The following is a 55,345-nucleotide window of genomic DNA, read 5'->3' as shown; positions in this document are numbered from 1 at the left end:
CCCTACAACAGGACGACCGTCGCCGGATCCCAGCAGGTCAACATCCGCGTCCGCTTCGCCGAGATCTCGCGCAACGATCTCACGGTGCTCGGCATCGACTGGAACCTCGCCTTCCGCGCCGGCTTCTTCTCGCTCGGCACGGTCAACAAGGGGGGCGGCGGGAGTGGCGGCGTCGGTTCCGTCAATGTCGACGTGCTGGTGCAGGCCCTGCAGCGCAACGGCATCATGACCGTGCTGGCCGAGCCCAACCTGACGGCCGTGACGGGGCAGGAGGCGACCTTCCTCGCAGGCGGGGAGATTCCCATCCCGGTGCCGGGCCAGAACCAGGCGCTCTCCATCAGCTACAAGCCGTTCGGCGTTTCCCTGGCCTTCACGCCGATCCTTCTGCAGGAGGACCGCATCGCGCTGCGCGTGCGGCCGGAGGTCAGCACGCTGTCCGCGGCCGGTGCCGTCCAGTTGCGCGGGCTCGAGATTCCCGCCCTTTCCGTGCGCCGGGCGGAAACGACGGTGGAGGTGGCGAGCGGCCAGACCTTCGCCATCGCCGGCCTCTTCCAGCGCAACCTCGCCCAGTCGCTGGAGAAGATCCCGATGATCGGCGATCTGCCGGTGCTAGGGGCGCTCTTCCGCTCGCAAAGCTTTCGCCGGGACGAGAGCGAACTCGTCATCCTCATCACGCCCTACATCGTGTCCCCGGTGGGCGACAAGCGCCTGGCGACGCCACTCGACAGGCCACGACGGGCGCTTGGCCAGCAGGCCGCTGCGCGGGTGGTCAAGGGGCCATCCTCCGGCCTCATCTTCAAGTAACGCGGAGAAGGGACCATGACGATGATTGCGCGACACCGCGCTGCCGCCGCGTTGGCAGGCGGCCTTGCCGCAGTCCTGGCGGTTTCCGGCTGCGCGCGGACGCCGCCCGACTATTCGCCGCATTACGGCAATGCGGCCGGACGCGCCGGGCGCTCCGCAGTGACCGTGCCGGTCAGCGGCCTCGTCCCGGAGGCGTGCATGATTCCGGACCCGACGGAGACAAGCGACCTAGGGCCCTTCCTGCCGCCGGGCTGCGCCAATGCCTACAACCTGATGCACATGTCGGAACGCCAGCGCGATCTCGTCTACGGCCGCCGCATGGGCCGCGCGCCCGGCCTGCCGACCTTCCGCGCAGCACAGCAATACTTGACGGGCGGTGAGCGCGACCCCGGCAAGAGCGTGTCGGCCGACAAGTGACGGACCGTCCCTCACGTCTCAGATCATCACGGTGCCGAGGGCCGCGCCCTTGGCCCTGGCATCGCCCGAGGTCGCGATTGTCCTCGCCTGGGACAGCAGCTTGTCGACGTCGCCCTGGCCGAGGTCGCCATGGGCCGTCTTCCGGGCCTCGGCGGCCTTGCCGGTCAGGCCGAGCACGAGCACCCGGGCGCGGATGTGCCGCTCCTCCGCCGTCGGCTGGGCGACGACCTCGGCGATGAGCGCCTGTGCTTCGACGTCCCGGCGGGCGAGGGCGGCGACGAGGGCGAGATTGGTCTTGATATCAAGGTCCTGGCCATCGAGCGCGAGGGCCTTGCGATAGGCCGCCTCGGCCTCGGCGAAACCGCCGGCGAGCGTGTGGGCGACGCCGAGGCGGTTGTAGGCGGCGGCGCTGCCGACCTGGGGCGCCGCCTTGGCGATGAGCGCCAGGGCCTGCGCCGTCTCACCCTTGCGCAACTTGGCCGAGCCGAGGCCGAGCAGGACCGCGGCATCCGCCGGCTTCAGCCTGAGGGCGGTGGAATAGGCGCGCTCGGCACGTTCGTTCTCGCCAAGCCCCAAATAGGCGTCGCCGAGGCGGGTGTGGAGCGCGGCATCGTCGCCGGCGATCTCGCCTGCGCGATCGTAGAGCGCGAGCGCGGTCTGCGTCTCGCCACGTCGGGCGATATCCTCGGCGAGGAAGATGAGGCGTCCGGCCTGCGATGTCTCAGCCGCGATGGTCGCGGCCGCCTGCGTGCCGGGGCCGGCCGTCATGCAGCCGCCAAGCCAGATCGCGAGGAATGCGGCCGTCGCCGGTGATCCAGGCCCGTGAACCATGCAGCCCCTCCCACAATCGACACAGGCGGCGCGTGGCAGCGCCGCACATCAGACGTCGTGTCGATTGCTAGCGGACTGCCCCGCCGGCAGGCGCGGGCGGAGCAGTCGACTTGAAGGCAGCCTGTGCACGTGGTGCGGACGGGGTCCGATCGGCAAACGCGCTCTCAGGCCTCGCGGACGGCAACGAGGCCCTTCGGCTCACGGGCGACCACGAGCGGGTTGCGCAGCGGGCGGCCGAAGCCTTCAGCCTCGATCTCGAAGATGTCGCCCTCCTGCGTGCGCACGCCGTCGGCGAAGCTCAGGGTCGCCGTGCCGAAGTAGTGAACGTGCACGTCGCCGGGGACACGGTGCTCGGCATACTTGAAGTGGTGATGCTCGAGGTTGGCGAAGCTGTGCGACATGTTGGCCTCGCCCGTGACGAAGGGCTTCTCCCACAGCACCGCGCCGTCGCGGCGGATGCGGCTCGTGCCGCGGATGTCGACGGGCGGCGGGCCGATGAGCACCTCGGGGCCGAAGCTGCTCTGGCGCAGCTTGGAATGGGCGAGGAAGAGGTAGTTCTTGCGCTCCGTGACGTGGTCGGAGAACTCGTTGCCGAGCGCGAAGCCAACGCGCACGGGCGTGCCGTCCGGGGCGATGACGTAGAGGCCGGCGAGCTCCGGCTCCTCGCCTGCGTCCTCGGCGAAAGCCGGAGAGACGAGCGGGGCACCCGGGGGTACGATGAAGCGGCCGTTGCCCTTATAGAACCATTCGGGCTGTACACCGACGCTGCCCGCGGCCGGGCGCCCGCCCTCCATCCCCCAACGGAACATCTTCATGGAATCCGTCAGTGCCGCCTCGTCGGCCTCGACCGTCGCCTTGTGCATCTTGTCGCGCGTGTCGGCGCTGCCGAGATGGGTGAGGCCCGTGCCGGTGACATGACAGCGGGTCTCGTCCGGATGGTCGATGGGCGGCAGCAGGCGGCGGTCGGCGATGACGGCGTCGTAGTCGACGCTCTTGTCGCCGAGCCGTCTGCGCACGAGGTCGACGAGTGGCGTGTTCGCCGCCACCGCGTCGAGCGCCAGCGCATAGACGCTCTGCGTATCGTTGAGCACGGCAAGGCGGCGGCCGTCGTCGGACGGCACGCCGACGCGCCGCATGCCGGCTTCATCGAAGAACTGAACGAGGCGAAGGGACATCGGCATTCCTCCCGTCATCAGTGGTTGTCGCGCGGCACGGCCGAGCCGCTCTTGCCGACGAGGAAGTCGAGGTCGGCACCGTCGTTGGCCTGCAGCACGTGGTCGACATAGAGCTTGACGTAGCCGCGGTCGGTGTGCGGCGCCGGCGGCTGCCAGGCGGCGCGGCGGCTGGCGAGCTCCTCGTCGGAGACGTGCAGGGTGAGGCTGCGCGCGGCGACGTCGAGCGTGATCATGTCGCCGCTGCGAACAAGGGCGAGGGGCCCGCCGGCGGCGGCCTCGGGCGCCGTGTGCAGCACCACCGTGCCATAGGCCGTGCCCGACATGCGCGCGTCGGAGATGCGGATAATGTCGGTGATGCCCTTCTTGAGGATTTTGGGCGGCAGCGGCATGTTGCCGACCTCGGCCATGCCGGGATAGCCCTTGGGCCCGCAATTCTTGAGCACCATGACACAGGTCTCGTCGATGTCGAGGTTCTCGTCGTCGATGCGGGCGTGGAAGTCCTCGATGTCTTCGAAGACGACGGCCCGGCCGGTGTGCTTCATGAGATGCGGCGAAGCCGCCGAAGGCTTGATGATGGCGCCATCGGGGGCGAGGTTGCCGCGCAGCACGGCGATGCCCGCGTCCGGCTTGAACGGCGCATCGAAGCTGTGGATCACCTCGCGGTTCCAGCACGGCGCGTTCTCGTTGTTCTCCCAGATGGTGCGGCCGTTGACGGTGAGCGCATCCTTGTTGAGGAGGCCGCGCTCGCCGAGCTCGCGCAGCACCGCCGGCAGGCCGCCGGCCTCGTAGAAGTCCTCCATCAGGAAGCGGCCCGACGGCATCAGGTCGACAAGGCAGTGCACGTCGCGGCCGAGCTCATCCCAGTCGTCGAGGTCGAGCTCGACGCCGATGCGGCGCGCCATGGCGATGAGATGGATGACGGCATTGGTCGAGCCGCCGATGCCGGCATTGGCGCGGATGGCATTCTCGAACGCTTCGCGCGTCAGGATCTTCGACAGGACCACATCCTGGTTGACCATCTCGACGATGCGCCGGCCGGCCTCGCGCGCGAGGTGATTGCGGCGCGCGTCGACGGCGGGGATGGCGGCGTTGCCCGGCATGCCGACGCCGAGCGCCTCCACCATGCAGGCCATGGTCGAGGCCGTGCCCATGGTCATGCAGTGACCGTGCGAGCGGTGCATGCAGGCCTCGGCCTCGTGGAACTCCTCGAGCGTCATCTTGCCGGCGCGCACGTCCTCGCTCATCGACCAGGTGTTGGTGCCCGAGCCGATGTGCTTGCCGCGGTAGATGCCACGCAGCATGGGGCCGCCGGAGATGCCGATGGTGGGCAGGTCGACGCTCGCCGCGCCCATGAGGAGCGCGGGCGTGGTCTTGTCGCAGCCCATGAGCAGCACGACGCCGTCGAGCGGGTTGGCGCGGATCGATTCCTCCACGTCCATCGAGGCGAGGTTGCGGTAGAGCATGGCGGTGGGGCGTAGCAGCGTCTCGCCCAGCGACATCACCGGGAATTCGAGCGGGAAGCCGCCGGCCTCCAGAATGCCCCAGCGCACGTGCTCGGCGATGGTCTTGAAGTGCGAGTTGCAGGGGGTGAGCTCGGACCAGGTGTTGCAGATGCCGATGACCGGGCGACCGTCGAACTGGTCCTGCGGGAAGCCGCGGTTCTTCATCCACGAGCGGTAGAGGAAGCCGTGCTTGTCCTGCTTGCCGAACCACTCCTGGCTGCGGAGCTTCTTCTTTGTGCCGTTGCTCATGGGGTAAGGGTCCTTTTCCCGGCGTCGATCAGTTGGCGGGGTTGCGGCGCTCGAGCTCGACGAGGAGCCCCGAGTGGTCGAGGTCGCCGGCATTGGCGAGGAGGCCGCGGAAGAGGTCGGCTGTCGCAGCCGTGAAGGGCGTTGCCGCCAAGCCGAGGCGCTCGGCGGCATCGAGGGCGTTGTCGAGGTCCTTGAGATGCGTGACGGAGCGGCCCTTGGTGGTGAAGTCGCGCTCCACCATGCGGGCCCCATGCAGGTCGAGCACGCGGCTCTCCGCGAAGCCGCCGCGCAGGGCCTCGCGCACCTTGGCCGGATCGGCGCCGCCGCGCGCGGCGAGCATCAGCGCCTCGGCCACGGCGCCGATGGTGACGCCGACGATGATCTGGTTGGCGAGCTTGGCGAGCTGGCCGGCACCATGGGGGCCAACGCGCGTCGCCCGGCCCATGGGTGCGAAGACGCGCGCGATGCGGTCGAAGACCGTTTCGTCGCCGCCCACCATGATGGCGAGCGTGCCCTCTTCGGCGCCCACCGTGCCGCCGGACACAGGCGCATCGAGATAGGCGATGCCCTTTTCGGCGAGACGCGCTGCATGGTCCTGTGCTTCGGCCGGCTTGATCGAGCTCATGTCGATGAGGACGGCACCGGGCCGCATGGCGCCGGCGACGCCCTGGGCGAAGACGACGTCCTCGACGATGGGGCCGTTCTCCAGCATGGTGATGACGATCTCGGCCTCCGCCGCCGCCGCGGCGGCACTGCCGGCGACACGCGCGCCGAGCGGGGCGAGCGCCTCGGCCCTCTCGCGTGAGCGGTTCCACAGGACCAGCGGCCAGCCGGCCTCGATCAGGCGGCGCGCTTGGCGCGCGCCCATAAGGCCGAGGCCGAGAAAGGCGACGGTCGGCTTGGTGTCGGTCATCGATCCATCCTCGCACATTCCTCCGATACATCCGGCCGGCTCTGCCAGTTGGCGGCGCAGCTCTTGAGAATGGCTCTAGACGAAAGATCGATAACCGCCTAATCGCTTTCTTCGATCAATCGATATAAAAATGGATATCGATATGGCGACAGGGGAGCGGGTGACGGTTGCTGCGTTACCAGCGCTGGAGGCGGCCGTGCGGCGGCTCAAGCTGCGCCAGTTGCAACTGCTTGTCGCGATCGGCGAGTACGGCAACCTGCACCGCGCGGCGGAGGCGGTGCACATCAGCCAGCCTGCGGCGTCCAAGTTGCTCGCCCAAGTGGAAGAGGCGTTAGGCAGCAGCCTCTTCGAGCGCCTGCCGCGTGGCCTCAGGCCGACCGCGGCTGGCGACGCGCTGCTGCGCCGGGCGGGCAACATCGTCGCCGAATTGTCGGCAGCGGGCGAGGAACTGGCGGCCATCGCCAGCGGTCGCGGCGGGCGCGTGCGCCTCGGCTCCATCGTCGGTGCGGTGCCGGGCCTCATCAGCGCCACGGCCGTGTCGCTGCACCGCGCGAGCGACCCGATCGCCCTGTCGCTCGTTCTCGGCACGAGCGGCACATTGCTCGCGGCGCTGCGCGAGCGGCGGCTCGACCTCGTCGTCGGGCGCATCCCCGTGACGAGCGAGCGGCACGACCTGTCGTTCGAATTCCTCGTCGACGAGCGGCAGGTGGTGGTCTGCCGGGCCGATCACCCCATCGCCATGCGGGCGGCGGACCTTGCGTTGCGCGACCTTGACCTGCGCTATCTGATGGGCGCGCCCTGGGTGGTGCACCCGCCCGGCAGTGTGCTGCACGCACGTTTCGAGGACATGTTGCGGCGGGCGGGCCTACCCTCGCCGGCGAAGGCGATCGAGACCGATTCTGTCGACATCACCATCAACCTGCTGCTGGCGGGCGACTTCCTTGCCGTGCTGCCGCGCAACACGGTGGCGCCCTGGATCGAGCGTGGCTTTCTCGCTGTTCTGCCGGTGGAGCTGTCGCTCGATCTTGGGGCGGTCGGCATCATCACGCTGATCGACCGTCCCCTGTCACGCGCGGCCGAGCGTGTCGTCGAGGGCCTGCGGCGCCATGCGCAGGCCGGCGAAGGTCAGCCGAGCGAGCCGTAGCGCTCCCGGAGATAGGCGTAGAGCGCCCGCGCGCCCTGGACCTCGCCGCCCTCCGGCCGCCCGGGCTTCGTCGAGGGGTTCCAGGCATAGATGTCGAGATGGGCGTAGGCCGTCGCCTTCTCGACGAAGCGCTGGAGGAAGAGGGCGGCGGTGATGGCGCCTGCGAATCCACCGCTCGAGACGTTGTTTACCTGCGCGACCTTCGATTCCAGCATGGAATCGTAGGCGCCCCACAAGGGCAGGCGCCACAGCGGGTCGTTGACGGCGAGGCCGAGGCGCTGCAGGTCGCCGGCGAGGCCCTCGTCGCGGGTGAAGAGCGGCGGCAGGTCCGGGCCGAGGGCGACGCGCGCGGCGCCGGTCAGCGTGGCGAAATCGACGATGAGCTCAGGCGCCTCCTCGTCGGCGAGGGCGAGCGCATCGGCGAGGATGAGCCGGCCCTCGGCGTCGGTATTGCCGATCTCGACCGTGATGCCCTTGCGGCTCCGAAGGATGTCGCCGGGGCGGAAGGCGGCGCCGGAAATGGCGTTCTCGACCGCCGGGACGATGAGGCGCAGACGCACGGGCAGGCGTGCGTCCATGATCATCTGAGCGAGCGCGATGGCGGCTGCGGCGCCGCCCATGTCCTTCTTCATCAGCAGCATGGCGCTGGAGGGCTTGATGTCGAGCCCGCCGGTGTCGAAGGCGACCCCCTTGCCGACGAGGGTGATCTTGGGCGCATCGGCGGCGCCCCAGGTGAGGTCGACGAGACGCGGCGGCACCGCCGAGGCGCGGCCGACCGCATGGATCATCGGCAGGTTCTGCTTCAGGAGTTCGTCGCCGACGATCGTTCGCACCTCGGCGCCGAAGCGCGTGCCGAGCGCCCGGATCGCCTCCTCGATGCCGTCCGGGCCAAGGTCGTTGGTGGGTGTGTTGACGAGGTCGCGCCCGAGCGTCACCGCTTCGGCGATCCGCGCCAGTTCGTCGCCGTCGACACCTTCGGGCAGGACGATACGGCAGCCGCCATCCTTCTTGTCCCGGTAGCGGTCGAAGCGATAGGCGCCGAGGAGAAAGGCGAGGGTGGCCGTCTCGGCCGTGCCGGGCGGCAGCGTGGCGAAGTGATAGGTGCCCTCGGGCAAGAGGCCGGGCAGCTTGCCGGCCAGGAAGGGATCCGCCCGGCGGCTGTCCGCGGGATCAATACCGAACAGCACGGCGGCGATGGCGCCCTCGGCATCGGGCAGCGCGAGATAGCGTCCCGGCTTCGGCGCGAAACCGTGCGCCTCGGCGAAGGCGCGGGCACTCGCCGGCAGGCTGTCGCGCACGCCCGGCCAGCTCTCCGGCTGCACGAGGTGAATGGCGATGGAAGGGGTGTCGATGGCGGCGACGAGCGCGTGCACGGTCACGGGTCCTCCTCTATGAACCCGTCGTCGATAGCACGGGCGTAGCGCCGCCGCGAGGGCGGTGGGGCCTGCGGGCGGGGCCGACGCGCCCCGGCAAGGGAGGGAGAGCCCTCCGGGCGGCATTCCATCTGCGCCGCCGCGGGGCACCGGATCACAGATCCTTCTGCATCATGAGCAGGTCGAGCGCGCGGCCGAACTTGCGGCCGATGCCTTCGAGGCGGCCGACCTCGCGGAAGCCGAAGCGGGTGTGGAGGGCTCGCGAGGGATCGTTCGGCAGGCCGATGGCGGCCACCATCACCGCGCGTCCGTCGCGCCTCGCTTCCGCAATGAGTGCCTCCATCAGCGCGGTTGCCACGCCGCGGCGCTGGAAGGCCTCGCCCACGTAGATGGAGCTCTCGACCGTAAGATCATAGCCTGCCCCGCTGCGGAACGGGCCGTAGGTGGCGAAGCCGGCGACCTGCGCCGTGTCGCTGGCCGGAGGCAGCTCCGCGACAAGGACAGGAAAGCCCTTGTGCGTGCGCTCCCGGAACCAGCCGAGCCGTTCGTCGAGATCGGCCGGCTCGTGGCGCCAGATGGCGAGGCTGTTGAGGATGTGGTGGTTGTGCAGGGCGAGGATGGCGGGAACGTCCGCCTCGCGTGCGTGACGGATGGTCGGCATGCGTCAGAGCTTCTTGTAGAAGAAAGTGGTGGCTGCGGGCACGCCGTCGGTCGCCAGCGCATGGTCCGGCACCACCCCGAACGCCTGCCAGCCGCAGGCGCGGTAGAGGGCTTCGCCGGCACTGCCCGTCTGCGTGTCGAGGAGGAGGAGCGTGCGCCTGGCGGTGCGGGCCGCCTCTTCCGCCGCGCTCAGCAGGCTCCTGCCGATGCCGCGGCGGCGGTGGCGCGCGAGCACCAGCATCTTGCCGATCTCCGCTCGGTGCGGCGCATTGGGCTGATGAGCATAGGTGAGGATGACGGTGCCGACGATGCGGCCACCCTCCTCCGCGACGAAGAGCACGCGGCTGCCGTCACTGATGCCCGGCAACTGGCTGCGCCAGAAGGCGGCAGCCTCCTGCGCCGTCAGGCCGGCGAGGAAGTTGACCGAGGCGCCGTGCACCACGGCATCGACGAGCACGGCGGCGAGCTCGCCGAGCCGGGCAGTCGCCTCGCCGGCCGTCAGCGGGCGGATGGCGACGGGTCCCGTGGGCGACCCGTCAGTGACGGTGGCGACTTCGTTCATGGCGTCTCAGCCCTTGCGCTCATCGATCGGGGCGAGCACGACGGCGTAGCGTACCGGCCGCGTGCCCGGGTTGTTGTAGACGTTGGGGCGGTCGAGCCGCATGTGCAGGCAGTCGCCCGCGTGGAGCAGGAAGACTTCGTCACCGATCGTCTTCTCCAGCGTGCCGTCGAGCACCCAGACATGCTGGTCGATGCCACGCGACAGCCAGGGGTGGTCGAAGGCGACCCGCGCGCCAGGCGGCAGGGTCACGTCGACGATCTCGACCGGCGAGCCGGTGCCGGATGGCGAGACGGCGCGCCGCACGTAGCCGGTTTCAGGATCCTGCCAGACGGGCTGATCCCCGGCGCGCTGCAAAGGACTCGCCACCGGCGTCTCGCGGGCGAAGAGTGAAGCGAGGCTCACGCCGAGCCCGGCGCACAGCCGGCCCAGCAGCACGGCGGTGGGGCTCGATTCCCCGCGCTCGATGCGGGAGATCATGGCACGGCTGATGCCTGCCTGCTCCGCGAGCGCTTCGAGCGTCAGCCCCGCCTTGCGGCGCAGCCCCTTCAGCCTGCGGCCGAGCGCCCTGGCGATATCGTCGTCGGTCAGCTGCTTTTCCATCATATGAGAATTATCTTCTCGTATATTGGAATCTGGAAGCCCGAAGAATGGGCAGGGATGCCTGCACAATAGGCATTGACACTGCCGGTCTCTTGGGCCGCTGGGCAGCGGAGAGACGACGCGAGGCGCGGTTCATCGCTCCGCCGCTCCGGTTAACGCCTCGTTAGGGTTAACGATCTATCAATTGCATCGGGCGCATTGATGCGATGTCAGTATGGGGGCGATCATGGCGGCTCAATCGTGCAGGCCGGCTGCGCTGCGCCGGATGTTCATGGGCGTCTGGCGTGCTGGGGCGGTGGCGACTCTCGCCCTGTCGCTCGCCGGCTGCCTGTCGCGCGACGACGTCACCGGCTCGATCGGTCTCATCGGCTCGCGTGCGGCCGAGCCGCAAGCGCCGACGGCGCGCGGCGAGGCCGAGTGGCGTGCCGCCGCGCAGGAGTGGGGCAAGCGCTACGAGGCGCGACCGACGGACAGGCAGGCTGCGCTCAATTATGCGCAGGCGCTGCGCGCGCTCGACCAGCGTTCGCAGGCCGTTGCGGTGCTGCAGCAGGCGGCGCTGCACAGTCCCACGGACCACGACGTGCTGGCCGCCTACGGCAAGGCGCTCATCGACGTCGGGCGTTTCAAGGAGGCGGAGGGCGTGCTCGCTCGCGCCCATACGCCCGACAAGCCCGACTGGCGCGTTCTGTCGGCGCAGGGCACGGTGGCCGACCAGCTCGGCGACCATGTGGCGGCCCAGCGCTACTATCTCACGGCTCTCAAGATCGTGCCGGGTGAGCCAAGCGTCTTGTCAAACCTTGGCCTATCCTATGCCCTCGCGAAGCAGCCCGCCGAGGCCGAGCGCGTGCTGCGGCAGGCGGCCGCACATCCGCAGGCGGATGGGCGCGTGAAGCAGAACCTGGCGCTGGTGCTAGCGTTGCAAGGCAAGATGGGCGAGGCCGAGCAGGTGCTGGCCCAGAGCCTACCGCCGGCCGAGGTCGCGGCCAACATGGCCTATCTGCGCCAGGCGGCCGGCCGTCGCAGTTGACCTCAGGCGGGCAGGGCCGGCACGGCGCAGGCGCCGCCCTTCGTCGCGCTCTCGAGCGCGGCGATGCCGCACAGCACCGACATCGCGCCAGCTCGGGATCCGGCGCGCTGGCGCAGCCTGTCCTGCGCGCCGGGCCTGAAGATCATGTCGCGCATGCGATTGTCGCCGCCGTAGTGGCCGCCCGGCTCGTGCGGCACGCGGATGCGCTCGACGCCGCCGCCGAAGCTGCGGATCAGCAGGATCTCGTCGACCGCCGGCGCTTCCCACGGCTGCTTCTCGTATTGCCGCAGCTCGATGCGGCCACGGTGGCCGTTAAAGGCGATGTGGTGGCCTTCCACCGGCATGTAGGTGTTGAGCGAATATGACACCTGCACGCCGCTGGCGTAGCGGATCGTCGCCGTCATCGTGTCGGGAATATCGATCTCCTCGCGATAGACGCAGGCGTCGCGGAAATAGCCGTCGACCGCGGAGGGCTCCTCGTAGAGCGTGTCGAGGAAGGGATCGGCCGAGAGGTCGAGATAATAGTCGCACCTTGCCTTGTGCGGGCAGGTCCGGCAGCGCTCGCCGCGGAACGGCCCCTTGCGGCCGTAATGCAGCAGCTCGCCGTGGGCCTTCACCTCGACGGGGTCGGAATCGAGGTACCAGTTCAGCAGGTCGAAATGGTGCGTCGCCTTGTGCACGAAGAGGCTGCCCGAGCGGGCGCGGAAGGCGTGCCAGCGGCGGAAGTAGTCGGCTCCGTGCTGATTGTCGAGATACCAGTGGAAGTCGACCGAGACGACCTCACCGATGGCGCCGGCATCGATCAGCTCCTTGATGCGGGCGGCGGTGGGCGCAAAGCGGTAGTTGAAGGACACGTCAACCCGCCGGCCGGTGCGCTGCTCCGCCGCGCGGATGCGCTCGATCTTCTCGGCCGTCGTCGTCAGCGGCTTCTCGCTGATGACGTCGGCACCCGCCTCGAGCGCCTCGACGATGATGTCGTCGTGGGTGTCGTCCGGCGTGCAGACGACAACGAGCTGCGGCTTCAGCTCGGCCATCATCTGCGGGAAATCCGCATAGAGCGGCGCGGCCGTGCCGATCATGGCCCGGGCCCGCTCCGCCCGCATTGTATTGAGGTCGCAGATGCCGACGAGTTCGACATAGTCGCCCCAACCGGCGAGCAGTTCGCGGCCCCACATGGTGGTGCCGCGATTGCCGACGCCGACGAGTGCGTAACGGGTGCGATTGGAACCCTCAGCCATGGCCGCTTCCTCCTCCGCCGGAGGCGCTAGACGCCATCCGGGGCTGCATCCGCCGCGTTCCCCGGGGAGCGGTTCGCAGCGGTATTTTGTAACTGGTTGGTGATTTGTGGAAGCCGAAAGCGCTCCCTGTCAAGGGGCGACTGGGCGCTCCTGCCACGACGCGACATCGGGCGCGGCGCCGAGACGAGCGATTTCTCGCGGGTGCAGGGGCGCCAGGGCCACTCGAAAAGCGGGCAAGCGCTGGGCATGGCCATGCACTGGCCAGCGCGGACGCTTGGCAGCGGCAGAAATGGCAAGTGCCCGGCGGCGATGGACGTGGTCGTGCGCAAGATGCTCCAATGGCCGAAGCGGGTATTCTGCGCCGGGTGCGATCAGCGCTTGACAAAGCGTCCGGCCACCGTCACGTTAGTAACTGAACGGTTATAAATCGGCGAGAAAGCCGGTAACCCGTCCCGCTTCCGGCGGGGATGTCCTGAGGGAGGACACGCGAATGTCGATCACGCTCAGCAGGCGAAGTGTACTTTCCGGTGGCGCGGCGGCCCTGTCGCTCGCGGCGTTCGGTAGCGGTCCGGTATGGGCCCAGGCGGCGCGCCTGCGCTTCCTGTGGTGGGGCTCGCAGGAGCGGGCGGACCGCACCTTTAAGGCGATCGAGGCTTACAAGGGCGTCGCCTCCGACGTCTCGATCACCGGCGAGTTCGCCGGCTGGAGCGACTACTGGCCGCGTCTTGCCACCCAGGTCGCCGGGCGCAACGCGCCGGACCTCATCCAGATGGACTACCGCTACATCTTCGAATACGCGCGGCGCGGGGCGCTGAAGCCGCTCGACGATTATCTCGACAAATCCCTGAACATCGCCGACTTCGGGCAGATGAATATTGATTCCGGGCGGGTCGACGGCAAACTTTATGGCGTCAATCTCGGGGTCAACTCGAGCATCGTCCTCTACGACGAGGCGGCGTGGGAGAAGGCCGGCATCGAGCCGCCCCAGCCCGGGATGACCTGGGAGGCCTTCGCGGAGAAGGGTGCGGCGCTGAGCGCCAAAAAGACGAAGCCGGGCTTCTATGCCTCGGCCGATGCGAGTGGCGTCGAGCCGGCGCTCGAGAACTGGCTGAGGCAGCAGGGCAAGGCCCTGTTCACCGCGGACGGAGCGCTCGGGTTCGGGCCGGAGGACGCGGCGAAGTGGTTCGCGATGTGGGCCGATATGCGCAAGAGCGGAGCCTGCGTGCCCGCCGACGTGCAGGCGCTGGACCAACTCAACATCGAGACCAATCCGCTGACCACCGGCAAGGCGGCCACCGCCTTTGCTCATTCCAACCAGTACATCGGCTATCAGAAGCTCAACAAGTCTCGCCTCGGCGTTAGCTCCTACCCGAAAGTGAGCGCAGATTCGCCATCGGGCCATTATCTGAAGCCATCCATGCTCATCAGCGTCGCGAGCGGTTCGGCCCACCCGGATGCTGCGGTGGCCTTCGCCAATTTCCTTGTCGCAAATTCGACAGGCGTCGAGATCCTCGGCGTCGAGCGCGGCGTGCCGGCCTCCGAATCCATGCGAAACGGGCTGGCACCGAAGCTGAACGACCTCGACTCGGTGATGGTGAAATACATCGCCGACATCACGCCCGGTGTCGGCGCACTGCCGCCGCCGCCGCCTCCCGGCGCGGGTGAGCTCGCCTTCGCGCTGAAGCGCGTCGCCGAGGAGGTCGGCTTCGGTCGGGCCACGCCGGAGGCCGGCGGCGAGAAGCTGGTGCGTGAAGCCCAGACCATCCTGAAGCGCGGCTGAGGCGCCGGTGATGACGGTTCATCCCACCGTCTGGGTGGACGAGACCCGCCCCGCCGCCGCACCGCGACGGGGCACCCTGAGGCGGATGCTGGCCCGCAACGCGCCGGGCTATCTCTTCCTTGCGCCCTGGCTCATCGGCTTCTTCGGCCTGACGCTGGGACCGGCGCTCGTCTCACTCTACCTGTCCTTCACCAACTACGACCTCCTGCGGGCGCCGGACTGGGTGGGAGCCGCCAATTACGTGCGCATCGCGACGGACGATCCGAAATTCGCCGCCGCGATGCGCGTCACCTTCATCTATGTCGTTCTGTCGGTGCCGCTGAAGCTCGTCTTCGCGCTCGCCGTGGCCATGGCCTTCAACCGCGGCATCCGCGGGCTCACCGTCTACCGCGCCATCTTCTACCTGCCGTCGCTGCTCGGCGGCTCGGTCGCCATCGCGGTGCTGTGGCGCCAGCTCTTCGCCTCCGACGGCCTCGTCAACATGCTGCTGTGGAAGGCCTTCGGCATCGAGGGGCCGAGCTGGGTCTCCAATCCGGACTATTCGCTCTATACGCTCGTCGTCCTCTCCATCTGGCAATTCGGCTCGCCGATGATCATCTTCCTCGCGGGCCTCCGGCAAATCCCGACCGACATGTACGAGGCGGCGGAGATCGACGGCGCGGGTAAGGTGCGCCAGTTCTTCAAGATCACGCTGCCGCTCCTGACGCCGGTCGTCTTCTTCAACGCGGTGATCCAGACCATCGAGGCGTTCAAGGCCTTCACCCCGGCCTTCATCATCAGCGAGGGCACCGGCGGGCCGATCAATTCGACGCTGTTCTACACGCTCTATCTCTACCAGGAGGCTTTCGGTTTCTTCCGCATGGGCTATGCCGCGGCGCTCGCCTGGATCCTGCTCGTCATCATCGCGCTGTTCACGGCCTTTTCGTTCCTCAGCGCGCGCTACTGGGTGCACTACGATGACTGACGCCACCGTCACGGCTGCCCCGCCGTCACGCGGCCGGCGCTCGTATACACGCTCCCTGCTGATTCACGGGGCGCTCATCGCGGCCTCCTTCGCCATGCTCTATCCCATCCTGTGGATGGTCTCGGGCTCGGTCAGGCCGCAGGACGAGCTCTTCGGCACGACCTCGCTCATTCCCTCGAGCGTCGATTTCGGCAGCTACCTGCGCGGCTGGATGGGGCTGCAGGTGAGCTTCGGCCAGTTCTTCTGGAACTCGCTCGTCATCTCGGTGCTGGCGACCATCGGCAATGTGCTCGGCTGCTCGCTCGCCGCCTTCGCCTTCGCGCGGCTGCGCTTCGGCGGGCGCAACTTCTGGTTCGCGCTGATGCTGGGCACCCTGATGCTGCCCTATCACGTGGTGCTCATCCCGCAGTACATCCTGTTCCTCGAGCTCGGCTGGGTGAACACGCCGCTGCCGCTCATCGTGCCGAAATATCTCGCCACGGACGCCTTCTTCATCTTCCTGATGGTGCAGTTCTTCCGTGGCATCCCGCGTGAATTGGACGAGGCGGCGGTAATGGACGGCTGCGGTCCCTTCCGCATCTATTTCCGCATCATGCTGCCACTCTCGTTGCCCGTGCTGGCGACAGCAGCGATATTCTCCTTCATCTGGACGTGGGACGACTTCTTCGGTCCGCTCATCTATCTCAACGACATCAACACCTACACGGTGCAGTTGGGCCTGCGCTCCTTCGTCGACTCGACCGGCACGTCTGACTGGTCGGCCCTGTTCGCGATGTCGAACCTGTCGCTCGTGCCGGTGTTCCTCTTCTTCCTCTTCTTCCAGCGACTGCTCATCGAGGGCATCGCCACCACCGGCATGAAACGCTGAGGCCCCGCGTCCCATGAAACCCGTTCGCTTCGCGGCCGTCGGCCTCAACCACGATCACATCTACGGGCAGGTGAACTGCCTTCTGAGAGCCGGGGCCGAGCTTGCCGGCTACTTCGCCGAGGAAGACGACCTTGCGGCGGCCTTCGGCGCGCGCTATCCCGGCGCGCCGCAGCTCGACGACCGGCGCCGGGCGCTGGAGGACCCGTCGATCGACCTCATCGTCTCCGCGGCCATCCCCGATGAGCGGGCGGGGCTCGCCATCGCCGCCATGCGCGCCGGCAAGGACGTGATGCTCGACAAGCCGGGCATGGTGACGCTGAAGGAACTCGCCGAGGTCAAGGCGGTGCAGGCCGAGACCGGGCGCATCCTCTCCATCCTCTATTCCGAGCATTTCGAGAACCGCGCCACGGTGAAGGCGGGCGAGCTCGTCGCCGCCGGGGCCATCGGCAAGGTCGTCTCCGTCACCGGCTTCGGCCCGCACCGGCTGCGCGAGGCGACGCGCCCAGCCTGGTTCTTCGAGCGACGACGCTACGGCGGCATCCTCGTCGACATCGCCTCGCACCAGTGCGAGCAATTCCTGTTCTTTACCGGAGCCGAGACGGCGGAGGTGCTGTCGGCGAGCGTCGCCAACCGCGCCCATCCCGACCGGCCGGGCCTGCAGGACCATGGCGACATCCATCTCGCCACGACGGACGCCACCGGCTTCATTCGCGTCGACTGGTTCACGCCCGATGGCCTGCCCACCTGGGGTGACGGGCGTCTCTTCCTCACCGGAACGGACGGCACGATCGAGCTGCGCAAGTATATCGACATCGCCGGGCGGCCGGGCACCGATCACCTCTTCCTCACCGACCGCAAGGGCGTGACCTACATCGATTGCTCGCAGACAGCCCTGCCCTACGGGGATCAACTCGTGTCCGACATCCGCTACCGCACCGAGACGGCGATGCCGCAGGCACGCTGTTTCGCCGCGATGGAGATCGCCCTCAAGGCCCAGGCCCTCGCGGAGGCGCAATCATGACCAGGCGTTTCAATGTCGCTGTCGTCGGCTGCAACATCGGCCGCTCACACATCGTCGAGGGCTATCAGCCGCATGGCGACAAATACCGCGTTCTCGCCGTCTGCGACCTCGACGAAACGCGCCTTTCGTCCGTCGCCGAGGAATTCGAGGTGCCGCGGCGCTGCCGCGACTTCGATGAGCTCCTCGCCATGGACGACGTCGACATCATCGACATCTCGACGCCGCCGGCGACGCACCGGCCGATGGTTCTGAAGGCACTCGCCGCAGGCAAGCATGTCGTCTGCGAGAAGCCGCTTGTCGGTTCGCTTGCCGAGGTCGACGAGATCATCGCGGCGGAGGCGAAGGCCAAAGGCCGGCTGATGCCGATCTTCCAGTACCGCTACGGCGACGGGGCCATGCAGGCCCGCCGCATCATCGAGAGCGGCCTTGCCGGCAAGCCCTATGTCGGCACCTGCGAGACCCTGTGGAAGCGGGGGCCCGACTATTACGACAATCCCTGGCGGGGCCGCTGGGCGACCGAGCTCGGCGGGGTCCTGATGACTCACGCCATCCACATCCACGACCTCATGACCTTCCTCATGGGGCCGGTGGAGCGGCTGTTCGCCCGCACGGCGACGCGGGTCAACACCATCGAGGTGGAGGACTGCGTCTCCTCGAGCTGGCTGATGGCCTCGGGCGCCCTCGTCTCCGCGACCGCCACCCTCGGTTCGCACGAGGAGATCAGCCGGCTGCGGCTATCCTTCGAGAACGTTACCTTCGAGAGCACGCACGCGCCCTATTCGCCCGGCGACGGCCCCTGGCGCGTCATCCCGGCGAACGAGGCGGTGAGCCGGCAGATCGAGGAGCTCTTGGCCGGCTTCCCGCCTGTTGGCCGGCGATTCAACGGCCAGATGGAGGCCTTCCACCGGGCGCTTCTCGCCGGCGATCCGCCGCCGGTGACGAGCCTCGACGCGCGCCGGGCGCTCGAACTGGTGACGGCCTTCTACCATTCCGCCGCGACGGGCGAGGACGTTGCCCTGCCGCTCGATGCGGCGCATCCCAAATACCTGAGCTGGCGGCCCGCCGCCTGAACGGGAGGACGAGAACCATGGCGAGCAGCATCAATCTCGCGAAGATCGAGAAGAGGTTCGGTTCCGTCGAGGTCATCCACAGCATCGACCTTGCCATCGAGCCGGGCGAGTTCACGGTCTTCGTCGGCCCGTCCGGCTGCGGCAAGTCCACGCTTCTGCGCATGATCGCCGGGCTCGAGGACATCTCGGCGGGCGAGTTGAGCATCGACGGGGAGCGCGTCAACGAAGTGCCGGCCTCCAAGCGCGGCATCGCCATGGTGTTCCAGTCCTACGCGCTCTACCCGCACATGAACGTCTACAAGAACCTCGCCTTCGGCCTGCAGACGGCGGGCTATCCGAAGGCGGAGATCGAGGCGCGGGTGAAGAAGGCGGCCGACATCCTGCAGATCGGCCATCTCCTGCAGCGCCGGCCCAAGGCGCTCTCCGGCGGCCAGCGCCAGCGCGTCGCCATCGGCCGCGCCATCGTGCGCGAACCGAAGATCTTCCTCTTCGACGAGCCGCTGTCCAACCTCGACGCCGAACTCAGGGTGCAGATGCGCGTCGAGATCGCCAAGCTGCACCAGACGCTCGGCAGCACCATGATCTACGTGACGCACGACCAGGTGGAGGCCATGACCATGGCCGACAAGATCGTGGTACTGCGCGACGGACGCATCATGCAGGTGGGCCGGCCGCTCGACCTCTACAACAACCCGGCCAACCAGTTCGTCGCCGGATTCATCGGCTCGCCCAAGATGAACTTCCTGAAGGCCCGTCTCGCCGACAGCGACCCTTCGCGCCGCACCATCGAGGTGGCCGGGCGCGCGCTCACCCTGGAGCGGCCGCTCGCGGCGCGGACGGGCGAGCCGCTCGTCTTCGGCCTCAGGCCCGAGCACGTGGAAGCGCGCGACAACGGCGCGAGCCTCGGTGAAGCCTCGGTGCAGCTCGTCGAGCATCTCGGCGGCTCGACGGTGGTCTACACCAGCACCGCCGACGGCCAGAGCGCGACGCTGTTGCTCGACGGCCAGCGCCACATCCGCGCCGGCGAGAGGCTGCCGCTCGGCTTCGACGTGGAGCGGGCGCATGTCTTCGGCGAGGACGGCCGCAGGGTCTGAGGCGCGGCGCCGCCTTCGGACGGAGGGGGAAGACTTCCTCCGCTGGCCTCAGAGCCCTGGTCCGGCGGCGGCCTCCATGTGCACGCCGCGCCCATCGAGGAACGCGGCGGCGATCAATTCGCGCGTATAGGCTTCGCGCGGCTTGTCGAAGATCGCCTCGACCGAGCCGCGTTCGACCACTTTGCCCGATTTCATCACCATGATCTCGTCGGAGAGCGCCCGCACCACGGCGAGGTCGTGGCTGATGAAGATATAGGCGAGGCCGTGCTTCTCCTGCAGGTGGCGCAGCAACTCCACGATGCTCTTCTGCACCGAACGGTCCAAGGCCGATGTGGGCTCGTCGAGCACGACGAGCGCCGGCTTGAGGATCATGGCGCGCGCGATGGCGATGCGCTGGCGCTGCCCGCCCGAGAATTCGTGCGGGAAGCGGTGGCGGGTGGCCGGGTCGAGCCACACCTCCTCGAAGGCGAAGGCGGCGCGGCGGTCGCGCTCGGCGCGGGTCAGGCCCGGTTCGTGCACGAGGAGGCCCTCGGTGACGATCTCGCCCGCGGTCAGCCGCGGCGACAGGGAGCCGAAGGGGTCCTGGAAGACGAGCTGCATGTGCCGGCGCAGCGGCCGCATGGCGGCCCGGTCGAGCGGCATCAGCGCGCGGTCCTCGTAGCGCACGAGGCCGGCCGCCGGCATCAGGCGCAGCAGGGCGCGGCCGAGCGTCGACTTGCCGGAGCCCGATTCACCCACGACGCCGACGGTCTCGCCGCGGCGCACGGTGAGATCGACGCCGTCGACCGCGCGCAGGTCGTGCCGCCTGCGGCCGAACAGGCCCTCGTGCCTGGTGAAGACGACGCGCACGTCCTCGGCCGTAAGCACGGTCGGGCTGTCGGGCGGCGGCGGGGACTTGCGGCCGCTCGGCTCCGCCTCGATCAGCATGCGCGTATAGTCGTGCCGCGGCCGCTCGAAGAGCGTGCCGGTCGCGCCGCTCTCCACCACCTCGCCGCTCTTCATGACGTAGGTGCGGTCGGCGAAGCGCCGGACGATGCCGAGGTCATGGGTGATGAAGACGATGGCCATGCCGAGCCGCGCCTTGAGCTCGGACAGGAGCTCGAGGATGCGCGCCTGCACGGTGACGTCGAGCGCCGTCGTCGGCTCGTCGGCGATGAGGATGTCGGGATCGTTGGCAAGCGCCATGGCGATCATCACGCGCTGGCGCTGGCCACCGGACAGTTCGTGCGGATAGGCGGCAAGGCGCCGCTCCGGATCAGGGATGTGCACGAGGTCGAGCAGCTCGACGGCGCGCCGACGGGCCGCCGTGCGGGAGAGCCCGGCGTGGCGCATCAGCGGCTCCGCGATCTGCTCGCCGATGCGGTAGAGCGGGTCGAGCGAGGTCATCGGCTCCTGGAAGATCATGGTGATCTTGCGCCCCCGGTAGCGGTTGAGCGCGCGCGCCGGCAAGCCGAGGATCTCCTCGCCGCGGTAGCGGACGGAGCCGTCGGCGCGGCCGTTGCGGGCAAGAAGGCCCATGACCGCCATCATGGTCTGGCTCTTGCCGGAGCCGGATTCGCCGACAATGGCCACCGTCTCGCCGGCGTCGACGTCGAGGTCGATGCCCTTCACGGCCTCGACCGCACCACTCTCGGTCTCGAAGCGGACGCTGAGCCCGCGGACGCTGAGCACGGTATCGGCCATCAGCGGTCCCTCGGGTCGAGCGCGTCGCGCAGGCCATCGCCGATGAAGTTGAGGGCGAAGAGCGTGGCGACGAAGAAGATGGACGGGAAGATGATGAGATAAGGCGCGCTCTGGATGTTGGCCGCGCCTTCCGAGATGAGCACGCCCCAGCTCGTCAGCGGCGCCTGCACGCCGAGGCCGAGGAAGGAGAGGAAGCTCTCGAGCAGGATGATCTTGGGCACCATCAGCGTCACGAAGACGACGACGGGGCCGAGGAGGTTCGGCACGATGTGGCGCCTCAGGATGCCGCCCGTGCCGACGCCGAGGGCCTCCGCTGCCTGCACGAACTCGCGGCGCTTCAGCGCCAGCGTCTGGCCACGCACGATGCGCGCCATGTCGAGCCATTCGACGGCGCCGATGGCGACGAAGATGAGCACGAAGTCACGGCCGAAATAGACGACGAGCAGGATGACGAAGAAGACGAAGGGCAGGGAATAGAGCACATCGACGAAGCGCATCATGAGATTGTCGACGCGCCCGCCGGCAAAGCCCGCGATGGCGCCGTAGGCGACGCCGATGACGAGGCTGACGAAGGTGGCGAGCAGGCCGACGAGCAGGGAGATGCGGCCACCGACCATGATGCGCGTCATCAGGTCCCGGCCGCTGCGGTCGGTCCCCATCAGGAAGAGCTGGCGGTTGACGCGGCCCGCGACGACGAGCGTGCGCCCCTCGTCCAGCGTCTCGACCACGCGCGGATCGGCAAATTCGTCGAGCCGTTCGATGTAGCGCGTGTTGCGCGGGTCGATCGGCCGGTCAGAGCGCAGCGTGACGCGGAAGCTGTCGCCGTCGACAGAGAAGTCGGCCATGGCGAGGCGGGCCCGCTCCAGCGCCTCGCCCATGGCGCCGGCGAGCGCCGATTCCTTCGGATAAAGCTCGAGGCTCGGCGGCATCGCGACATAGGAACGGTAGACGCGGTCGTAGGGATGCGGCGACAGCCAGGGGCCCGCGACGCAGAAGAGGGTGATGAGGGCAAGGACGATGCTGCCCGCGACGGCCGCGCGGTTGCGCAGGAGGCGCCGCATGGCGAGCGCCAAGAGGCTGTGGCCGGCGGGGGCGGGTTTCGCCGCGGCGGCATCGGTGGCGAGCGTACCGTCAGTCATAGCGCACCCGCGGGTCGAGCGCCGCATAGGCGAGGTCGACGAGGAGGTTGAAGACGACGACGAAGCCGGCCAGCGTCACGACCGTGCCCATGACGAGGGTGTAGTCCCGGTTGAGCGCGCCCTCGACGAAATAGGCGCCGATGCCGGGAATGGCGAAGATCTTCTCGATGACCACCGAGCCGGTGACGAGGGCGGCGGCCGCCGGCCCGAGATAGGAGATCACCGGCAAGAGCGCCCCCTTGAGGGCGTGGCGGATGATGACATGGCCGGGCAGGCCGCTCGCCCTGAGCGTACGGATGTGGTCGGCGCGCAAGGCCTCGATCATGGATGAGCGGGTGAGCCGTGCGATCACCGCCATCTGCGGCAGGGCGAGCGCCACCGTCGGCATCAGCCGGTGGGCGAGGCCGCCGTCGCCCCAGCCGCCGATGGGCAGCAGCCCGAGCATGAGGCCGAAGACGAGCTGCAGGACGGGGGCGACGACGAAATTGGGCACCGTGACGCCGACCGTCGCCACGGTCATGACGGAATAGTCCGCGGCGCTGTTCTGGCGCAGGGCGGCGAAGACGCCGGCCGCGACGCCGCCGAAGATCGCCAGGGCGAGGGCGCTGAGGCCGAGCGTGACGGAATAGGGCAGGGCGCGGCGCAGCATCTCGCCGACCGTGAAGTCGATCGCGACATAGCTCGGGCCGAAGTCGCCGCGCACCAGCTTGCCGAGATAGTCGAGGTACTGGACGTGGAGCGGCTGGTCGAGGCTGTAGGCGCGCCGCAGGTTGTCGAGCACCTGCGGGGCGAGCGGCTGCTCGAGGTCGAAGGGGCCGCCTGGGGCGAAGCGCACCAGGAAGAACGCGACGGTGACGATGACGAAAAGCGTGGGGGCGGCACTGAGGAGGCGGCGCAGGGTGTAGGTGAGCATGAAGTCTCCGCAGCGAACGGCGGCCCCGGCGGGGCCGCCCGGGATTCATCAACGCTCGATGCTGATGTAGCGGCTGCGATGCACGTTGCGCACATTATCGGCCCAGCCCTTCACCTTGTCGGAGACGAGGTGGAGCGACGTGCGGTTGAGGATGGGGATGAGACCCATCTCGGCGAGCAGGATGGCCTCGGCCTCGGCCATGATCTTCGCCCGCTCCGCGGGATCGAGCGTCGCGTCGGAGGTCTTCACGAGCTCGTCGAACTTCGCGTTGCTGAACTGCGAATAGTTGCCGACGGCATTGCCGGTGACGCCGAGATAGAGGAAATTCTGCGCATCGGCATAGTCGCCGACCCAGCCGGCGCGCGCGACATCGAAGTCGCCCCTGTTCTGCAGATGGGCGTAATGCGTCTTGATGTCGGTGTTGAGTAGCGTGACCTCGGCGCCGAACACCTGCTTCCACATGTCGGCGATGGCGGTCGCCACCTTCTTGTGCGCGTCGTTGGTGTTGTAGCGGATCTCGATCTTGAGCGGCTTGCCGCCCGGGCCGTAGCCGGCCTCCTCGATCAGCTTCTTGGCCTCGTCCTCGCGGTCGAGCTGCGACAGCGCGGCGAATTCGGCCTCGGCCGGCGTGTAGCCGTTGATGCCCGGCGGCACGAGGCTGTAGGCGGGCACGGCGGCCCCGCTCCAGATCTTGTCGGCGAGGAAGTCGCGGTCGATGGCCATGGCGAGGGCGCGGCGCACGCGCGGGTCGCTGAACGGCTCCTTCTTGTTGTTGATGGCGTAATATTCGATGGCGAGATAGGGCGAGGTCCTCACCTGGCCGCCCAGCTTCTCCTTGAGGAAGGGCAGCTGGTCGATGGGGAACTGGTAGTTGGTGTCGAGCTCGCCGGCCATGAAGCGGCGCACCGCGGCGGCGTTGTCCTCGGTCGGGTAGAACATGACCACGTCGACCTTGACATTGGCCGCATCCCAGTAGTGCGGGTTCTTGACCACCTTGATGTGGTCGCCCGGCACGTTCTCGGCGAGGCTGTAGGCGCCGTTGGAGACGAAGTTGCCCGGCCGCACGAAGTCCTTGCCGAATTTCTCGACGCTCGCCTGATGCATCGGCAGCGCCGTCTGGTGCGTGAGCAATTCGAGGAAATAGGGCGTCGGCCGCTCGAGCGCGATCTCGAGCGTCAGGTCGTCGACGGCCTTCACGCCGAGTTCCTCGGGTTTGATCTCGCCCTTGTTGATCTTCTCGGCGTTCCTGATGGGGTAGTGCAGCGAAGCGTATTTCGCCGCCGTCTGCGGATCCATGATGCGGCGGAAGGAGAAGACGAAGTCGGAGGCCTTGACGGGATCGCCGTTCGACCACTTGCCGTCGGCGCGCAGCTTGAAGGTGTAGACCGTCCCATCCTGCGACATGGTCCAGCTCTTGGCCGCGCCGGGGACTACCTTGCCGGCCGCGTCATAGGCGACAAGACCCTCAAGCAGATCCCACAGGATATTGGCCTCGACGTCGATCGAGGTCTGGTGCGCGTCGAGCGTCTTCGGGTCGCCGGCATTGCCGCGGTGATAGACGGTCTCGGCCTGCGCCAGGGTCGTGAGCGCGAACAGCGCAGCGACGGCGCAGAGGAACGGTCGAATACGGCTCACAACTGCCTCCCGCTTCTGGATTGCGCCGGCATTTGAATTAAAGTTGAGCGAGTCCAAGTCTTTCCGGCGCGTCGACTTTGCCGGGCGAAGGAAAGCACTCGCCTTTCACGCCGTCAATCACACTCGCGGACGCGAAGTGCATGGGGCGGTACCGAAATAGCAGCCGGAGCAGGCGCTCAGTTAGGTACGGCGCGTGGGCCGCCGTCGGGATCGGTGGCCTCGGGCTCCTGCGAGATGGGGGCAGTCGTCGGGTCGAGGATGTCGAAAGGCCGCTCGGCGCGCACGGCCGGGGGCGGTCGCGAGGCGATGCGTATCCGGGCCACGGCAGCGAGCAGGAGAGCGACCGATGCCATGAAATACAGGAGGCCGTCGATATCGAGCCGCGCCATCACGCCCGAGCCGATCATCGGGCCGAGGGCCGAGCCGAAGCCGCTGACGAGCACCAGCCGGCCGCTGACCGCCACCACGCGGTCGGCGGGCATGCGGTCGAGCGCGTGGGCGACGCTGACCGGATAGAGGGTCGACATGAAGCCGCCAAGCAGCGCCGCGACCGGCAGGACCGCGGCCGGGTTGGGCGGTAGCACCGCGAGCAGCAGGGCCGAAACCGCAAAGCCCACCGCAAGGCCGGCGAGGACCAGGCGGCGGTCATTGCGGTCGGACAGGCGTCCCACGGGCACCTGCAGCGCAAGCCCGCCGAGCACGGCCACCAGCATGAAGACGGCGATGGTGTCCTGCGTGATGCCGTCGCGCAGCATCCAGGCCGGCACCAGGGCATAGAAGGCGCTGGTGATCATGCCGCCGATGACGCAGCCCGTTACGGCAACCGGCGCCTGGCGGGTGAGATCGCCGTAGGGCAGCGTCGCCTCCGGCATGATCCCGGGCGCTTCCGCCCGCGTTAGCGTGACCATGACGAGCGCGAGGGCGAAGAGCACGATGATGACGTAGAACGGGGCGGCGGACTGGATCGTCAATTGCCCGATCAGCAGCTGCCCGATGGCGAGGGCCGTGAAGGTGCCGACCATGTAGACCGAGAAGACGCGGCCGCGCTGGCTCGCCTCCGCCTTGGCGTTGAGCCAGCTCTCGGTGGTGATGAAGAGGCCGACGCAGCCGAGGCCGATGGCGGCCCGGCAGGCGATCCAGACGGTGGGCGAGACGGCGAGTGGCATGGCGGCCGTCGCGGCCACGACCATGCCGGCGAAGGCCGCATAGGCGCGGATGTGGCCGATGCGCCGGATCAGCCGTCCCGACCAGACGGCGCCGGCGGTGAAGCCGATGAAATAGGCGCTGAGGACGACGCCGGTGTTTGTCGGGCCGAAATCCTCCATGGTCAGGCGCAGCGAGAGGAAGGTATTGAAGAAGCCGTTGGCCAGTTGAACAAGGCTCGTCGCAGCAATGAGCGTTCCGATCTGCACGAGCATCGGCCGGCCTCCTCGGTCTGGTCGTGGTGGAAGATCCCTACGGGCGAAAAGTGGAGTGAATGCGTCCCTGAAACCGCTGCTCCGCCATCGGGTTCCGAAACCGCCGCATTCAGTTGCCCGGAGACGTCAGAGCGCAACCGCCGCATGCGGGGGACGCACACAGCCCGCACCGGCGACGCGGGTCCGCCCTGTGGCGGGCGTAGTTCGCCAGCCGGTGCGTGGCCCAGGCATCGGTGCGCCGAAGCCACTGGAGCCTCATGAACCGTCCGCAGCGGCGTACCGCGACCTCGGGCGCGGCACCGACGCCCTCGCCGGCGGCCACCATGTGGCAAATGCCGTTGAAGTGCGACGCTGCGGCACGGGACCGCGATGCTCGCACGGCTAATCCGTTGGCGAGATTGGGTTCACGGTGCGCTTCACGTATCTTTCCGCGTGAAGGTCATGTGCGTCACGCCGCTGGGCGAGGAAGTGGCTTCGATCTGGTAATCGCTCTCGAGGCCCTCCAGTCCGTCCCAGAGACGTACGCCCCGGCCGAGCAGGATCGGGACCACCGCGATATGCGCATGGTCGACGAGCCGCGCGGCCAGGAAGTCTCGAACGACGATCGATCCGCCGCCGATGCGCACGTCCCTGCCGCTGGCCGCCTCGCGGGCGAGCTTCAGCGCTTCGGCCGGCGGGGCATCGATGAAATGGAAGGTCGTGCCGCCTCCGATCGCGATCGACGGGCGCCGGTGGTGGGTGAGGACGAAGACCGGCGTATGAAACGGCGGGTTCGACCCCCACCAGCCCGTCCACTCCGGGTTCTCCTGCCAGCCGGGAGGGCCGAACTTCCCGGCACCCATGATCTCGGCGCCGATGCCGGGATAGAACTGCCGCGCGAAGGCATCGTCGACGCCGCCGGTGCCGCCGGGCGGCAGGCCGAACATCTCGCGGCCCCACCGGGTGGCGAACATCCATTGGTGCAGCCGCTCGCCGGCGTGGCCGAACGGCTCGTCACGGCTCAGGCCCTCGCCGGTGCCGAAACCATCGAGCGAGACGGAGAAGTTCTGAACGCGGGCAAGCGACATGGCTGGTGCTCCTCTTCGTCGGGTGCCCGGCGCCTCGGCGAGGCCGTTTCGCCGCCACCGCCCGGGCTCACGATGCGCGGGCTTCGTCCGCCAGCTTCCTGCGCCGCGCCAGTTCCGCGTCGGACGGCGCGTCGGCGACGAACGATCCCGGTTTCACCTCCCCCGCCGGCCGGTACGTGTTGATCACCACGCCGGTCGATGAGGTCGTCGTGTCGGCGAGCGCGAGCGCCCGCGCCGGGAGGCGGTCCTCGAACAGGCGCTTTCCGCGCCCCAGGATAAGCGGAAAGATCCAGACGCGGTATTCGTCGATCAGCCCGGCGGTTGTCAGCGTCTGCAACAGATCGCTGCTGCCCCAGGTCTGGATGTCCGGGCCGTCGCCCGATTTCAGCCGCGGGATCTCGGCTGCCACGTCGCCGCCGATGCGGATGGAACCGGCCCAGTCGAGATGGTCGAGGCTGCGCGTGGCGACGTATTTGGTCGCCGCGTTGAAACGGTTGGCGATCGGGTTGTCACCGGCGTGCGGCCAGTAGGCGGCGAAGATCTCGTATGTCCGGCGCCCCAGAAGAAGGTCGAAGGGCTCGGCTATGCTGTCGATGATGCGCTTGTTCATCATGTCGTCCCAATAGGGCACGAGCCATCCGCCAAGAGCGAAGCCGCCCGTGGTATCCTCTTCCGGGCCCCCCGGAGCCTGCATGACGCCGTCGAGTGACACATAGGCGGTTGCGATGATCCTTCTCATGTCGGTTGCTCCTGCTGGTGTTCACTGCCGGACCCGCGAGGCGGAGGCCGTGGGGGAGCCGCGTGTTCGGCCTAACGGCCTGCCGTCATGCGGGGGTATTCGAGCTGCATGGCGACCACGTCGGCGGTGGCGCCTCCGTAGCGCGCGGCGATCGCGTCGAGCGTCCGGTCGAGCGCATGGGCCGGCCGCTCGGCCGGCAGGGGCAGGATGCGCCGGGTTTCCGGCCAGTCATCGGCAAGGCTTTCCGGGATGAGCCGAAGGCCGCTGCGGGTCTCGATCGCATCCGCCGAAGCGGCGAAGCTCGTGACGTGCGACCGGTAGGTGCGCGACCAGGCATCGGCCATCAGCGCCAGCGACACCTCGTCCACGCCCGGCTCGAGGCGGAGGCCGAACTCGTCCCGGTTCCAGAAGGCGATCCTGTTCGCGAGCACGGTCACCGCGAAGGGGCGCGTGAGCCTGAACGCGCCGCTCGCGTGCCGGGCATCCCAAGCCCCGATGCCGAGGTTGCGGGCCACTGCCTCTGCCTTGGTCCGGCCAGCGATCGCCTCGATCAGCGTCAGCATCATCGGCATGGAGGCGCTGATGCCCGTGGTGGTCGTGACGGCCTCATCGCTCACCATGCGCCGGTCGGCGACATGGGTGGTCGTCGGGCTCCATCGCAGCATTTCGCGCAGATAATACCAGTGGGTCGTCGCGCGCCTGCCATCGAGCAGGCCGGCAGCAGCGACGACCTTGGCACCGGCGCAGATGCCGATGATCCGCGCCTTCTTGGCCGCTTGGGACGTAAGCCAGGCGAGCACGGCCGGGTCGTCGTCGCGGCTCATGGCGGGCACGATGACATAGTCCGCCCCTTCGGGATGCGCGGCGTCGAATTGCGCGAGCGTCGCATCGGGGACGACCCGGAGGGCCGGATAGAGCGTCACCGGCCCCGGGCCGGTTGCGAGCATCATCACATCGGCAACACCGGCGCGCCGCAGGATTCCCGAGGGCACCAGATAGTCGGTCGTCTCCGTGGCGTTGTTGAGGGCGATGACGGCGATGAGCGGACGCGCGCGTTTCGCGGGTTTCAGTGCAGCGAGCATGGCCTCCGCCTCCTCCCGTGGGACCGGCGGCGCCGCGACAGCTGCCGGTGCTGCCGGCAGGCTGAGGATCCAGCCTCCGAAACCTGCGAGGCAGAGGATGAGGACCACCATAACGCCTGACAAGAGGTGGACCTTCGACATACGCAGCTGCTCCGGCATCGAGCGCCTCCCAGCGCTTCCCGAGCAACACTAGATGTCGTCCGTTCTGGCAAGAATGACAAATAACCGCTAATTTCTGCCAATGCATCACGTGGCCTTCGTGGTCTATCCCGGTTTCGAACTGCTCGATCCCTCGGGGCCGGCATCCGTGTTCACCGGCGCCAATCGTGCTCTCGGTCAGAACGGGAGGTCCGCGTTCTACCGAGTCACGCTGCTGTCGGCCGCAGGCGGGGCCGTGGAGAGCAGCAGCGGGGTCGCGGTCGAGACGCGGTCCATTACCGATGTGCGCCCTGGGGACGTCCAGACCGTGCTGGTCGTCGGCGCGGAACGGGAGCACCTCCTGCCGGCGGTGGCGGACCCGGTGTTGCGGGCCGCTCTGCCGCCACTCGTCCGGCAGGCCGAGCGCTTCGGCTCCGTCTGCACCGGCGGCTTCGTGCTGGCGGCGCTCGGTCTCTTCGACGGCCATCGCGTCGCGACCCACTGGGATGCATGCCGACGGTTTGCCGACGCCTTTTCGAAGGTCGCGGTGGATTCGGACGCGCTCTATGTCGTCGACGGGCGGCTCTGGACCTCGGCCGGGGTGACGACCGGCATCGACATGGCGCTGGCGATGATCGCGCACGACCTCGACGCAACGATCGCCGGCGAGGTCGCGAAGCGGCTCATCCTCTATGCCCGCCGCCCCGGCTACCAGTCCCAGTTCAGCCCCGTCCTCAAGGCGCAGGTCAAGGGCGACAGCCCGTTCGCGGACCTCATCGGATGGATTCAGGCCAACCTCGATGCTCCGCTCGATGTGCCATCGCTCGCCGCCCGCGCTGGCATGACCGAGCGCACCTTCCACCGCCGGTTCGTGGCCGCGACGGGCGAGACGCCCGCCCGTTTCGTGGAGACCGCGCGGCTCGATGCGGCGCGCATGCTGTTGTCGCGGGGGCTCTCACTGAAAGCGGTCGCGGCGCAGGTCGGCCTCTTTCCGCCCGCGCGGCTCACGGAAGCCTTCGAGCGCCGGTTCGGTGTCGCGCCGCGACTCTTTCGCGCCATGCATGCCGTGCTGTAAGGCTCGCAGGTGGCAGGCCGGCTTTGTGCCGGCGCAGCTGCGCGCGATCCTTCGAGCACGCGACCAGGCACGGAGTGATGGCTGCCTTCCTCCGGCGGGCCGATCCGTCACTTCCAGCCGAAGACCTGGATAAGGGCCGGGGTGATGATGACGACGAAGAGCACCGGCAGGAAGAAGAGGATCATCGGCACGGTGAGCTTGGGCGGCAAGGCCGCCGCCTTCTTCTCGGCCTCGTTCATGCGCTGGTCGCGGCTCTCCTGCGCGAGTACGCGCAGGGCTTGGCCGAGCGAGGTGCCGTAGCGCTCGGCCTGGATGAGCGCGGTCGCGACGTTCTTGACGATGTCGAGGCCCGTGCGGGTGCCGAGATTCTCGAAGGCGGCGCGCCGGTCCGGCAGGTAGGAGAGTTCCGCCGTGGCAAGCGTCAGCTCCTCGGCGAGCGGCACGGACTGGGGACCGATCTCCTGGGCCACCTTGCGGAAGGCCTGCTCGATCGACATGCCGGATTCGACGCAGATCAGCAGCAGGTCGAGTGCGTCCGGCCAAGCCCGGCGGATCGAAGTCTGCCGCTTCTGGATGGCGTTGGAGACGAAGAGCTCCGGCAGCTTGATGCCGGCATAGGCGGCGAAGATGACGATGCCGAGCCGGATGGCGAGCGGCTGATGCAGCTTGAGGAGCACGAAGACGTAGAAGGCCGTGACGAGGCACAGGCCGATGGGCAGCACCATGCGGAAGAACAAGAAGGCAATTTCCGCCTGCTGGCCGCGGTAGCCGGCCATTGTCAGGCGTGCCCGGGCCGTGTCGGTGCCGAGCCAGTGGCCGAGGTTGAACCGGTCGACCACCTGCTTCATGTAGGCCTTGGGCTGCTGGCGCAGGGAAGCGCGCTGCTGGCCCATCATGCGCTCGCGCTCGCGGGCGCGGATCTTGTCCCGTTCCAGTGCCACCGCCTTCATGCGCTTGTCGAGCGCGTTGCGCTCGACAAGCGGCAGGGCGAGCGTCAGCACCGTACCGGCGGCGGCGATGGCCGCAAGGAGCGCCAGCATGAACTGACTGTCGAGCAGCCGGTCGGTGAGGGCCTCGACGATCGCCACCCGTGCCTCCTCAGAAGTCGAAGTCGATCATGTTGCGCATCACGATGATCCCGACCAGCATCCAGCCGCCCGAGACGGCGAGGGCGATCTTGCCCGTGTCCTTGAGCCACAGAAGTTCGATGTAGCTGGGGCTCGTGATGTAGACGAGGATGGCGACGACGAAGGGCAGCGAGGCGATGATGCCGGCGGAGGCCTTGGCTTCCATGCTCATCGCCTGGATCTTGCCCTTCATCTTCTTGCGCTCGCGCAGAACGCGCGAGAGGTTGCCGAGCGCCTCCGACAGGTTCCCGCCCGCCTTCTGCTGGATGGCGATGACGATGGCGAAGAAATTCGCTTCGGGAATGGGCATGCGCTCGGGCAGTCGCGCGCAGGCGTCCGTCACGGAGAGGCCGAGCGCCTGCGCCTCGACGATGGCGCGGAACTCGGAGCGCACCGGCTCGGCCGCCTCCGAGGCGATGATCTTCAGGCAGTCGCCGAGTGGCAGGCCGGCGCGCACGCCGCGCACCACGACGTCGAGGGCGTTCGGCAGTTCCTCGACGAAGCGTTTCATCCGCTTGCCGCGCAGGTGGGCGAGCAGCCAGCGCGGCAGGCCGAGGGCGCCGACGAAGAGGCCGGCGAGTGCCATGGCGGGCCGATGCGTCATGAGGAAGAGGAGGAGCGCCGTGGCAAGGCCGAGCCCGGCGCTGACGAGAAAGAAGCGCGGCTTCGTCCAGGCAAGGCCGGCCTGGGTGATGCGCATCTCGAGGGAGAGCCTGTTGCGCCGCTTCTCGCGGGCCTCGATCTCCTTGAGGCTCTGCGCCACCTGTTCGCGCTTGCTGGCGGTGGCCGCGTTGAGCCGCTCGGCGGCGCGCTGGGCGGAGGTGCCGACGAGCGCCTTCTGCCGTGCCTCGGCCCGCTTCTCGCCCGACAGCCAGGGATAGACGAGGACGTAGGCGACGCCGCCGACCGCCACCGTCACCAGCGCCGCGACGGCGAGGTTCGCGGGGGCGAAGGAACCGAAGAGGGTCAGCAGCATCTCGTCCATGGTGCGGCCTTCACGCGATGGCTTCGCCGCCCGTGCGCTCCATGGCATCGAGCGCGGCGGCAAGGCGCTGGTCCTCGCCGAAATAGCGCGCCCGCTCCCAGAAGCGCGGCCGTCCGATGCCCGTCGACCGGTGCTGGCCGAGGAGGCGCCCGTTCGCGTCCTCGCCGGTGATGTCGTAAGTCATGATGTCCTGTGTGATGATCACATCACCCTCCATACCCATGATCTCGGTGATGTGGGTGATGCGGCGCGAGCCGTCGCGCAGGCGCGCGGCCTGGATGATGACGTCGACCGAGGCGCAGATCATCTCGCGGATGGTGCGCGAGGGCAAAGCGAAGCCGCCCATGGTGATCATGGATTCGAGGCGCGACAGCGCCTCGCGTGGCGAATTGGCATGGAGCGTGCCCATGGAGCCGTCGTGGCCAGTGTTCATGGCCTGCAGTAGGTCGAAGGCTTCCGCGCCGCGCACCTCGCCGACGATGATGCGCTCGGGGCGCATGCGCAGGCAGTTGCGCACGAGGTCACGCATCGTCACCTGGCCCTGGCCCTCGAGGTTGGGAGGGCGCGTCTCCAGGCGCACCACATGCGGCTGCTGCAGTTGCAGCTCGGCCGCATCCTCGCAGGTTATGATGCGCTCGTCGTGGTCGATGTAGCGGGTGAGGCAGTTGAGCAGGGTCGTCTTGCCCGAACCCGTGCCGCCCGAGATGATGGTGTTGCAGCGGACGCGGCCGATTATGCGCAGCACCTCGGCGCCCTCCTGCGAGACGGAGCCGTAGGTCACCAACTGGTCGAGCGTCAGCTTGTCCTTCTTGAACTTGCGGATGGTGAGCGCTGGCCCGTCGATGGCGAGCGGCGGCACGATGACGTTGACGCGCGAGCCATCCGGCAGGCGCGCGTCGCAGATGGGGGACGCCTCGTCCACGCGCCGGCCGACCTGACTGACGATGCGCTGGCAGATGTTCATCAGTTGCTGGTTGTCACGGAAGCGCACGTTGGAGCGCTGGATCTTGCCGGCGACCTCGATGTAGGTGTGGCCCGCGCCATTGACCATAATGTCGGCAATGTCGTCACGGGCGAGCAGCGGCTCGAGCGGGCCGTAACCGAGCACGTCGTTGCAGATGTCGTCGAGCAGTTCCTCCTGCTCGGCGATCGACATGACGACGTTCTTGAGGGCGATGATTTCGGTGACGATGTCGCGAATCTCGTCGTGCGCCGTCTCTGTGTCGAGCTTGACGAGCTGCGACAGATCGATCGCTTCGATGAGGGCGCCGAAGATCATGCTCTTCGTCTGGTAATATTCCTCCGAGTGGCGCTTTTCCGGCCGCGGCGGCTCGGGCTGCGGGGTCGATGGCGCCGGCGCGGCGCGTGGCGGCGGATCGACCCGCGCCGGCGCGGCGGCCGGAGTGGGCCGCGCCGGCTGGAAGGCCGGTGCCGCCCCGCCGAGGGGGCCGTTCTGGCTCGTCCGCTTGCCGAACATGTCGCGTCCCGTTTCTGTGCCGCCGCTATGATTTGCGCCGGGCGAGCCGGGCGATGATAGGCGTCAGGAAGGCACTAGCCCGCCCCCGCCGCTGCTCGGCCCGCCCGGTGATGGCTGCGGCGAGCTCGTCGAAGACGGCGGGCACCTTGCCGGAGGGCTGCACCTCCGACAGCATCTGCCCGCCGTTTGCCGCCGTTCCGAAAAGCTGCGCATCGAAGGGAATGGTGGCGGCGAGCTCGGCGTCGAACGCCTTCAGGAAGTCGGCAGCCGTGATCTCCGGCCGCTTGGGCACGCCGACACGGTTGAGCACGAGGCGCGGCTTGCGGTCGTTCGGGCGCGTCTGACGCAGGAGGTCGGCGAGATTCTTGGCGTTGCGCAGGTTGGCGAGGTCCGGTTCGACGACGATGACGATCTCGTCGGCGGCGATCAGCACCCGGCGCAGCCAGGCCGTCCAGACGTGCGGCATGTCGAGGACGATGGCCGGGATCGAGGCGCGCAACACGTCGAGAAGCTGGTCGAAGGCGCTTTCGTTGAGGTCACAGGTGCGGTCGAGCACGGCCGGGGCGGCCAGCAGGCTGAGATTGTCGCTGCAGCGCGACAGCAGGCGGTCGACGAGATTGGCGTCGACCCGGTCCGGCGAGAACACGGCCTCGGCGATGCCCTGCGGCGGGTCCTGGTTGAAGTCGAGGCCGGCGGTGCCGAAGGCGATGTCGAGATCGGCGATGACGGTGGCCAGATGCGCCGACCGGGCGATGGACCAGCCGAGGTTGTGCGCCACGGTGGAGGCGCCGACGCCGCCTTTGGCGCCGATGACCGCGATGGTGCGTCCCAGCGGCTCGGCCCCGGGCGTCGCGAACAGATCCGAAATGGCGGCGATTGTGTCGACGACGGAGAGCGGGGCGATGAGATAGTCGCTGACGCCGCGGCGCACTAGCTCGCGATAGAGCTGAACGTCGTTGACATGGCCGACGACGAGCACCCGGGTGCCGACGTCACAGACCTCCGACAGACTGTCGAGATGGGTGAGGATCGCCTCGCGGTCGCTGTTCGTCTCGAGGATGATGACGTTGGGCGTAGGGGCGTGGCGGAAGGCCTCGACCGCCGCCGAGGCGCCGCCCATGGCGAGCTTGGTTTGGGCGCGGGCGAGGCGCCGGTCGGCAGCGACGATCTCCATTACCGCGGCGACGGCCGGCGTCTCGCAGAAGGCCTCGATGGTGACGCGCGGCACCGGCGCGATCAGGCGCTCTCCGGTCTCGTTGCGCGCAGGGTCATGGGCGCTCGCCATCAGTTGCCTCCGGCCGCGTCGCTGATCTGGGTGGCGTCGATGGTGTATTTCGTCGAGGGATCCTGCCCCTGGCGCAGCTTCTCGTTGGCGTTGAGCCGCTTGACAGTGTCGACACGCCCCTCGGGCCGCGACCGGGCAAGGTCGAGCGGATCGGCGACCTGCGCCGCGAAATTGGCCTGGTAGGCGCAGCCGAGATTCCAGTAGGGCCGATTCTTCCAGCCGTCGACGCTGCTGCCGCTGGCGAGGTCCTCAGGCCACTCGCCGCACTTGCTGTCGACGCGGGCGCCCAGCTTGGCATAGCTCAGACGGATGGGCGCCGCGAGCATCGGCTCGGTCGGATTGTAGCGCGCCACGGTCAGGGCGGAGGCCGGTACGCCAGCCTCGGAAAAGACCTGCCGAACCGCCTGCAGCGCCCCGTGGAGGGCGCGTTCCTGTCCGGTGCCGGCCGGCATGTAGGCGGTGACTAGGCTCTTGCCGTGGCGGCGGTATTCGGCCGCGTAGGCGAGGATATCGGCGCGCTGGCGGGCATCGATGCCGCGGGCCGATGTCACGAAGACGTCCAGTGTCTCCGGCGCGTCGACAAGGGTGATCGGGTGACGCTCGCGGAAGTCGGCCGGATAGGTCGCGTTGGTCACGTAGCGGTCGGCTCCGCAGGCGGCGAAGGGCAGGGCGAGGAGCGCCGCGGCAAGACGAGGGAGGGCTGTGGAGCGGGTGCGGGGCATGGCGGCGTCTCCGCGCGAGTGGCTGGTCCCGTCAGTCATTGATGAAACCGAAGATACCGCGCGCCACGGCGGGCTGCGGAGCGTTGCTGCCCTTGCCGTAAACGCGGTTGAGGCGTCCGAGGAAGACCGTCTGCGGATCCATGGCGTCGGCAAAGCCGGCGTCAGGCCGGGTAACGGCATTGGCGCTCATGGGCTTGGCGATATAGGGCGTGACGGCAATCATCAGCTCGCTCTCGTCGCGCTGGTAGTCGCGCGAGCGGAAGAGCGTGCCGAGGATCGGGATGTTGAGCAGGCCCGGGAAGCCGTTGATGGCCTGGCGCGACTTCTGCTGGATGAGGCCGGCCGTGACGAGCGTGCCGCCGGAAGGCAGTTCGACCGTGGTCTCCGACCGGCGCACGGTGAAGCCGGGGATGATGAGGGTGTTGCTGCGGTAAGTGTTCTGGTTGTCGATCTCCGACACCTCGGTCGCGACGCGCAGGCTCATGCGTGCTTCCGACTGCACGACCGGCGTGAAGGTGAGGGCGACGCCGAACTTCTTGAAGGTCACCGTCGTCGTGCAGTTGCTGCCGTTCGGACCCTGGCAGTCGTAGCCGGTCGGGATCGGCACCTCGCCGCCGACGAGAAAGGTCGCCGTTTCGCCCGAAACGGCGGTGAGCGTCGGCTCGGCGAGGGTGCGGGCGACGCCGGCCTGCTCGAGGGCGCGCAAGGTCGCGGAATTGCCGCCGCCGCTGACGCCGATACTGCTCGCCGGCGATTCATTGCCGAGACCGAAGGCGTTGGTGACGGCCCCGGTCAATGTCATGTCGCCGAGCCGCCATTCACCGGTCGTGTCGATGCCGAGCTGCTTGACGACGTTGCGCTTGATCTCCGCCACGGTGACGCGGAGCATGACCTGATCCTTGCCCCGGATCGTGAGCGCGTTGATGACTCGGCTCGGGGAGCCGCCCGCTCCTTGGCCGCCACTTCCATTGGCGCCGCCGGTGTCGCCGAGGAAGGCACCGGCGATATCGCTCGCTTGCTGGGCCTCGCCCGCATTGGCGACGGAGCCGACGAGGAGCACGGATTCGCCCGCCGGCTTCACCTCGATCTGGGCATGCGGCATGGCCGTGCGCAAGGTCTGACGCAGGATGTTGAGGTCCCGGCCCACTGTGATCTCGAAGGCCGCGATCTGCCGGCCGGCGGCGTCCATGACAAAGATGGAGGTGGCGCCGTCGGCGACGCCGATGAGGAAGACCTTGCGCGTCGAGCGCACCACGGCATTGGCGATCTTGGGGTCGGCGACAAAGACCTCCTTGGCGTCGCGCGGCAGATCGACCACGATCGAACGGCCGATGGAGAGGTCGATGCGGCGGGCGATGGCATGCTCGTCGCCGCCAACAGCGAGCGTGGGGGCGGCCATCGTTCCCTGCGGGGAAGCCGCCGCCGGCAGGGCGAGTGCCGCGGCGGCGAGGCCGGCGAGCAGGAGAAGCCGCAGGCTCCTCCGCTCGGCGGTTCCGGTGGCTTGCGGCCCGGGCGCCGCCGGCTGTGCTGTCTTGTGCATCGGGGCTGCCATGGCTCAGCGTCTCGGGGTCTGCACCGGCACGCCGAAGCGCACGATGGTGAGCGGGCCATCGTCGCCGCGGGTGATCGCGCCGGTATCGTTGGCATCGGCGAGGGAGCGCAGGGCGAGCGAGATCTGCCCCACCTTCTGGGCGAGCGTCAGGATTTCCGCCTGGGCGGGATCGACCTCAAGCGTCGCCGTCTCGCCGGTGACGACCTTTTCCCCGTCCTTCTCCTGCACGGTCTGGCCGATGGCGAGCACGCGGATGTTGGTGAGGACGGTCTCGGCCACCGTCACGTCGACGCCCTGTTGCTTCGAGGCCTCCTCGTCGCGCCAGGTGCGGATGACGTCGACATGGTCGTTGGGCAGGATGAAGCCACCGGCGGAGGAGGCGCCGCGGTTGTCGATGCTGATGGCGATGGCGCGCTTGCCGGTGGGCAGGATGGCTGACATGAAGCCCGAGCCGTCGGCCTTGATCAGTCGCTCGTGTCGGACGGGCTCGCCCGCCAGGATGGCGGTGCGTGCGATCGCGCCGGAGATGTCCTCCATGGCGCCGGGGCTTGCCGCGCGGGTGATGGCGCCCTTTGGTACGCCATCCTCCGGCCAGGCCTGCCAGCGCAGGTCCGCCGCCTTGAGGCCGTTGCCCATGGGTACGTCGACGGCGGCGACGAGCACTTCTTCAATCTTCTGCGCCGGGGCGGTCGCGACGGGAGCCGGCGCGGGCGGCGGCTTGCGGCCTGCAGCGAGATAGGCTGCGGCCACGCCCGCGACGAGCGCGACGCCGAGGATGACGAGACGGGCTGGTTTCATGTCGATCAGAGACCCGGACGAGGGTCACTCCCCCATTGTCGCGAATCTGATCAGCCAATCGTCAAATTATGGTTAACAGAACGTATGTCCGACCGCTCGAATGGTGCGCGTGGGTGGATCCCTCAACGGGCTATGAGCGCTGCCTGCCAGATGTCCGTGTGCGGATAGACGAAAAGCGCGGCGCCGGCGAGGGCGACGCCATAGGGAATGCCGCGGTTGGCGGCATGCAGGCGCTGCGCCCAGCCCCAGCCGAGGGCGAAGGCCGGCAGCGGCGTTCTGCGCAGCTTCAGGAACACGAGGGTGAGAAGGCCGCCGAGGACTGAGGTGACGATGAGATAAGGCACCAGGTGGCCGAAGCCAAACCAGAGCGCGGTCGCCGCCGCGAGCTTGGCATCGCCCCCGCCGATCCAACCTGCAGCGAAGAGGGCGAAGGTGATCCCCAGAACGAGACCGCCCGCCACCAGATGCCAGCCGATCACCGGCAGCGGCAGGCTGGCGGCGAAGGCGACGAGGAAGAAACCGGCGACAAGCGCGAGGCTGACCTTGTTCGAGATCGTCATCGTCGCAATGTCGCTCGCGGCCGCGAAGGCCATGAGCGCAGGAAAGAGCGTAAGGATGGCGATGTCGATCATGGCTGCGACTCCAAGGGATGTTTGATCTGTATCCAGACATCCGGAGCTTCAAATAGGGATAACGGCCCCGCATAGGGCCGTTATCCTACAAAGCGCAAATTTTAATTTGCCGCCTTCTGCAATTCTCCGCTGACCTTGCCGAAGATGCTGCCGAGATCCGTTCCGAGCGTAGTAAGCGCGGTAATGATGGCAACGGCTACTAAAGCGGCAATCAGACCGTATTCGATGGCGGTGGCGCCGGACTCGTCGCTGACAAAACGGGAAAACAGCATCTTCATGGATGAACTCCTGCTATCACTGCTGCACTGTCCGCCGGTTGTTTTCGCTGCACCGCTCGGAACTGGCGTCGACGTTATCGCCTGCTTCTTTCGGCAAAGTTAAAGTGATCAGAGAAAGTGGCACATGCTGACGACTTGCGCAACATAGTTAAACGTAGGTTATTACAATTGTCGACAAATAGTAACTGTCCCGTCCGGAGGAGGGGCGGCGGGGATGCCCAATCTGGTCCTGCGCCGGGTTTGTCGAAGCTGTTCCGCATGTGAGCGTTTCGGCGGCGCTGGGTGCACCGCTCCCGTCATGGCCGGGCTCGTCCCGGCCATCCACGCCTTGATGTTGCGCGACTTCCGGGAGGTGGATGCCCGCGACAAGCCCGGGCATGACGGCTGGAGGCGGTCGCGCACTCCAGCGCCGTGCTGTTGCACTGTTTGCATCAATGGACATGGGGGCGAGGTGCGTTAGGCAAAGTTTCACCATTCTCCGGCAAGTTGTCGGCAATATTCGTGGGAAGGTGAGGGATTGGCGGCATGATGGGGCGCTGGAACATGAGCTTGGCCTATGGCCGGGCCGGACTTGCCGCGGTTGCCGTAGCGCTTGCCTGTCTTGCGGCCTCCTCGCCGGCACAAGCGCTGACGGCGGGCGAGACGGTCACGGTCACGGCCGACCAGGCGCGGCTCGTGCGCCTGCCGGCCGGCGCGCAGACGGTCGTCGTCGGGAATCCGGCCATCGCGGACGTGAACCTGCAGCGCAACGGCGTCCTCGTCGTCACCGGCAAGAGCTACGGCACCACCAATCTCATCGCGATCGACGCGGGCGGCAATGTCGTTGCCGAATCCCTGATCCAGGTGGAGGCGCCGGCGGCGACGGTCGTCACCGTCATGCGCGGCACCGGGCGGGAGTCGCTGTCGTGCACGCCGAATTGCCAGCCCATGCTGACGCTCGGCGACGACATGAGCTACTTCTCCGAGCGGACAGAACAGGCCAAGCAGCGCAACAAGCTCGCCACCGGCGAATAGTTGCCGTAACCATCGTTCCGGCTTTTGCTGGCGCTGCGGATTGCATGGCCATATCTTGCATCCCGTTGAAGGAAGGCACTGTCGGCCGGTGCGGGCGGCGGCGATGACGATGGGCAGGGGGAAAGCCAAATGGGCTCGACCAGGCAACGTTCCCGCCGTTTCATATCCCTGTTGCGGCTGTTCGGCCGCAATGACGAGGGCGCGACGGCGGTCGAATTCGCCATCGTCGTCATCCCCTTCATTGCCCTGATGTTCACGCTGATCGAGACAGCGCTCGTCTTCTTTACGGAACAGTCGCTCGAGACGGCGGTGCAGAATTCGGCGCGGCTCATCCTTACCGGCCAGGTGCAGGCCGGCGCCTACGGCGGCTCGATGGACGAAAAGCTGAAGAGATTCAAGGAGGACGTGTGCGCGCAGGGCCCCTTCGTGCTGGTCAGCGCGGAGGAGTGCCGCGCGCGCGCCGCCATCGACGTGCGCACCGTCGCCGGTTTTGCCGGGGCGGACACGTCGCTACCCATCAACGACCGGGGCGAGGTCGACACGCGCGACTTCACCTTCTCGCCGGGCCAGGCGGGCGACATCGTCGTGGTGCGCGTCGCGCTCGAGGTGCGGATCTTTGTGCCGCTGCTCAATCCCGGCCTCGGCAATCTCGCCAACGGCAACCGGCTGATCATGTCCTCGGCGGCCTTCCGCAACGAGCCATTTCCGCAGCCGCAGGCCTCGGGGGCATGAGTGCATGAGCGTTGCCGGCAAAATCTCCGCAGCCCCGACCCGTTTGACAGCGCGGTTCCGTGCCTTCAGGTGCGATCGGCGTGGCGTTGCCGCGGTCGAGTTCGCGCTCGTGCTGCCGCTCATGCTCATCATGTATCTCGGCATGGCCGTGACGACTATCGGCATCAGCATCGATCGTAAGCTGACCATCGCCTCGCGGGCGCTGGCCGATCTCACCGCCCAGCGCAGCCGCATCAGCGACAGCGAGAAGGACAACATTTTCGCGGCCGCGGCGGCGGTGATGGCGCCCTATTCTCCGGCCGCGGCGGAGCTTGCCCTCTTCAGCGTCTACATCGACAGCAAGGGGGCGGCGCGCGTGTGCTGGTCCGATGCCAACAAGGCCGGCATCGCGCCGGCGGCGGGGTCGGCCTACACCTTCCCCGCGTCGGCGGCGGATCTTGCCAGCAACGTCAGTTCTTCCGTCATCGTCGGCCAGGTGACCTACCCCTATTCCACCGGTCTTGCCGGCGTCTTCGAGATGCTGGGCCTGTTCGGCAATGTCTTCGACAACGGCGTCCTGCGCATGACGGAGACGACCTACATGCGCCCACGCTCGGTGGCGCAGGTCGCGCGCGACGGCCAGTCGACCTGCAAGGTGAGCTGAACGCGGACCCGCGCCGGCGACTTGTGCGCGCCGCCGCCGTGGCGCAGATTGCAGCCCGCGATTCAGCCTCAGGGAGCCAGCCGCACCATGATCGACCGTGAGGTCGCGACCAGGACGCGCATCACCACCGTCGTCTTCGACGTCGGCAACGTTCTGATTTCCTGGGATCCGCGCCACCTCTACCGCCGCATTTTCGACGGTGACGAGGAGCGGGTCGAGCGCTTCCTGGCGGAGGTCTGCACGCCGGAATGGAACCTGGAGCAGGATCGCGGCCGTTCCTTCGCCGAGGCAATTGCGGAACGCGTGGCGGCGTTCCCGCAGTGGCGGGCGGAGATCGAGGCCTATGACCGGCGCTGGGACGAGATGGTGCCGGGTGCCATCGAGGGCACGGTGCGCATCCTGGAGGCGTTGCGCGCCGCCGGTGTGCCGACCTATGCCATCACCAATTTCTCGGCCGAGAAGTTCGCCCTCGCGCGTGCGCGCTTTCCCTTCCTCGAGGGCTTCCTCGGCACCGTCGTCTCGGCGCAGGAGAAGCTGGTTAAGCCGGACGAGGCGATCTACCGCCTGTTCGTCGAGCGTTACGGCCTCACTGCCGCGGAGTGCCTCTTCATCGACGACAGCCCGGCCAATGTGGCGGCGGCCCGTGCCGTCGGCATGGCCGCGCACCATTTCACCGATCCTGTCCGCCTGGCGCAGGCCCTCAGGGCCGAGGGCCTGCCCGTGTGATACAGACGGTCAGATCGTCTGGTTGTACGTGCCGACTTCCGGGTTCTCGCGCAGCACCGTGTCGACGGCCTTGAACATCTCGCGCATGCGCGCTTCCGACACCGGGCTCTCGACGACGACGACGAGTTCCGGCTTGTTGGAGGAGGCGCGCACGAGACCCCAGGTGCCGTCCTCGGCGACGACGCGCACGCCGTTCACCGTGACGAGGTCCGCGATCTTCTGTCCGGCGACGGCCTCGCCCGCGTCCTTCATTGCGACAAAGCGCTTCACCACGCGCTCGACGACCTCGTACTTCACCTCGTCGGCGCAGTGGGGCGCCATGGTTGGCGAGCCCCAGGTCTTCGGCAGGTCGCGGTAGAGATCGGCCATCGACTTCGTCGGGTTGCGGTCCAGCATGTCGCAGACGGCGAGGGCCGTCAGGATGCCGTCGTCATAGCCGCGGCCGACCGGCTTGTTGAAGAAGAAGTGGCCCGACTTCTCGAAGCCAGCGAGCGCCGAAAGCTCGCTGACGCGGCGCTTGATGTAGCTGTGGCCGGTCTTCCAGTAATCCACCTTCACGCCATTCTTCTGCAGGGCGGGATCGGTGTTGAAGAGGCCGGTCGACTTCACGTCCACCACGAAGGTGGCACCGGGGTGGAGGTTCGACAGGTCGCGCGCGAGCATGACGCCGATCTTGTCGGCGAAGATCTCGTTGCCCTCGTTGTCGACGACGCCGCAGCGGTCGCCGTCGCCGTCGAAGCCGAGGCCGACGTCGGCGCCCGTCGCGCGCACCTTCTCCGCCATGGCATGAAGCATCTTCATGTCCTCGGGGTTGGGGTTGTAGCGCGGGAAGGTGTGGTCGAGCTCGGCATCGAGCGGGATCACCTCGCAGCCGATCGCCTCCAGCACCTTCGGCGCGAAGGCGCCGGCCGTGCCATTGCCGCACGCGGCGACGACCTTGATCTTGCGCGTCAGCTTCGGCCGGTCGGTGAGGTCGGCGATGTAGCGGGCGGGGAAGTTCTCGACGAATTCATAGGCGCCGCCGCCGGTGAGGTCGAAGCTTGCCGACAGCACGATGTCCTTGAGCCGGCCCATCTCCTCGGGGCCGAAAGTGACGGGGCGGCGCGCGCCCATCTTCACGCCCGTCCAGCCGTTGTCGTTGTGCGAGGCGGTGACCATGGCGACCGCTGGCACGTCGAGGTCGAACTGTGCGAAATAGGCCATCGGCGACAGAGCGAGGCCGATGTCCTTCACCCGGACGCCGGCGGCCATGAGGCCGGAGACGAGGGCATATTTGATGGCCGAGGAATAGCCGCGGAAGTCGTGCCCGGTCACGATCTCGGGCTTGACCCCCATCTCCTTGATGAGCGTGCCGAGGCCCATGCCCAGCGCCTGCACGCCCATGAGGTTGATTTCCTTCTGGAACAGCCAGCGGGCGTCATATTCGCGAAAGCCGGTCGGCTTCACCATCGGCAGCGATTCGTAGTCGTAGGTGTTCGGCGTCAGGGCCGGCAGAGGCTTCGGAAACATGGAGTTGGCTTCGTCCTTCTGATGGGCACTCGGGATAACGGGCTATGGCTCGGCTCCAAGCCTCGCCGCCAATGGCGGCGGAAGCTGGACCGAGGGGATCAACGTCGCTTTTGCCTCAAGGTTTCAACACCATCGTGTCGGCAGTGGTCTCGAAGCCGCCGAGGCGGGAGAGGAACGACATGCCGAGGAGCCCGCCGGTGGCGAGCGCCTCGCGCTTGAGGATGACGGCATCCACGTCGCGCACGACGATGCTTCCGAGCCGCACCTCGCGCAAGATGCTGCGAGCGCCCAGCGTCACACCGTTGGCGGTGTTCAGCCGGTGCCTGTAGTCGCTCGGGAAGGGGCGCATGCCGACGCGCGCCGCATCGTCCTCGTTGAGGACGACAAGGCTCGCGCCTGTGTCGACCAGCATACGCACAGCGACGCCGTTGATGTGCGCCGCGGCCACGAAATGACCGTTGCGGTCCTTGGTCAGGTGTTCGCTCGTGCCGCTCGCCGGCGATGGGGCAGGGATGTCGACGGCTGAGGCGGCCGCCTCCGTGTCGGCGGGTCCGCCCGGCCCCGAGAGGCGTCCGGCAAGATCGGCCGTGACGAACAGGGCGAGCGCGACCACGACGAGCGCCGCCGCCGTGGTTTTCACGATGAACCCCGTCATGCAGCCCTTCCTCGCGCGCGGCGACGTCCGGCGCCATCATGCGGGGCAAGCATGAACGGCGCGTGAACTGCCGGCGTGGACATCAGAACGACGTGCGCTGGCGGATGGCGGCCGAGAGCGTGCCCTCGTCGAGATAGTCGAGCTCGCCGCCGACAGGCACGCCATGGGCGAGGCGCGTGATCTTCACCGGCAGCTGCGAGAGGAGGTCGGTGATGTAATGGGCTGTCGTCTGGCCGTCGACGGTGGCGTTGAGGGCGAGGATGACTTCCTTGACCTCCGGCGCAGCGGCGCGCGCAACGAGCCCCTCGAGGTTCAGATCCTCCGGCCGCACGCCGTCGAGCGCCGAGAGCACGCCGCCGAGAACATGGTAGCGCGCGTTCATGACGGCCGCGCGCTCCAGCGCCCACAGGTCGGACACGTCCTCGACCACGATGAGGACGGAGGGGTCGCGCCGCGCATCGGCGCAGATGGCGCAGGGGTCGCTGGTGTCGACATTGCCGCAGCTGGAGCAGACGACGACGCGCTCGGCGGCGATGCGCACAGCCTCGGCGAGCGGCGCGAGCAATTGCTCGCGCTTCTTGATGAGATGCAGCGCCGCCCGCCGGGCCGAGCGGGGGCCGAGCCCGGGCAGGCGGGCGAGAAGTTGGATGAGACGCTCGATCTCGGGTCCGACGGGTGAGGGCATTATTCTTACTGCAATTTTGTTTTCAGTTCCGCCCCTGCGAGTGAATGGCGGACAATCTGAAGTATAGCTTCTTGCGCGGCGCCTTTAAGCTCGTTCACCTTTTCGGCGGCGGCTGCTTCTTCCATCTTTCCGCTTGTAGCATCCAGTCCTGCCTGTCGCAGTACCTGGTCAAGGGAAATCTGTATATTCTTTGCCGTCTGAATCCTGTAAAACATCTCGTACAAAAAATATCGAACTTCTTCCCGTAATTTCTCGTCCGTTACAAAAATCATATGCTCCATATTTCTATTAAAAATCTGTATAGTTGTTTCTATTATGTCGATAATCTTGTACGATATAAATCCATTGATCTTATAAATATTGTCAAGCTCAATAGCCATGTCATGGACATATGATATTGTATATTTACAAAGCGTTCTCACGCTTAGGTCACGCTCACGTTGCTGTCTGGTGAACTGCCAACGCAAAGACCAATAGGCACCCGCAAGCGTAAATACGCCCGCCACGATACCTCCGAGAATTGCAGCAAGGCTCTGTTCTAGGAACACGAAATACCCCTCAGAACGGCAGCTTCATCCCGGGCGGCAGCGGCAGGCCCTTGGTCAGTTCGGCCATGCGCTCCTGGGCGAGGCGTTCGCCCTTCTGGCGCGCGTCGTTGCTGGCGGCGACGAGGAGGTCTTCGAGGATCTCCTTCTCGTCGGCGTTCATCAGGCTCGGGTCGATGCTGACGGCGCGGACTTCGCCCTTGGCGGTCATACGGATGGAGACCACGCCGCCGCCAGCCGTGCCCTCGACCTCGAGGTTGCCGAGCTCGGCCTGCATGTCGGCCATCTTCTGCTGCATGGCCTGCGCCTGCTTCATCAGGCCCATCAGGTCCTTCATGGTCGTGGCTCCCGCTCAAGCGATCAGAACATCGGGCGACCGGACGCCGGTCCGATCAGAAGTCATCGTCGATATAGAGCTCTTCGTCCGCCGGGGCGAGCCCTTCCCCCACCGGCTGCGCCGGAGCTTCCTCGGCCGTGATGTTGCGCACGTCGACGATCGCGGCGCCGGGAAAGCGCTGCATCACCGCCTGGACGAGCGGGTGGCCGGCGACGCCGCTGAGGCGCTCGGCAGCTTCCGCTTCCGCCTTCTCGTGCAGGGTCGGGGTGTCGGATTCGCGGGCGATGGAGACGACCCAGCGCCGACCCGTCCACTCCTGCAGGCGGCGCGAGAGGTCGCCGGCGAGCGTCTTGCTCGCCCCGTCGACGAGCGCAAATTCCACGTGCCCGTCCTCGAAATGGGCGAGGCGCACGTCGCGCTCCAGCGCGCGCTTCAGCCCGATGTCACGCCTTTCGCCGGCGAGCGCCACGAGGTCCTCGAAGCGGGCGAGCCGCATCTGCGGCACGGCGGGCTCCATGGCCGGGGCCGCGGCGGGCGCCCGGGCGAGGGCAGGGCCGCTCGCGGCCAGCATCGGGCGCGGGCTTTCGGTGCCGCTCATCGTCGCGCCGCCACCGGCGGGCCCGGCACCGCCGCTGCCCGCGGGCGCGGAGGCATTGCCCTCGCGCAGGAGGCGCAGCGCCTCATCCGGCGTCGGCAGGTCGGCGGCATAGGCGAGGCGCACCAGCACCATCTCGGCGGCCGCGATGGGTCGGGGCGCCGCCTGCACCTCCGCGATGCCCTTTACCAGCATCTGCCAGGTGCGCGAGAGGATGCGCACCGAGAGCCGCGCCGCAAAGTCGGTGCCGCGCGTGCGCTCGACGTCCGTTATGGCGGCATCCTCACCCGCGGCCGGCACGAGCTTGAGGCGGGTGACGAAATGGGTGAAGCCGGCCAGGTCGGTGAGAATGACGGCGGGATCGGCACCGGCGTCATACTGGCTCTTCAACTCGCCGAGCGCGGCCGGCAGGTCGCCGCGCATCACATGCTCGAACAGGTCGATGATGCGGCCGCGGTCGGCGAGGCCCAGCATGGCGCGGACCTCCTCGACGCCGACGCGGCCCGCCCCGTGGGCGATGGCCTGGTCGAGCAACGAAAGCGAATCGCGCACCGAGCCCTCGGCGGCACGGGCCACCATGGCGAGGGCTTCCGGCTCGGCCTCCACCGCCTCGGCAGCGCAGATCCGCGTCAGATGCGCGACGAGCGTGCCCGCCTCGACGCGGCGCAGGTCGAAGCGCTGGCAGCGCGAGAGGATGGTGACGGGGACCTTGCGGATCTCCGTCGTCGCGAAGACGAACTTGGCGTGCGGCGGCGGCTCCTCCAGCGTCTTCAGGAAGGCGTTGAATGCCTTCTCCGAGAGCATGTGAACCTCGTCGATGATGTAGACCTTGTAGCGGGCCGAGACGGGGGCGTAGCGGATGCCGTCGATGATCTGACGCACATCGTCGATACCGGTGTGCGAGGCGGCGTCCATCTCCATCACGTCGACATGGCGCGATTCCATGATGGCTTCGCAGTGCACGCCGAGCTCGGGCATGTGGACGGTGGGGCCGGTGACGCCGGGGCGCTCGTAGTTGAGGGCGCGGGCGAGGATGCGCGCGGTCGTCGTCTTGCCGACGCCGCGCACGCCGGTCAGCATCCAGGCCTGCGGGATGCGGCCGGTCTCGAAGGCGTTGGAGAGCGTGCGCACCATCGCCTCCTGCCCGATGAGATCGGGGAAGGCGCGGGGCCGGTACTTGCGGGCAAGGACCCGGTAGGCGCCGGACTTCGGCGCGGGGGCCGGCTGCGGCAGGCCCGGCAGGGCAGGCGCATCGTCCGGTGCGCCGCTTTCGTCCGTCACGGTGTCGAAATCCGTCATCGGCCCCTTCACGCTGCGGCTCACGGGAAGCGTGGCCGCAACCACGTGTCCGACGCCGTGGGCGACGTCCCGAGAGCGAGGCCAGATCCCGGTCTGATAGGTGGGAGGCTGAACGAAGACCCGCCCGTGCTCGTTAGGGCTGCTTCCTTCCGGACCTGACCCGGTTGGCGAGTGGAACGTCCAACGCCAACCTCCCGCCCCCTATATCGGGGATCGTGGCCGCTTGTGCAAGCTTCAAGCGGGAGCCGCTCCACAGCGCGGGCGCGCGAATGCGCGCCCGCCCACTTTCGTCGTTGGCCGATCGCCTCGGCAGGCCTATAGATTGGGCAATTGCCGGACCGACCGGATGCGGACCTCCCCGACATGCCAGACAGCGCCACCGATGCCTTCCAGCTCGATGCACGCCTTGAGGCGGACACGCGCGCCATTGGCGAGCTTGGGCTGTCGCGTCTCCTCCTGATGAACGACAGCCGCTTTCCTTGGCTCATCCTCGTGCCGCGCCGGGCGCAGGCGCGCGAACTCGTCGATCTGTCGGAAGCGGACCACGCGGCGCTGAGCGCCGAGATTAGGCAGGTGTCGCAGGCGCTGCGCGATCTCGTGCCGACGGACAAGCTCAACGTGGCGGCGCTGGGCAACATGGTGCCGCAGCTGCATGTCCACGTGATCGCGCGTACGAGGGGCGATGCCGCCTGGCCGGGCCCGGTCTGGGGCGCCGGCCGTGCCGAGCCTTATGATGTCGCCGCGGCCGAGCGCCTCATGGCGGGACTGCGCGCCCGGCTTGGCCTATGACAGGAATGGAATGTATGGCCCGCAACATGTCCGACAACACGGCCTTACCGGCCGGCGAGATCTTTCCTGAACGGTCGGCGCGGATCGGCTTCTCCCGCAACCGTCTCGTCCGCCACTCCGAGCGGCGCGAGAAGGCGAGCGACATTGCAGCGATGATGGCGCTGCCCGAGGCGCGCTCCTTCGTCATCGCCGGAGACGTCCCGATCCTCAGGCGCGATGGCGAGGCCTTCACGCCCCGCTTCACCATGGCCGAGGCCGGGGCGCTCGCCCCGGTCGCCGAGACGGCCCTGCTCGGCACGCTCGACGGTACGCCGTTGTTCGCGACGCTGATCGCAACCGGCGAGGTGGAGCGGCTCAAGGAGACCGGCCTGTTCGCCATCGACCTGCGCTCCATCGCCGTGCAGGGTCTGTTGCCGCAGGACGAACTCGGCCCGCTCGGCGAAGGCAAGGCCCTGATGGATTGGCACCGCCGGCACGGCTTCTGCGCCAATTGCGGAGCGCGGACGGCGAGCGCCAGCGGCGGCTGGCGGCGGGATTGCGCCGCCTGCGGGGCCCAGCACTTTCCGCGCACCGACCCGGTCGTCATCATGCTGGCGGTTCGTGGAGACCGTTGTCTGCTCGGCCGGCAGGCGCGCTTCGCGCCCGGCATGTATTCCTGCCTCGCCGGCTTCGTGGAGCCGGGCGAGACGGTGGAGGACGCCGTGCGCCGCGAGACCATGGAGGAGGCAGGCATCCGCACCGGGAGGGTGCGCTACCTCGCCTCGCAACCCTGGCCGTTTCCGTCGTCGTTGATGGTCGGCTGCCTCGCCGAGGCCCTCGACGAGGATCTCGTGGTGGATGCGATCGAACTGGAGCACGCGCGCTGGTTCACGCGGGCGGAGGTCGGTGCCATGCTGCGCGGCGAGCACCCGGACGGGTTCACCGCCCCGCTGCCCTTCGCCATCGCGCACCACATCCTCAAGGCCTTCGTCGAGGAGGGCGAGAGCTTCTGAGCCGCCGATCAGCCGCCTGGCCGCAGTCGGGCGAGCGCATCGGCGGCGACGATGTCGGATGCCGCAAGGCCCGGTGCCGCCCGGCCGGCGCGGGAGAGTGCGACCGGCTCCTCGTGCCAGACGGCGAGATCGTTGAGATCGGGCCAGATGACCGCTATTTCCTCGAGCATCGTCTCGCCGGCGCAGGTGCTGCGCGTGCCGGCGACGGTGCCGCCCAGCGCGCGGGCGAAGGCCACCGCCGCCACGTTGTCGCGCGGAATCCAAAGGCCGGCGCTGGCATGACCAGAGGCCATGAGCGCATGGGCGAGGCCGCCCATCAGGCGTCCGCCGATGCCGCGGAACTGGAGCCGTCGGGCGACATAGGGGGGCGCGATCTCGGCTGCGGTGCCGAGGCTGCCGTCAGTCGCGGGACCCGCGGCGGCGAAGCCTACAATTGCGCCGGCCCGCTCGGCGACGAGCGCGGCGCGGCCGCTGCCGTCGCTGTCGAGCCCGACGAAGCGGATGCTGCGCTCGCCGACCGGCACGGTCTGGGTCGCGAGCACATAGTCGGACAGGATGCCGCGGTAGGTCTCCCGCCAAACGTCGATGACGAGACGACCGATGGCCTCGATGTCGGCCGGTGTGGCACGTCTGATGATGATCGACATGGCGCGGCTCCCTGATCTAGCGATTGGCGTGCAGCCTCGACCAGGAGAACGGCCACAAAAGGGCGACACTGGTACGACAACACGACTTTCGCTGAGCCGGCTGACGGGGCCAGCTTCATCTTGTTGCGGTACCATATCACGTTGCGGCAGGCCGCGCAGCACCGCGGCCCGCGGCTTCTACTCGGCCGCCTCGCGAATATTCTCGCGATAGGGATGGGCGGGGAAGACACCGAGAATGTTGAGCTCGCGCGAGAAGAAGCCGAGTTCCTCCAGTGCCAGCTTGAGCGACCTGTCATCCGGGTGGCCTTCGACCTCCGCATAGAACTGGGTGGCGAAGAAATGTCCCTCGATCATGTAGCTCTCGAGCTTCGTCATGTTGATGCCGTTGGTGGCGAAGCCGCCGAGCGCCTTGTAAAGCGCCGCCGGCACGTTGCGCACGCGGAAGACGAAGCTGGTGACAGCCTTTCCGTTGCCGGCTTCCGTCCACTGCGCCGTGCGCGACAGGATGACGAAACGGGTGGTGTTGTGGGCCTCGTCCTCGACGTCCTCCATGAGCGTGTCGAGGCCGTAGATCTCGCCGGCGAGCCGCGTGGCGAGCGAGGCCGAGGCGGGATCGTTCCATTCCGCGACCATGCGGGCCGATCCTGCCGTATCAGCCGCGACCACGGCCTTCAGACCGAGCTTGCGGATGATCTTGCGGCACTGGCCGAGCCCGTGCACGTGGCTGTAGACCGTCTTGATCGTGGCGAGCGTTGCTCCCTTCGGCGCGAGCAACTGGAAGTGGATGGGCAAGAAATATTCGCCGACGATGTGAAGGCCGGAGGTCGGCAGGAGGTGGTGGATGTCGGCGACGCGCCCGGCAATCGAGTTGTCGATCGGGATCATGCCGAGCTCCGCTCGCCCCTCCTGCACCGCGGCAAAGGCGTCCTCGAAGGTCGCGCAGGGCAGGGGTTCCCAGTCGGGATAGACGTCCTTGCAGGCAATGTGCGAATTGGCGCCGGGCTCGCCCTGATAGGCGATGATCTTCTTGGCCATTGGGGAAGTCCTCGCGGATAAAAGGTCAGCGGCGCGGCGCGAGCATGGCGCGGGCGCGTTCGAGATCGTGCGGCGTGTCGACGCCGAGTGGCACGTCGTCCACGACGACGATGTCGATGCGCATTCCGGCTTCGATCGCCCGCAGCTGCTCGAGCCGCTCGCGGCGCTCCAGCGGCGAGGGTGGCAGGGCGACAAAGCGCGCGAGCGCGGCACGGCGATAGGTATAGAGGCCGATGTGATGCAGCAGCGGCCCTTCGCCGTAGGGTGCGGTGGCGCGGGTGAAGTAGAGCGCGCGCAGGTGCCTTGGCGCGATCTCGCTGCCGATGGCCTTGACCACACTCGGTTCCGTCCGCTCCTCCTCGCGGGTGATGACCGCGGCAAGCGTCGCGATGTCGACGGCGGGGTCGGCGAGGGGGCGCGCCGAGGCCACGATGACGCGCGGATCGATGGTTGGCAGGTCACCCTGCACGTTGACAACGATGTCGTGCCGGCCATCGGGGTCGAGGCGCTCGAGAGCCTCGTAAATCCGGTCCGAGCCCGACTGGTGGTCCGAGCGCGTCATCACCGCGCGTCCGCCGGCTTTCGTGACGGCCTCGGCGATCGCGGGCGTGTCGGTTGCCACGGCGACCGGGCCGATGCCCGCTTCCTCGGCCCGCCGCAAGACGTGCACGATCATCGGCTCCCCGTGGATGTCCGCGAGGGGCTTATCCGGCAGGCGTGTCGCGGCGAGGCGGGCGGGGATGAGGACGATGGGATCGGGCATGTCGGCGTTTCGCTGGTCGTTCTCGTTGCGGCCGCCGGATATCCGCGGGGAGCGGCCGGTGCGCCGGGCGCTTATAGCAGGCGCTGCGCCGTCCGTCCTCCCCGACGCGCGGTGGACAATTGCGCGCGCGAGGGCGGTGCGACGACATAACCGCACGCGCCTTATTGCCAAGCGCCCGCCAAAGCGGGTAATCATCCGCCGCCGCAGGGGGCTCGCCCCGTGCGGCGCCTTGCCTTTGCCGACACCTCGTCCGTAGCGACGGACCGGAGCTGCCGACCGATGGATTCCTTCGAGCTCAACAAGATCGCGGGCGCCGTGCTGGGCACCCTTCTGTTTGTCATGGGCCTCAATATCGTGGCGGGTATCGTCTTTGCCCCGCACCGGCCCGCAGTGCCCGGCTACGACCTGCCTTCGGCCGAGGAAGCGACCGCGGGTGGCGGCGAGGCCACACCCCAGACGCCGACGGTGCCGCTGCCCGAACTCCTGGCGAAGGCCGACCCGGCCCGCGGTGAGAAGGCGGTTGCCAAGTGCAAGGCCTGCCACACCTTCGAGAAGGGTGGCCCCAACAAGGTCGGCCCGCACCTGTGGGACGTCGTTGACCGGCAGATCGCGGAAGTGTCGGACTTCAGCTACTCTGCCACACTCAAGGAACACGGCGCCAACGGCGAGAAGTGGACCTTTGAGCACCTCAACGAGTTCATCGCCAACCCGCGCGGCTATATGAAGGGCACGATCATGGCCTTCGCCGGCGTTGCCAAGCCGGAAGAGCGGGCGGATATCCTCGCCTACCTGCGCACCCTCTCCGACAATCCGGCGCCCCTGCCGGCAGAGTGAGAGGGATATCCGGGACAGTTGAAACGGCCGGGCCATTAGCCCGGCCGAATCGTTTCTGGACGCCGCGCCGGCGCTTCTCCCGCCACACAATTTCGACAACCGGGGTTCCGCTGACCCTGCCGGCCGTCTTAGTGTGCCGATCATCGCGCCCGTCAAAAGCAGGGGCGCGCAGGAGGCTGGCCGCCTGGTCCGTTGATCGGCGCACCCGGCTTCGTGACGTAGGAGACGAGACACGTGAACGGACCGCTGTTCGACCCGACGCGCTTTTCTTTCACCCGGCGCGCCCTGCTCGCGGCGGGCGGCGCGACGGCCGCCGGACTGTTCATGCCGCGCATGGGGCTGGCCGACGAGGCCGAGGTGCACGGCCTGTCCGCCTTCGGCGACCTCGCCTATCCGCCGGACTTCAAGCACTTCAGCTACGTTAACCCAAACGCGCCGAAGGGTGGCACGCTCTCGCTGCAGATCAAGCAGGCGGGCGGCAACCAGAATTTCGACACCTTCAACACCCTCAACATCTTCGTGCTGCGCGGCGACGGCGCGGCGGGGATGGACCTGACCTACGACACGCTGATGGCCGGCTCGGGTGACGAGCCCGATGCACTCTACGGCCTCGTGGCGCGTGCCGTGCGCATCTCGCCGGATGAACTGACCTACCGCTTCGTGCTGCGGCCTGAAGCGCGCTTTCACGACGGCTCGCGTATCACGGCCGAGGACGTCGCCTTCTCGCTCGATACCCTCAAGACCAAGGGGCATCCGAACTACCGCGCCATTCTCACGGAGGTCGTCGGCGCGGAGGTGGAGCGCGAGGATGTCGTTGCCATCCGCCTGTCGCCGCAGCGCAGCCGCGACCTGCACCTCGTCGTGGCGAGCCTGCCCGTCTTTTCCAGGGCCTACTGGAACGGGCGCGACTTCGAGGCGACGACGCTCGAGGCGCCGCTCGGCTCCGGTCCCTACCGGGTCGGGCGCTTCGAGGTTGGCCGCTTCATAGAGTTCGAGCGGGTGGAGGACTATTGGGCGCGCGATCTGCCGGTGAATGTCGGCGGCAACAATTTCGGCCGCATCCGCTACGAGTATTTCCGCGACCGGCAGGTGGCCTTCGAGGCCTTCAAGTCCGGCGCCTTCAATTACCATGAGGAATATACGGCCCGCATCTGGGCGACGGGATACGACTTCCCCGCCGTGCGTGAAGGCCGTGTCAAGCGCGAGGAGATCCCGACGCGCTCGGCCGTGCCGACGCAGGGCTGGTACTTCAACACGCGCCGCGCCCAGTTCCGCGACCCGCGCGTGCGCGAGGCGATCGGCCTCGCCTTCGATTTCGAATGGACGAACAAGAACATCATGTATTCGGCCTACAAGCGGCTGACCTCCTTCTTCGAGGCCTCGGAGATGAAGGCGACGGGCATGCCATCGCCGGAGGAACTGGCGCTCCTCGAGCCGTTCCGGACCGATCTACCGGAGGAGGTCTTCGGCGAGCCCTACGTGCCGCCGGTGTCCGACGGCTCCGGCAGCGACCGCGCCCTGCTGCGGCGGGCGGATGAGCTCCTGCGCGATGCGGGCTGCAAGCGCGAGGGGCGGCGGCTTCTCTTGCCGGATGGGCAGCCCTTCACCATCGAATTCCTCGACTTCCAGCCGACGCTGCAGCCGCACACCCAGCCCTTCCAGGAGAACCTGCAGCGGCTCGGCATCGAGGCGCGCTCGCGCATCGTCGATGCGGCCCAGTACCGGCGACGCATGGACGAATTCGACTTCGACATGGCGAGCATGGCACTGACCGGTAGCCTGACGCCCGGCGACAGCATGCGCGTCGTCTACGGCTCGGAGGCGGCGAAGACGCCAGGTTCGCGGAACGTCGCCGGCATCGCGAACCCTGCCATCGACGCGCTCATCGAGCGCATCGGCCGGGCCAAGACGCGCGCGGAGCTCACCATCGCCTGCCGGGCGCTGGACCGTGTCCTCAGGGCCGGCCGCTACTGGGTGCCGATGTGGTACAAGGACCAGACACTCGTCGCCTACTGGGATGTCTTCTCGCGGCCGGACAAGACGCCGAAATACGGCTCGGGCGCGCCGGGCACGTGGTGGTACGACACTGCGAAGGCAAAGCGGATCGGCGTCGAGCGATGAATATGTCGGACGAATTTAGAGGCGTTGCCGGCTTGCCGCGAACGATCCTGAAGATCGAAGCGCTGCTGACCTGGGGGGCTGCGACATTCGCGTTCTCCCTCACCGGGGCTCCCTGGTGGCTCTATGCGGCGCTCTTCTTCGTGCCGGACGTCAGTTTCCTTGGCTATCTGGCCGGTGCGCGGATCGGGGCAATCGCCTACAATGCTCTTCACTCGCATATCGCGCCCGTTCTGCTCGCCGCGGTCGGGTTTGCGCTGGGGGCACAGGAGGTGCTTGCGGTGGCTGCGATCTGGGTCGCCCACATCGGTTTCGACAGGACGCTCGGCTACGGGCTGAAATACGCAAGCGGCTTTTGCGATACACATCTCGGCCCGGTCGGCAGAAAGG

55 protein-coding genes and 1 other RNA gene (2 of these 56 only partly in view) are annotated in these 55,345 nt (G+C 67.9%); 20 read left to right on the top strand and 36 right to left on the bottom strand.

The genetic code is table 11. The features are described from left to right. Together BOQ54_RS16475 and BOQ54_RS16470 are read left to right on the top strand one after the other, a co-directional pair. Positions 1-804, top strand: the 3' portion of a protein-coding gene (locus BOQ54_RS16475; RefSeq protein WP_145979790.1) for a type II and III secretion system protein family protein. Its footprint begins 540 nt before the window's first position; 804 of the gene's 1,344 nt are visible here — the last part of the coding sequence; the start codon falls outside the window, past its left edge; the stop codon is at positions 802-804. A gap of 15 nt (positions 805-819) precedes the next feature. Next, positions 820-1,221, top strand: a complete 402-nt coding sequence (locus BOQ54_RS16470; RefSeq protein ID WP_245316250.1) for a hypothetical protein — start codon at positions 820-822, stop codon at positions 1,219-1,221. Between the two features lie 18 nt (positions 1,222-1,239). Here BOQ54_RS16470 and BOQ54_RS16465 read toward each other — a convergent pair whose 3' ends face one another. From BOQ54_RS16465 to BOQ54_RS16450, 4 genes are all read right to left on the bottom strand, one after another. Then, the gene (locus BOQ54_RS16465; RefSeq protein WP_055460132.1) at positions 1,240-2,052 is read right to left on the bottom strand and encodes a tetratricopeptide repeat protein; all 813 of its coding nucleotides are present in this window, start codon (positions 2,050-2,052) and stop codon (positions 1,240-1,242) included. Positions 2,053-2,216: 164 nt separating this feature from the next. Then, a complete protein-coding gene (gene araD1, locus BOQ54_RS16460; RefSeq protein WP_083586010.1) occupies positions 2,217-3,227 on the bottom strand; it encodes an AraD1 family protein in 1,011 nt (336 codons plus the stop codon). A gap of 17 nt (positions 3,228-3,244) precedes the next feature. Continuing rightward, complete coding sequence (locus BOQ54_RS16455) at positions 3,245-4,978, bottom strand: IlvD/Edd family dehydratase (RefSeq protein WP_071924307.1); 1,734 nt, start codon at positions 4,976-4,978, stop codon at positions 3,245-3,247. Between the two features lie 28 nt (positions 4,979-5,006). Beyond that, complete coding sequence (locus BOQ54_RS16450) at positions 5,007-5,891, bottom strand: NAD(P)-dependent oxidoreductase (RefSeq protein WP_071924306.1); 885 nt, start codon at positions 5,889-5,891, stop codon at positions 5,007-5,009. A gap of 130 nt (positions 5,892-6,021) precedes the next feature. Between BOQ54_RS16450 and BOQ54_RS16445 the strand changes: the two genes are divergently transcribed. After that, positions 6,022-7,035 carry a LysR substrate-binding domain-containing protein gene (locus BOQ54_RS16445; RefSeq protein ID WP_083586009.1) on the top strand — a complete coding sequence of 338 codons (1,014 nt, stop codon included), beginning with the start codon at positions 6,022-6,024 and terminating at the stop codon, positions 7,033-7,035. On the opposite strand, the gene BOQ54_RS16440 is transcribed toward BOQ54_RS16445, so the two are convergent. The 4 genes from BOQ54_RS16440 to BOQ54_RS16425 all read right to left on the bottom strand — a co-directional run bounded on the left by BOQ54_RS16440 (position 7,017) and on the right by BOQ54_RS16425 (position 10,233). After that, positions 7,017-8,408 carry a leucyl aminopeptidase family protein gene (locus tag BOQ54_RS16440; protein ID WP_432431530.1) on the bottom strand — a complete coding sequence of 464 codons (1,392 nt, stop codon included), beginning with the start codon at positions 8,406-8,408 and terminating at the stop codon, positions 7,017-7,019. The genes BOQ54_RS16445 and BOQ54_RS16440 overlap by 19 nt on opposite strands. Positions 8,409-8,562: 154 nt before the next feature. After that, on the bottom strand, positions 8,563-9,069 hold the full coding sequence (locus BOQ54_RS16435) for a GNAT family N-acetyltransferase (RefSeq protein ID WP_071924305.1): 507 nt from the start codon (positions 9,067-9,069) through the stop codon (positions 8,563-8,565). 3 nt (positions 9,070-9,072) lie between these two features. Beyond that, positions 9,073-9,630 (bottom strand): GNAT family N-acetyltransferase, encoded by a 558-nt coding sequence (locus tag BOQ54_RS16430; protein WP_063189779.1) that lies wholly within the window; start codon positions 9,628-9,630, stop codon positions 9,073-9,075. 6 nt (positions 9,631-9,636) lie between these two features. Next, positions 9,637-10,233 (bottom strand): helix-turn-helix domain-containing protein, encoded by a 597-nt coding sequence (locus BOQ54_RS16425; protein ID WP_071924304.1) that lies wholly within the window; start codon positions 10,231-10,233, stop codon positions 9,637-9,639. Positions 10,234-10,456: 223 nt separating this feature from the next. Here BOQ54_RS16425 and BOQ54_RS16420 point away from each other — a divergent pair, with 223 nt between their 5' ends. Then, the gene (locus BOQ54_RS16420; RefSeq protein WP_245282660.1) at positions 10,457-11,257 is read left to right on the top strand and encodes a tetratricopeptide repeat protein; all 801 of its coding nucleotides are present in this window, start codon (positions 10,457-10,459) and stop codon (positions 11,255-11,257) included. 2 nt (positions 11,258-11,259) lie between these two features. On the opposite strand, the gene BOQ54_RS16415 is transcribed toward BOQ54_RS16420, so the two are convergent. Then, entirely contained in the window at positions 11,260-12,495 is a 1,236-nt protein-coding gene (locus tag BOQ54_RS16415; RefSeq protein ID WP_071924303.1) for a Gfo/Idh/MocA family protein, read from the bottom strand. Between the two features lie 490 nt (positions 12,496-12,985). Between BOQ54_RS16415 and BOQ54_RS16410 the strand changes: the two genes are divergently transcribed. The 6 genes from BOQ54_RS16410 to BOQ54_RS16385 all read left to right on the top strand — a co-directional run bounded on the left by BOQ54_RS16410 (position 12,986) and on the right by BOQ54_RS16385 (position 19,292). After that, on the top strand, positions 12,986-14,275 hold the full coding sequence (locus BOQ54_RS16410) for an ABC transporter substrate-binding protein (RefSeq protein WP_055460142.1): 1,290 nt from the start codon (positions 12,986-12,988) through the stop codon (positions 14,273-14,275). Positions 14,276-14,360: 85 nt separating this feature from the next. Beyond that, positions 14,361-15,239, top strand: a complete 879-nt coding sequence (locus tag BOQ54_RS16405; protein WP_245280584.1) for a carbohydrate ABC transporter permease — start codon at positions 14,361-14,363, stop codon at positions 15,237-15,239. Continuing rightward, positions 15,232-16,107, top strand: coding sequence for a carbohydrate ABC transporter permease (locus tag BOQ54_RS16400; protein ID WP_063189787.1), 876 nt, complete (start codon positions 15,232-15,234; stop codon positions 16,105-16,107). The genes BOQ54_RS16405 and BOQ54_RS16400 overlap by 8 nt, the downstream gene beginning before the upstream one ends. A 13-nt stretch (positions 16,108-16,120) precedes the next feature. Then, positions 16,121-17,128 (top strand): Gfo/Idh/MocA family protein, encoded by a 1,008-nt coding sequence (locus tag BOQ54_RS16395; protein ID WP_071924302.1) that lies wholly within the window; start codon positions 16,121-16,123, stop codon positions 17,126-17,128. Next, positions 17,125-18,198, top strand: coding sequence for a Gfo/Idh/MocA family protein (locus BOQ54_RS16390; protein ID WP_071924301.1), 1,074 nt, complete (start codon positions 17,125-17,127; stop codon positions 18,196-18,198). Before BOQ54_RS16395 ends, BOQ54_RS16390 begins: the two co-directional genes overlap by 4 nt. 17 nt (positions 18,199-18,215) lie before the next feature. Continuing rightward, the gene (locus BOQ54_RS16385) at positions 18,216-19,292 is read left to right on the top strand and encodes an ABC transporter ATP-binding protein (RefSeq protein ID WP_071924300.1); all 1,077 of its coding nucleotides are present in this window, start codon (positions 18,216-18,218) and stop codon (positions 19,290-19,292) included. 48 nt (positions 19,293-19,340) lie between these two features. Here the strand turns inward: BOQ54_RS16385 and BOQ54_RS16380 are convergent, their stop codons facing one another. The 8 genes from BOQ54_RS16380 to BOQ54_RS16345 all read right to left on the bottom strand — a co-directional run bounded on the left by BOQ54_RS16380 (position 19,341) and on the right by BOQ54_RS16345 (position 29,109). Further along, positions 19,341-20,975: an ABC transporter ATP-binding protein gene (locus BOQ54_RS16380; protein ID WP_063189793.1), complete on the bottom strand. Its 1,635-nt coding sequence runs from the start codon at positions 20,973-20,975 to the stop codon at positions 19,341-19,343. Continuing rightward, positions 20,975-22,114 carry an ABC transporter permease gene (locus tag BOQ54_RS16375; protein WP_055460148.1) on the bottom strand — a complete coding sequence of 380 codons (1,140 nt, stop codon included), beginning with the start codon at positions 22,112-22,114 and terminating at the stop codon, positions 20,975-20,977. Before BOQ54_RS16375 ends, BOQ54_RS16380 begins: the two co-directional genes overlap by 1 nt. Continuing rightward, positions 22,107-23,027, bottom strand: a complete 921-nt coding sequence (locus BOQ54_RS16370) for an ABC transporter permease (RefSeq protein ID WP_055460149.1) — start codon at positions 23,025-23,027, stop codon at positions 22,107-22,109. The genes BOQ54_RS16375 and BOQ54_RS16370 overlap by 8 nt, the downstream gene beginning before the upstream one ends. 48 nt (positions 23,028-23,075) lie before the next feature. After that, on the bottom strand, positions 23,076-24,662 hold the full coding sequence (locus BOQ54_RS16365) for a peptide ABC transporter substrate-binding protein (RefSeq protein ID WP_245316248.1): 1,587 nt from the start codon (positions 24,660-24,662) through the stop codon (positions 23,076-23,078). A gap of 176 nt (positions 24,663-24,838) precedes the next feature. Continuing rightward, complete coding sequence (locus BOQ54_RS16360) at positions 24,839-26,080, bottom strand: MFS transporter (RefSeq protein WP_055460150.1); 1,242 nt, start codon at positions 26,078-26,080, stop codon at positions 24,839-24,841. Between the two features lie 416 nt (positions 26,081-26,496). Beyond that, entirely contained in the window at positions 26,497-27,147 is a 651-nt protein-coding gene (locus BOQ54_RS16355) for a dihydrofolate reductase family protein (protein WP_071924299.1), read from the bottom strand. 67 nt (positions 27,148-27,214) lie between these two features. After that, a complete protein-coding gene (locus tag BOQ54_RS16350; RefSeq protein WP_071924298.1) occupies positions 27,215-27,886 on the bottom strand; it encodes a dihydrofolate reductase family protein in 672 nt (223 codons plus the stop codon). Positions 27,887-27,957: 71 nt separating this feature from the next. After that, the gene (locus tag BOQ54_RS16345; RefSeq protein ID WP_071924297.1) at positions 27,958-29,109 is read right to left on the bottom strand and encodes a DJ-1/PfpI family protein; all 1,152 of its coding nucleotides are present in this window, start codon (positions 29,107-29,109) and stop codon (positions 27,958-27,960) included. A 100-nt stretch (positions 29,110-29,209) separates the two neighbouring features. Here BOQ54_RS16345 and BOQ54_RS16340 point away from each other — a divergent pair, with 100 nt between their 5' ends. Continuing rightward, a complete protein-coding gene (locus BOQ54_RS16340) occupies positions 29,210-30,181 on the top strand; it encodes a GlxA family transcriptional regulator (RefSeq protein ID WP_071924296.1) in 972 nt (323 codons plus the stop codon). 107 nt (positions 30,182-30,288) lie between these two features. Here the strand turns inward: BOQ54_RS16340 and BOQ54_RS16335 are convergent, their stop codons facing one another. The 9 genes from BOQ54_RS16335 to BOQ54_RS16295 form a co-directional block, all read right to left on the bottom strand. Continuing rightward, a complete protein-coding gene (locus BOQ54_RS16335) occupies positions 30,289-31,263 on the bottom strand; it encodes a type II secretion system F family protein (protein ID WP_245280586.1) in 975 nt (324 codons plus the stop codon). Positions 31,264-31,279: 16 nt separating this feature from the next. Then, complete coding sequence (locus BOQ54_RS16330) at positions 31,280-32,284, bottom strand: type II secretion system F family protein (protein WP_071924547.1); 1,005 nt, start codon at positions 32,282-32,284, stop codon at positions 31,280-31,282. Positions 32,285-32,303: 19 nt separating this feature from the next. Next, complete coding sequence (locus BOQ54_RS16325; protein WP_071924295.1) at positions 32,304-33,770, bottom strand: CpaF family protein; 1,467 nt, start codon at positions 33,768-33,770, stop codon at positions 32,304-32,306. Between the two features lie 25 nt (positions 33,771-33,795). Then, the gene (locus tag BOQ54_RS16320; RefSeq protein ID WP_055460155.1) at positions 33,796-35,055 is read right to left on the bottom strand and encodes an AAA family ATPase; all 1,260 of its coding nucleotides are present in this window, start codon (positions 35,053-35,055) and stop codon (positions 33,796-33,798) included. After that, positions 35,055-35,777, bottom strand: a complete 723-nt coding sequence (locus tag BOQ54_RS16315) for a CpaD family pilus assembly protein (protein WP_055460156.1) — start codon at positions 35,775-35,777, stop codon at positions 35,055-35,057. Before BOQ54_RS16315 ends, BOQ54_RS16320 begins: the two co-directional genes overlap by 1 nt. Positions 35,778-35,808: 31 nt before the next feature. Beyond that, on the bottom strand, positions 35,809-37,317 hold the full coding sequence (locus BOQ54_RS16310) for a type II and III secretion system protein family protein (RefSeq protein WP_082464866.1): 1,509 nt from the start codon (positions 37,315-37,317) through the stop codon (positions 35,809-35,811). Between the two features lie 15 nt (positions 37,318-37,332). After that, on the bottom strand, positions 37,333-38,127 hold the full coding sequence (gene cpaB / locus BOQ54_RS16305) for a Flp pilus assembly protein CpaB (protein ID WP_071924293.1): 795 nt from the start codon (positions 38,125-38,127) through the stop codon (positions 37,333-37,335). Positions 38,128-38,249: 122 nt separating this feature from the next. Then, entirely contained in the window at positions 38,250-38,759 is a 510-nt protein-coding gene (locus BOQ54_RS16300; RefSeq protein ID WP_055460159.1) for an A24 family peptidase, read from the bottom strand. Between the two features lie 101 nt (positions 38,760-38,860). Then, on the bottom strand, positions 38,861-39,037 hold the full coding sequence (locus BOQ54_RS16295; protein WP_063189812.1) for a Flp family type IVb pilin: 177 nt from the start codon (positions 39,035-39,037) through the stop codon (positions 38,861-38,863). A 543-nt stretch (positions 39,038-39,580) separates the two neighbouring features. Between BOQ54_RS16295 and BOQ54_RS16290 the strand changes: the two genes are divergently transcribed. The 4 genes from BOQ54_RS16290 to BOQ54_RS16275 all read left to right on the top strand — a co-directional run bounded on the left by BOQ54_RS16290 (position 39,581) and on the right by BOQ54_RS16275 (position 42,152). Continuing rightward, positions 39,581-40,051 carry a pilus assembly protein N-terminal domain-containing protein gene (locus BOQ54_RS16290; protein WP_245280578.1) on the top strand — a complete coding sequence of 157 codons (471 nt, stop codon included), beginning with the start codon at positions 39,581-39,583 and terminating at the stop codon, positions 40,049-40,051. A gap of 129 nt (positions 40,052-40,180) precedes the next feature. Beyond that, complete coding sequence (locus BOQ54_RS16285; RefSeq protein ID WP_063189814.1) at positions 40,181-40,783, top strand: TadE/TadG family type IV pilus assembly protein; 603 nt, start codon at positions 40,181-40,183, stop codon at positions 40,781-40,783. A 4-nt stretch (positions 40,784-40,787) separates the two neighbouring features. After that, positions 40,788-41,426, top strand: coding sequence for a TadE/TadG family type IV pilus assembly protein (locus BOQ54_RS16280; RefSeq protein ID WP_055460162.1), 639 nt, complete (start codon positions 40,788-40,790; stop codon positions 41,424-41,426). Between the two features lie 87 nt (positions 41,427-41,513). Continuing rightward, complete coding sequence (locus tag BOQ54_RS16275; RefSeq protein ID WP_055460163.1) at positions 41,514-42,152, top strand: HAD family hydrolase; 639 nt, start codon at positions 41,514-41,516, stop codon at positions 42,150-42,152. Between the two features lie 9 nt (positions 42,153-42,161). Here BOQ54_RS16275 and BOQ54_RS16270 read toward each other — a convergent pair whose 3' ends face one another. The 7 genes from BOQ54_RS16270 to ffs all read right to left on the bottom strand — a co-directional run bounded on the left by BOQ54_RS16270 (position 42,162) and on the right by ffs (position 47,973). Continuing rightward, positions 42,162-43,661 (bottom strand): phosphomannomutase/phosphoglucomutase, encoded by a 1,500-nt coding sequence (locus BOQ54_RS16270; RefSeq protein ID WP_063189818.1) that lies wholly within the window; start codon positions 43,659-43,661, stop codon positions 42,162-42,164. 115 nt (positions 43,662-43,776) lie between these two features. Beyond that, positions 43,777-44,316: a retropepsin-like aspartic protease family protein gene (locus tag BOQ54_RS16265; RefSeq protein WP_055460165.1), complete on the bottom strand. Its 540-nt coding sequence runs from the start codon at positions 44,314-44,316 to the stop codon at positions 43,777-43,779. Between the two features lie 82 nt (positions 44,317-44,398). Continuing rightward, positions 44,399-45,001 carry a recombination mediator RecR gene (gene recR / locus BOQ54_RS16260; RefSeq protein ID WP_055460166.1) on the bottom strand — a complete coding sequence of 201 codons (603 nt, stop codon included), beginning with the start codon at positions 44,999-45,001 and terminating at the stop codon, positions 44,399-44,401. 5 nt (positions 45,002-45,006) lie between these two features. Then, positions 45,007-45,549 (bottom strand): hypothetical protein, encoded by a 543-nt coding sequence (locus BOQ54_RS19860; protein ID WP_141659697.1) that lies wholly within the window; start codon positions 45,547-45,549, stop codon positions 45,007-45,009. A gap of 10 nt (positions 45,550-45,559) precedes the next feature. Further along, entirely contained in the window at positions 45,560-45,883 is a 324-nt protein-coding gene (locus BOQ54_RS16255) for a YbaB/EbfC family nucleoid-associated protein (RefSeq protein ID WP_055460167.1), read from the bottom strand. Positions 45,884-45,938: 55 nt separating this feature from the next. Continuing rightward, on the bottom strand, positions 45,939-47,777 hold the full coding sequence (locus BOQ54_RS16250) for a DNA polymerase III subunit gamma/tau (protein WP_145979789.1): 1,839 nt from the start codon (positions 47,775-47,777) through the stop codon (positions 45,939-45,941). A 99-nt stretch (positions 47,778-47,876) separates the two neighbouring features. Beyond that, positions 47,877-47,973, bottom strand: an RNA gene (gene ffs / locus BOQ54_RS16245) — signal recognition particle sRNA small type. A gap of 167 nt (positions 47,974-48,140) precedes the next feature. Between ffs and BOQ54_RS16240 the strand changes: the two genes are divergently transcribed. Next, complete coding sequence (locus BOQ54_RS16240; protein ID WP_071924292.1) at positions 48,141-48,566, top strand: HIT domain-containing protein; 426 nt, start codon at positions 48,141-48,143, stop codon at positions 48,564-48,566. Positions 48,567-48,580: 14 nt separating this feature from the next. After that, positions 48,581-49,558 (top strand): NAD(+) diphosphatase, encoded by a 978-nt coding sequence (gene nudC, locus BOQ54_RS16235; protein ID WP_245280579.1) that lies wholly within the window; start codon positions 48,581-48,583, stop codon positions 49,556-49,558. Positions 49,559-49,566: 8 nt separating this feature from the next. Here nudC and BOQ54_RS16230 read toward each other — a convergent pair whose 3' ends face one another. From BOQ54_RS16230 to BOQ54_RS16220, 3 genes are all read right to left on the bottom strand, one after another. After that, on the bottom strand, positions 49,567-50,205 hold the full coding sequence (locus BOQ54_RS16230; RefSeq protein WP_055460169.1) for a GNAT family N-acetyltransferase: 639 nt from the start codon (positions 50,203-50,205) through the stop codon (positions 49,567-49,569). 177 nt (positions 50,206-50,382) lie between these two features. Continuing rightward, positions 50,383-51,240, bottom strand: a complete 858-nt coding sequence (locus BOQ54_RS16225) for a prephenate dehydratase (protein ID WP_055460170.1) — start codon at positions 51,238-51,240, stop codon at positions 50,383-50,385. A 25-nt stretch (positions 51,241-51,265) separates the two neighbouring features. Beyond that, positions 51,266-52,003, bottom strand: coding sequence for a 3-deoxy-manno-octulosonate cytidylyltransferase (locus tag BOQ54_RS16220; protein ID WP_055460171.1), 738 nt, complete (start codon positions 52,001-52,003; stop codon positions 51,266-51,268). A gap of 279 nt (positions 52,004-52,282) precedes the next feature. Here BOQ54_RS16220 and BOQ54_RS16215 point away from each other — a divergent pair, with 279 nt between their 5' ends. The 3 genes from BOQ54_RS16215 to BOQ54_RS16205 form a co-directional block, all read left to right on the top strand. Beyond that, entirely contained in the window at positions 52,283-52,837 is a 555-nt protein-coding gene (locus BOQ54_RS16215; RefSeq protein ID WP_055460172.1) for a c-type cytochrome, read from the top strand. Positions 52,838-53,071: 234 nt separating this feature from the next. Then, on the top strand, positions 53,072-54,958 hold the full coding sequence (locus BOQ54_RS16210) for an extracellular solute-binding protein (protein ID WP_055460173.1): 1,887 nt from the start codon (positions 53,072-53,074) through the stop codon (positions 54,956-54,958). 2 nt (positions 54,959-54,960) lie between these two features. Further along, positions 54,961-55,345: the 5' portion of a DUF4260 domain-containing protein gene (locus BOQ54_RS16205; protein ID WP_245280580.1), read on the top strand. It continues 14 nt past the right edge of the window; 385 of the gene's 399 nt are visible here — the first part of the coding sequence; it begins with the start codon at positions 54,961-54,963; its stop codon lies off the right edge, out of view.

The sequence above is a fragment of the Chelatococcus daeguensis genome (genome assembly GCF_001887265.1).
In the GTDB taxonomy this organism is placed as follows: Bacteria; Pseudomonadota; Alphaproteobacteria; order Rhizobiales; family Beijerinckiaceae; genus Chelatococcus_A; species Chelatococcus_A sambhunathii.
The sequence above is the reverse complement of the archived record's forward strand: the minus strand, read 5'-3'. Positions and strand labels throughout refer to the sequence as shown.

Coding starts and splice junctions, on each gene's coding strand:
- BOQ54_RS16470 (WP_245316250.1), top strand. CDS start 820: ATGACGATGATTGCGCGACACCGCGCTGCCGCCGCGTTGGCAGGCGGC.
- BOQ54_RS16465 (WP_055460132.1), bottom strand. CDS start 2,052: ATGGTTCACGGGCCTGGATCACCGGCGACGGCCGCATTCCTCGCGATC.
- araD1 (WP_083586010.1), bottom strand. CDS start 3,227: ATGTCCCTTCGCCTCGTTCAGTTCTTCGATGAAGCCGGCATGCGGCGC.
- BOQ54_RS16455 (WP_071924307.1), bottom strand. CDS start 4,978: ATGAGCAACGGCACAAAGAAGAAGCTCCGCAGCCAGGAGTGGTTCGGC.
- BOQ54_RS16450 (WP_071924306.1), bottom strand. CDS start 5,891: ATGACCGACACCAAGCCGACCGTCGCCTTTCTCGGCCTCGGCCTTATG.
- BOQ54_RS16445 (WP_083586009.1), top strand. CDS start 6,022: ATGGATATCGATATGGCGACAGGGGAGCGGGTGACGGTTGCTGCGTTA.
- BOQ54_RS16435 (WP_071924305.1), bottom strand. CDS start 9,069: ATGCCGACCATCCGTCACGCACGCGAGGCGGACGTTCCCGCCATCCTC.
- BOQ54_RS16430 (WP_063189779.1), bottom strand. CDS start 9,630: ATGAACGAAGTCGCCACCGTCACTGACGGGTCGCCCACGGGACCCGTC.
- BOQ54_RS16425 (WP_071924304.1), bottom strand. CDS start 10,233: ATGATGGAAAAGCAGCTGACCGACGACGATATCGCCAGGGCGCTCGGC.
- BOQ54_RS16420 (WP_245282660.1), top strand. CDS start 10,457: ATGGCGGCTCAATCGTGCAGGCCGGCTGCGCTGCGCCGGATGTTCATG.
- BOQ54_RS16415 (WP_071924303.1), bottom strand. CDS start 12,495: ATGGCTGAGGGTTCCAATCGCACCCGTTACGCACTCGTCGGCGTCGGC.
- BOQ54_RS16410 (WP_055460142.1), top strand. CDS start 12,986: ATGTCGATCACGCTCAGCAGGCGAAGTGTACTTTCCGGTGGCGCGGCG.
- BOQ54_RS16405 (WP_245280584.1), top strand. CDS start 14,361: ATGCTGGCCCGCAACGCGCCGGGCTATCTCTTCCTTGCGCCCTGGCTC.
- BOQ54_RS16400 (WP_063189787.1), top strand. CDS start 15,232: ATGACTGACGCCACCGTCACGGCTGCCCCGCCGTCACGCGGCCGGCGC.
- BOQ54_RS16395 (WP_071924302.1), top strand. CDS start 16,121: ATGAAACCCGTTCGCTTCGCGGCCGTCGGCCTCAACCACGATCACATC.
- BOQ54_RS16390 (WP_071924301.1), top strand. CDS start 17,125: ATGACCAGGCGTTTCAATGTCGCTGTCGTCGGCTGCAACATCGGCCGC.
- BOQ54_RS16385 (WP_071924300.1), top strand. CDS start 18,216: ATGGCGAGCAGCATCAATCTCGCGAAGATCGAGAAGAGGTTCGGTTCC.
- BOQ54_RS16380 (WP_063189793.1), bottom strand. CDS start 20,975: ATGGCCGATACCGTGCTCAGCGTCCGCGGGCTCAGCGTCCGCTTCGAG.
- BOQ54_RS16375 (WP_055460148.1), bottom strand. CDS start 22,114: ATGACTGACGGTACGCTCGCCACCGATGCCGCCGCGGCGAAACCCGCC.
- BOQ54_RS16370 (WP_055460149.1), bottom strand. CDS start 23,027: ATGCTCACCTACACCCTGCGCCGCCTCCTCAGTGCCGCCCCCACGCTT.
- BOQ54_RS16360 (WP_055460150.1), bottom strand. CDS start 26,080: ATGCTCGTGCAGATCGGAACGCTCATTGCTGCGACGAGCCTTGTTCAA.
- BOQ54_RS16355 (WP_071924299.1), bottom strand. CDS start 27,147: ATGTCGCTTGCCCGCGTTCAGAACTTCTCCGTCTCGCTCGATGGTTTC.
- BOQ54_RS16350 (WP_071924298.1), bottom strand. CDS start 27,886: ATGAGAAGGATCATCGCAACCGCCTATGTGTCACTCGACGGCGTCATG.
- BOQ54_RS16345 (WP_071924297.1), bottom strand. CDS start 29,109: ATGTCGAAGGTCCACCTCTTGTCAGGCGTTATGGTGGTCCTCATCCTC.
- BOQ54_RS16340 (WP_071924296.1), top strand. CDS start 29,210: ATGCATCACGTGGCCTTCGTGGTCTATCCCGGTTTCGAACTGCTCGAT.
- BOQ54_RS16330 (WP_071924547.1), bottom strand. CDS start 32,284: ATGCTGCTGACCCTCTTCGGTTCCTTCGCCCCCGCGAACCTCGCCGTC.
- BOQ54_RS16325 (WP_071924295.1), bottom strand. CDS start 33,770: ATGTTCGGCAAGCGGACGAGCCAGAACGGCCCCCTCGGCGGGGCGGCA.
- BOQ54_RS16320 (WP_055460155.1), bottom strand. CDS start 35,055: ATGGCGAGCGCCCATGACCCTGCGCGCAACGAGACCGGAGAGCGCCTG.
- BOQ54_RS16315 (WP_055460156.1), bottom strand. CDS start 35,777: ATGCCCCGCACCCGCTCCACAGCCCTCCCTCGTCTTGCCGCGGCGCTC.
- BOQ54_RS16310 (WP_082464866.1), bottom strand. CDS start 37,317: ATGCACAAGACAGCACAGCCGGCGGCGCCCGGGCCGCAAGCCACCGGA.
- cpaB (WP_071924293.1), bottom strand. CDS start 38,127: ATGAAACCAGCCCGTCTCGTCATCCTCGGCGTCGCGCTCGTCGCGGGC.
- BOQ54_RS16300 (WP_055460159.1), bottom strand. CDS start 38,759: ATGATCGACATCGCCATCCTTACGCTCTTTCCTGCGCTCATGGCCTTC.
- BOQ54_RS16295 (WP_063189812.1), bottom strand. CDS start 39,037: ATGAAGATGCTGTTTTCCCGTTTTGTCAGCGACGAGTCCGGCGCCACC.
- BOQ54_RS16290 (WP_245280578.1), top strand. CDS start 39,581: ATGAGCTTGGCCTATGGCCGGGCCGGACTTGCCGCGGTTGCCGTAGCG.
- BOQ54_RS16285 (WP_063189814.1), top strand. CDS start 40,181: ATGGGCTCGACCAGGCAACGTTCCCGCCGTTTCATATCCCTGTTGCGG.
- BOQ54_RS16280 (WP_055460162.1), top strand. CDS start 40,788: ATGAGCGTTGCCGGCAAAATCTCCGCAGCCCCGACCCGTTTGACAGCG.
- BOQ54_RS16275 (WP_055460163.1), top strand. CDS start 41,514: ATGATCGACCGTGAGGTCGCGACCAGGACGCGCATCACCACCGTCGTC.
- BOQ54_RS16270 (WP_063189818.1), bottom strand. CDS start 43,661: ATGTTTCCGAAGCCTCTGCCGGCCCTGACGCCGAACACCTACGACTAC.
- BOQ54_RS16265 (WP_055460165.1), bottom strand. CDS start 44,316: ATGACGGGGTTCATCGTGAAAACCACGGCGGCGGCGCTCGTCGTGGTC.
- recR (WP_055460166.1), bottom strand. CDS start 45,001: ATGCCCTCACCCGTCGGACCCGAGATCGAGCGTCTCATCCAACTTCTC.
- BOQ54_RS16255 (WP_055460167.1), bottom strand. CDS start 45,883: ATGAAGGACCTGATGGGCCTGATGAAGCAGGCGCAGGCCATGCAGCAG.
- BOQ54_RS16250 (WP_145979789.1), bottom strand. CDS start 47,777: ATGACGGATTTCGACACCGTGACGGACGAAAGCGGCGCACCGGACGAT.
- BOQ54_RS16240 (WP_071924292.1), top strand. CDS start 48,141: ATGCCAGACAGCGCCACCGATGCCTTCCAGCTCGATGCACGCCTTGAG.
- nudC (WP_245280579.1), top strand. CDS start 48,581: ATGGCCCGCAACATGTCCGACAACACGGCCTTACCGGCCGGCGAGATC.
- BOQ54_RS16230 (WP_055460169.1), bottom strand. CDS start 50,205: ATGTCGATCATCATCAGACGTGCCACACCGGCCGACATCGAGGCCATC.
- BOQ54_RS16225 (WP_055460170.1), bottom strand. CDS start 51,240: ATGGCCAAGAAGATCATCGCCTATCAGGGCGAGCCCGGCGCCAATTCG.
- BOQ54_RS16220 (WP_055460171.1), bottom strand. CDS start 52,003: ATGCCCGATCCCATCGTCCTCATCCCCGCCCGCCTCGCCGCGACACGC.
- BOQ54_RS16215 (WP_055460172.1), top strand. CDS start 52,283: ATGGATTCCTTCGAGCTCAACAAGATCGCGGGCGCCGTGCTGGGCACC.